This is a genomic window from Pradoshia sp. TA40_28 (genome assembly GCF_059694525.1).
Window position 1 is genome coordinate 1 of sequence record NZ_JCATZO010000015.1, and the last position, 56158, is coordinate 56158.

General features: G+C 40.3%; 70 protein-coding genes, 6 tRNA genes, 1 rRNA gene and 2 other annotated features (1 of these 79 cut by a window edge). All 77 genes read left to right on the top strand.

Annotation, left to right across the window (positions count from 1 at the left end; translation table 11 throughout):
* Positions 1-82 precede the first annotated feature (82 nt).
* Positions 83-155, top strand: a tRNA-Lys gene (locus tag AC58NB_RS15605).
* Positions 156-233: 78 nt separating this feature from the next.
* Positions 234-308, top strand: a tRNA-Gly gene (locus AC58NB_RS15610).
* Between the two features lie 14 nt (positions 309-322).
* Positions 323-408 (top strand) — tRNA-Leu (locus AC58NB_RS15615).
* A gap of 9 nt (positions 409-417) precedes the next feature.
* Positions 418-494: transfer RNA gene (locus AC58NB_RS15620), tRNA-Arg, on the top strand.
* Positions 495-499: 5 nt separating this feature from the next.
* Positions 500-576, top strand: a tRNA-Pro gene (locus AC58NB_RS15625).
* 12 nt (positions 577-588) lie between these two features.
* Positions 589-664 (top strand) — tRNA-Ala (locus tag AC58NB_RS15630).
* A gap of 3 nt (positions 665-667) precedes the next feature.
* Positions 668-784: ribosomal RNA gene (gene rrf / locus AC58NB_RS15635) — 5S ribosomal RNA — on the top strand.
* 250 nt (positions 785-1034) lie between these two features.
* Positions 1035-1496 carry a CtsR family transcriptional regulator gene (locus tag AC58NB_RS15640; RefSeq protein ID WP_497427739.1) on the top strand — a complete coding sequence of 154 codons (462 nt, stop codon included), beginning with the start codon at positions 1035-1037 and terminating at the stop codon, positions 1494-1496.
* 24 nt (positions 1497-1520) lie between these two features.
* Positions 1521-2078 carry a protein-arginine kinase activator protein McsA gene (gene mcsA, locus AC58NB_RS15645; RefSeq protein ID WP_497427740.1) on the top strand — a complete coding sequence of 186 codons (558 nt, stop codon included), beginning with the start codon at positions 1521-1523 and terminating at the stop codon, positions 2076-2078.
* Positions 2075-3154 (top strand): protein-arginine kinase McsB, encoded by a 1080-nt coding sequence (gene mcsB / locus AC58NB_RS15650; RefSeq protein WP_497427741.1) that lies wholly within the window; start codon positions 2075-2077, stop codon positions 3152-3154. The genes mcsA and mcsB overlap by 4 nt, the downstream gene beginning before the upstream one ends.
* 12 nt (positions 3155-3166) lie before the next feature.
* The gene (clpC, locus tag AC58NB_RS15655; RefSeq protein WP_497427742.1) at positions 3167-5584 is read left to right on the top strand and encodes an ATP-dependent protease ATP-binding subunit ClpC; all 2418 of its coding nucleotides are present in this window, start codon (positions 3167-3169) and stop codon (positions 5582-5584) included.
* 170 nt (positions 5585-5754) lie between these two features.
* Positions 5755-7134: a DNA repair protein RadA gene (gene radA / locus AC58NB_RS15660; protein WP_497427743.1), complete on the top strand. Its 1380-nt coding sequence runs from the start codon at positions 5755-5757 to the stop codon at positions 7132-7134.
* A gap of 5 nt (positions 7135-7139) precedes the next feature.
* A complete protein-coding gene (gene disA / locus AC58NB_RS15665) occupies positions 7140-8210 on the top strand; it encodes a DNA integrity scanning diadenylate cyclase DisA (RefSeq protein WP_497427744.1) in 1071 nt (356 codons plus the stop codon).
* Positions 8211-8387: 177 nt separating this feature from the next.
* Positions 8388-9482 carry a PIN/TRAM domain-containing protein gene (locus tag AC58NB_RS15670; protein WP_497427745.1) on the top strand — a complete coding sequence of 365 codons (1095 nt, stop codon included), beginning with the start codon at positions 8388-8390 and terminating at the stop codon, positions 9480-9482.
* A 154-nt stretch (positions 9483-9636) separates the two neighbouring features.
* Positions 9637-10335 (top strand): 2-C-methyl-D-erythritol 4-phosphate cytidylyltransferase, encoded by a 699-nt coding sequence (gene ispD / locus AC58NB_RS15675; RefSeq protein WP_497427746.1) that lies wholly within the window; start codon positions 9637-9639, stop codon positions 10333-10335.
* Positions 10332-10808 (top strand): 2-C-methyl-D-erythritol 2,4-cyclodiphosphate synthase, encoded by a 477-nt coding sequence (ispF, locus tag AC58NB_RS15680; RefSeq protein ID WP_497427747.1) that lies wholly within the window; start codon positions 10332-10334, stop codon positions 10806-10808. Before ispD ends, ispF begins: the two co-directional genes overlap by 4 nt.
* Positions 10809-10888: 80 nt before the next feature.
* The gene (gltX, locus tag AC58NB_RS15685; RefSeq protein ID WP_497427748.1) at positions 10889-12346 is read left to right on the top strand and encodes a glutamate--tRNA ligase; all 1458 of its coding nucleotides are present in this window, start codon (positions 10889-10891) and stop codon (positions 12344-12346) included.
* Positions 12347-12389: 43 nt separating this feature from the next.
* Positions 12390-12626 (top strand) — a binding site (T-box leader).
* Positions 12627-12807: 181 nt separating this feature from the next.
* Complete coding sequence (gene cysE / locus AC58NB_RS15690; RefSeq protein ID WP_497427749.1) at positions 12808-13473, top strand: serine O-acetyltransferase; 666 nt, start codon at positions 12808-12810, stop codon at positions 13471-13473.
* Positions 13454-14851, top strand: a complete 1398-nt coding sequence (gene cysS, locus AC58NB_RS15695; protein WP_497427750.1) for a cysteine--tRNA ligase — start codon at positions 13454-13456, stop codon at positions 14849-14851. Before cysE ends, cysS begins: the two co-directional genes overlap by 20 nt.
* Before the next feature lie 4 nt (positions 14852-14855).
* On the top strand, positions 14856-15269 hold the full coding sequence (locus AC58NB_RS15700) for a Mini-ribonuclease 3 (protein WP_497427751.1): 414 nt from the start codon (positions 14856-14858) through the stop codon (positions 15267-15269).
* A 2-nt stretch (positions 15270-15271) separates the two neighbouring features.
* Positions 15272-16015, top strand: a complete 744-nt coding sequence (gene rlmB, locus AC58NB_RS15705) for a 23S rRNA (guanosine(2251)-2'-O)-methyltransferase RlmB (RefSeq protein ID WP_497427752.1) — start codon at positions 15272-15274, stop codon at positions 16013-16015.
* Between the two features lie 3 nt (positions 16016-16018).
* A complete protein-coding gene (locus AC58NB_RS15710) occupies positions 16019-16531 on the top strand; it encodes an NYN domain-containing protein (RefSeq protein WP_497427753.1) in 513 nt (170 codons plus the stop codon).
* A gap of 90 nt (positions 16532-16621) precedes the next feature.
* Entirely contained in the window at positions 16622-17239 is a 618-nt protein-coding gene (sigH, locus tag AC58NB_RS15715) for an RNA polymerase sporulation sigma factor SigH (protein WP_497427801.1), read from the top strand.
* Between the two features lie 102 nt (positions 17240-17341).
* The gene (gene rpmG / locus AC58NB_RS15720) at positions 17342-17494 is read left to right on the top strand and encodes a 50S ribosomal protein L33 (protein WP_497427754.1); all 153 of its coding nucleotides are present in this window, start codon (positions 17342-17344) and stop codon (positions 17492-17494) included.
* 45 nt (positions 17495-17539) lie between these two features.
* On the top strand, positions 17540-17722 hold the full coding sequence (gene secE, locus AC58NB_RS15725; RefSeq protein WP_497427755.1) for a preprotein translocase subunit SecE: 183 nt from the start codon (positions 17540-17542) through the stop codon (positions 17720-17722).
* A 223-nt stretch (positions 17723-17945) separates the two neighbouring features.
* Positions 17946-18479, top strand: a complete 534-nt coding sequence (gene nusG / locus AC58NB_RS15730) for a transcription termination/antitermination protein NusG (RefSeq protein WP_497427756.1) — start codon at positions 17946-17948, stop codon at positions 18477-18479.
* Positions 18480-18657: 178 nt separating this feature from the next.
* A complete protein-coding gene (rplK, locus tag AC58NB_RS15735) occupies positions 18658-19083 on the top strand; it encodes a 50S ribosomal protein L11 (RefSeq protein ID WP_497427757.1) in 426 nt (141 codons plus the stop codon).
* A 94-nt stretch (positions 19084-19177) separates the two neighbouring features.
* A complete protein-coding gene (gene rplA, locus AC58NB_RS15740; protein WP_497427758.1) occupies positions 19178-19867 on the top strand; it encodes a 50S ribosomal protein L1 in 690 nt (229 codons plus the stop codon).
* A gap of 66 nt (positions 19868-19933) precedes the next feature.
* Positions 19934-20078: a sequence feature (ribosomal protein L10 leader region), on the top strand.
* Positions 20079-20108: 30 nt separating this feature from the next.
* Positions 20109-20615: a 50S ribosomal protein L10 gene (rplJ, locus tag AC58NB_RS15745; protein WP_497427759.1), complete on the top strand. Its 507-nt coding sequence runs from the start codon at positions 20109-20111 to the stop codon at positions 20613-20615.
* A 59-nt stretch (positions 20616-20674) separates the two neighbouring features.
* A complete protein-coding gene (gene rplL, locus AC58NB_RS15750) occupies positions 20675-21037 on the top strand; it encodes a 50S ribosomal protein L7/L12 (protein WP_066103019.1) in 363 nt (120 codons plus the stop codon).
* A gap of 130 nt (positions 21038-21167) precedes the next feature.
* Complete coding sequence (locus AC58NB_RS15755; protein WP_497427760.1) at positions 21168-21776, top strand: class I SAM-dependent methyltransferase; 609 nt, start codon at positions 21168-21170, stop codon at positions 21774-21776.
* Positions 21777-22026: 250 nt separating this feature from the next.
* Positions 22027-25590: a DNA-directed RNA polymerase subunit beta gene (gene rpoB, locus AC58NB_RS15760; protein ID WP_497427761.1), complete on the top strand. Its 3564-nt coding sequence runs from the start codon at positions 22027-22029 to the stop codon at positions 25588-25590.
* A 39-nt stretch (positions 25591-25629) separates the two neighbouring features.
* Positions 25630-29226 (top strand): DNA-directed RNA polymerase subunit beta', encoded by a 3597-nt coding sequence (gene rpoC, locus AC58NB_RS15765; protein ID WP_497427762.1) that lies wholly within the window; start codon positions 25630-25632, stop codon positions 29224-29226.
* A gap of 186 nt (positions 29227-29412) precedes the next feature.
* Positions 29413-29661: a 50S ribosomal protein L7ae-like protein gene (locus AC58NB_RS15770; protein ID WP_497427802.1), complete on the top strand. Its 249-nt coding sequence runs from the start codon at positions 29413-29415 to the stop codon at positions 29659-29661.
* 103 nt (positions 29662-29764) lie between these two features.
* Positions 29765-30187 (top strand): 30S ribosomal protein S12, encoded by a 423-nt coding sequence (rpsL, locus tag AC58NB_RS15775; RefSeq protein ID WP_049672552.1) that lies wholly within the window; start codon positions 29765-29767, stop codon positions 30185-30187.
* A gap of 41 nt (positions 30188-30228) precedes the next feature.
* Positions 30229-30699, top strand: coding sequence for a 30S ribosomal protein S7 (rpsG, locus tag AC58NB_RS15780; RefSeq protein WP_066103004.1), 471 nt, complete (start codon positions 30229-30231; stop codon positions 30697-30699).
* 48 nt (positions 30700-30747) lie between these two features.
* Positions 30748-32826, top strand: coding sequence for an elongation factor G (gene fusA / locus AC58NB_RS15785; RefSeq protein WP_497427763.1), 2079 nt, complete (start codon positions 30748-30750; stop codon positions 32824-32826).
* Between the two features lie 122 nt (positions 32827-32948).
* Positions 32949-34136: an elongation factor Tu gene (gene tuf, locus AC58NB_RS15790; protein WP_497427764.1), complete on the top strand. Its 1188-nt coding sequence runs from the start codon at positions 32949-32951 to the stop codon at positions 34134-34136.
* A 331-nt stretch (positions 34137-34467) separates the two neighbouring features.
* A complete protein-coding gene (locus tag AC58NB_RS15795; RefSeq protein ID WP_497427765.1) occupies positions 34468-35130 on the top strand; it encodes a hypothetical protein in 663 nt (220 codons plus the stop codon).
* Between the two features lie 11 nt (positions 35131-35141).
* Positions 35142-36374, top strand: a complete 1233-nt coding sequence (locus tag AC58NB_RS15800) for an efflux RND transporter periplasmic adaptor subunit (RefSeq protein ID WP_497427766.1) — start codon at positions 35142-35144, stop codon at positions 36372-36374.
* Positions 36375-36711: 337 nt separating this feature from the next.
* Positions 36712-37020, top strand: coding sequence for a 30S ribosomal protein S10 (gene rpsJ / locus AC58NB_RS15805; protein WP_066102989.1), 309 nt, complete (start codon positions 36712-36714; stop codon positions 37018-37020).
* Positions 37021-37063: 43 nt separating this feature from the next.
* Positions 37064-37693 carry a 50S ribosomal protein L3 gene (gene rplC / locus AC58NB_RS15810; RefSeq protein WP_497427767.1) on the top strand — a complete coding sequence of 210 codons (630 nt, stop codon included), beginning with the start codon at positions 37064-37066 and terminating at the stop codon, positions 37691-37693.
* A 26-nt stretch (positions 37694-37719) separates the two neighbouring features.
* Positions 37720-38346, top strand: a complete 627-nt coding sequence (gene rplD / locus AC58NB_RS15815; RefSeq protein WP_497427768.1) for a 50S ribosomal protein L4 — start codon at positions 37720-37722, stop codon at positions 38344-38346.
* Positions 38346-38630: a 50S ribosomal protein L23 gene (gene rplW, locus AC58NB_RS15820; RefSeq protein ID WP_066102977.1), complete on the top strand. Its 285-nt coding sequence runs from the start codon at positions 38346-38348 to the stop codon at positions 38628-38630. The genes rplD and rplW overlap by 1 nt, the downstream gene beginning before the upstream one ends.
* Before the next feature lie 26 nt (positions 38631-38656).
* A complete protein-coding gene (gene rplB, locus AC58NB_RS15825) occupies positions 38657-39487 on the top strand; it encodes a 50S ribosomal protein L2 (protein WP_497427769.1) in 831 nt (276 codons plus the stop codon).
* Positions 39488-39547: 60 nt separating this feature from the next.
* On the top strand, positions 39548-39826 hold the full coding sequence (gene rpsS / locus AC58NB_RS15830) for a 30S ribosomal protein S19 (RefSeq protein ID WP_497427770.1): 279 nt from the start codon (positions 39548-39550) through the stop codon (positions 39824-39826).
* A 21-nt stretch (positions 39827-39847) separates the two neighbouring features.
* Positions 39848-40189 carry a 50S ribosomal protein L22 gene (rplV, locus tag AC58NB_RS15835; RefSeq protein ID WP_497427771.1) on the top strand — a complete coding sequence of 114 codons (342 nt, stop codon included), beginning with the start codon at positions 39848-39850 and terminating at the stop codon, positions 40187-40189.
* A 3-nt stretch (positions 40190-40192) separates the two neighbouring features.
* Positions 40193-40849, top strand: a complete 657-nt coding sequence (rpsC, locus tag AC58NB_RS15840) for a 30S ribosomal protein S3 (RefSeq protein WP_497427772.1) — start codon at positions 40193-40195, stop codon at positions 40847-40849.
* Between the two features lies 1 nt (position 40850).
* Positions 40851-41285 (top strand): 50S ribosomal protein L16, encoded by a 435-nt coding sequence (gene rplP / locus AC58NB_RS15845; protein WP_497427773.1) that lies wholly within the window; start codon positions 40851-40853, stop codon positions 41283-41285.
* Positions 41275-41475 carry a 50S ribosomal protein L29 gene (rpmC, locus tag AC58NB_RS15850; protein WP_066102959.1) on the top strand — a complete coding sequence of 67 codons (201 nt, stop codon included), beginning with the start codon at positions 41275-41277 and terminating at the stop codon, positions 41473-41475. The genes rplP and rpmC overlap by 11 nt, the downstream gene beginning before the upstream one ends.
* A 21-nt stretch (positions 41476-41496) precedes the next feature.
* The gene (gene rpsQ, locus AC58NB_RS15855; protein WP_497427774.1) at positions 41497-41760 is read left to right on the top strand and encodes a 30S ribosomal protein S17; all 264 of its coding nucleotides are present in this window, start codon (positions 41497-41499) and stop codon (positions 41758-41760) included.
* Between the two features lie 46 nt (positions 41761-41806).
* Positions 41807-42175: a 50S ribosomal protein L14 gene (rplN, locus tag AC58NB_RS15860; protein WP_066102954.1), complete on the top strand. Its 369-nt coding sequence runs from the start codon at positions 41807-41809 to the stop codon at positions 42173-42175.
* A 39-nt stretch (positions 42176-42214) separates the two neighbouring features.
* Positions 42215-42526, top strand: a complete 312-nt coding sequence (gene rplX / locus AC58NB_RS15865; RefSeq protein WP_497427775.1) for a 50S ribosomal protein L24 — start codon at positions 42215-42217, stop codon at positions 42524-42526.
* Between the two features lie 26 nt (positions 42527-42552).
* Entirely contained in the window at positions 42553-43092 is a 540-nt protein-coding gene (gene rplE, locus AC58NB_RS15870; protein ID WP_497427776.1) for a 50S ribosomal protein L5, read from the top strand.
* Between the two features lie 24 nt (positions 43093-43116).
* Positions 43117-43302 (top strand): 30S ribosomal protein S14, encoded by a 186-nt coding sequence (gene rpsN / locus AC58NB_RS15875; RefSeq protein ID WP_053591330.1) that lies wholly within the window; start codon positions 43117-43119, stop codon positions 43300-43302.
* Positions 43303-43331: 29 nt separating this feature from the next.
* The gene (gene rpsH / locus AC58NB_RS15880) at positions 43332-43730 is read left to right on the top strand and encodes a 30S ribosomal protein S8 (RefSeq protein WP_497427777.1); all 399 of its coding nucleotides are present in this window, start codon (positions 43332-43334) and stop codon (positions 43728-43730) included.
* Between the two features lie 33 nt (positions 43731-43763).
* Entirely contained in the window at positions 43764-44300 is a 537-nt protein-coding gene (gene rplF, locus AC58NB_RS15885) for a 50S ribosomal protein L6 (RefSeq protein WP_497427778.1), read from the top strand.
* A gap of 32 nt (positions 44301-44332) precedes the next feature.
* Positions 44333-44695 (top strand): 50S ribosomal protein L18, encoded by a 363-nt coding sequence (rplR, locus tag AC58NB_RS15890; protein ID WP_497427779.1) that lies wholly within the window; start codon positions 44333-44335, stop codon positions 44693-44695.
* Positions 44696-44718: 23 nt separating this feature from the next.
* On the top strand, positions 44719-45219 hold the full coding sequence (gene rpsE, locus AC58NB_RS15895; RefSeq protein ID WP_497427780.1) for a 30S ribosomal protein S5: 501 nt from the start codon (positions 44719-44721) through the stop codon (positions 45217-45219).
* A 13-nt stretch (positions 45220-45232) separates the two neighbouring features.
* On the top strand, positions 45233-45415 hold the full coding sequence (gene rpmD, locus AC58NB_RS15900; RefSeq protein WP_497427781.1) for a 50S ribosomal protein L30: 183 nt from the start codon (positions 45233-45235) through the stop codon (positions 45413-45415).
* A 32-nt stretch (positions 45416-45447) separates the two neighbouring features.
* Positions 45448-45888, top strand: a complete 441-nt coding sequence (gene rplO / locus AC58NB_RS15905) for a 50S ribosomal protein L15 (protein ID WP_497427782.1) — start codon at positions 45448-45450, stop codon at positions 45886-45888.
* On the top strand, positions 45888-47180 hold the full coding sequence (secY, locus tag AC58NB_RS15910; protein ID WP_497427783.1) for a preprotein translocase subunit SecY: 1293 nt from the start codon (positions 45888-45890) through the stop codon (positions 47178-47180). The genes rplO and secY overlap by 1 nt, the downstream gene beginning before the upstream one ends.
* 56 nt (positions 47181-47236) lie before the next feature.
* Positions 47237-47890 carry an adenylate kinase gene (locus AC58NB_RS15915; RefSeq protein ID WP_497427784.1) on the top strand — a complete coding sequence of 218 codons (654 nt, stop codon included), beginning with the start codon at positions 47237-47239 and terminating at the stop codon, positions 47888-47890.
* Positions 47887-48633, top strand: coding sequence for a type I methionyl aminopeptidase (map, locus tag AC58NB_RS15920; RefSeq protein ID WP_497427785.1), 747 nt, complete (start codon positions 47887-47889; stop codon positions 48631-48633). Before AC58NB_RS15915 ends, map begins: the two co-directional genes overlap by 4 nt.
* A gap of 16 nt (positions 48634-48649) precedes the next feature.
* Positions 48650-48955, top strand: coding sequence for a KOW motif-containing protein (locus AC58NB_RS15925; RefSeq protein WP_497427786.1), 306 nt, complete (start codon positions 48650-48652; stop codon positions 48953-48955).
* Positions 48955-49173 (top strand): translation initiation factor IF-1, encoded by a 219-nt coding sequence (infA, locus tag AC58NB_RS15930; protein WP_224847423.1) that lies wholly within the window; start codon positions 48955-48957, stop codon positions 49171-49173. The genes AC58NB_RS15925 and infA overlap by 1 nt, the downstream gene beginning before the upstream one ends.
* Positions 49174-49211: 38 nt before the next feature.
* Positions 49212-49325: a 50S ribosomal protein L36 gene (rpmJ, locus tag AC58NB_RS15935; RefSeq protein ID WP_017473641.1), complete on the top strand. Its 114-nt coding sequence runs from the start codon at positions 49212-49214 to the stop codon at positions 49323-49325.
* 22 nt (positions 49326-49347) lie between these two features.
* Positions 49348-49713 carry a 30S ribosomal protein S13 gene (gene rpsM, locus AC58NB_RS15940; RefSeq protein ID WP_497427787.1) on the top strand — a complete coding sequence of 122 codons (366 nt, stop codon included), beginning with the start codon at positions 49348-49350 and terminating at the stop codon, positions 49711-49713.
* A 22-nt stretch (positions 49714-49735) separates the two neighbouring features.
* Positions 49736-50125, top strand: a complete 390-nt coding sequence (rpsK, locus tag AC58NB_RS15945) for a 30S ribosomal protein S11 (RefSeq protein WP_049672521.1) — start codon at positions 49736-49738, stop codon at positions 50123-50125.
* 182 nt (positions 50126-50307) lie between these two features.
* On the top strand, positions 50308-51252 hold the full coding sequence (locus AC58NB_RS15950) for a DNA-directed RNA polymerase subunit alpha (RefSeq protein WP_497427788.1): 945 nt from the start codon (positions 50308-50310) through the stop codon (positions 51250-51252).
* A 48-nt stretch (positions 51253-51300) separates the two neighbouring features.
* Positions 51301-51663, top strand: a complete 363-nt coding sequence (gene rplQ / locus AC58NB_RS15955; protein WP_497427789.1) for a 50S ribosomal protein L17 — start codon at positions 51301-51303, stop codon at positions 51661-51663.
* Positions 51664-52039: 376 nt separating this feature from the next.
* A complete protein-coding gene (locus AC58NB_RS15960) occupies positions 52040-52876 on the top strand; it encodes an energy-coupling factor ABC transporter ATP-binding protein (RefSeq protein ID WP_497427790.1) in 837 nt (278 codons plus the stop codon).
* A complete protein-coding gene (locus AC58NB_RS15965) occupies positions 52852-53718 on the top strand; it encodes an energy-coupling factor ABC transporter ATP-binding protein (protein ID WP_497427791.1) in 867 nt (288 codons plus the stop codon). Before AC58NB_RS15960 ends, AC58NB_RS15965 begins: the two co-directional genes overlap by 25 nt.
* Entirely contained in the window at positions 53715-54512 is a 798-nt protein-coding gene (locus AC58NB_RS15970; RefSeq protein WP_497427792.1) for an energy-coupling factor transporter transmembrane component T family protein, read from the top strand. The genes AC58NB_RS15965 and AC58NB_RS15970 overlap by 4 nt, the downstream gene beginning before the upstream one ends.
* 17 nt (positions 54513-54529) lie before the next feature.
* Positions 54530-55270, top strand: coding sequence for a tRNA pseudouridine(38-40) synthase TruA (gene truA / locus AC58NB_RS15975; protein WP_497427793.1), 741 nt, complete (start codon positions 54530-54532; stop codon positions 55268-55270).
* A 187-nt stretch (positions 55271-55457) separates the two neighbouring features.
* A complete protein-coding gene (gene rplM / locus AC58NB_RS15980) occupies positions 55458-55895 on the top strand; it encodes a 50S ribosomal protein L13 (RefSeq protein ID WP_066102895.1) in 438 nt (145 codons plus the stop codon).
* 20 nt (positions 55896-55915) lie between these two features.
* Positions 55916-56158: the 5' portion of a 30S ribosomal protein S9 gene (gene rpsI / locus AC58NB_RS15985; RefSeq protein ID WP_066102893.1), read on the top strand. 150 nt of this gene lie beyond the right edge of the window; only the first 243 of its 393 coding nucleotides appear in the window; it begins with the start codon at positions 55916-55918; the stop codon falls past the right edge of the window.

Consider the following 56158-nt stretch of genomic DNA (forward strand, 5'->3'; position numbering starts at 1 on the left):
GAGGATTAGCTCAGCTGGGAGAGCATCTGCCTTACAAGCAGAGGGTCGGCGGTTCGATCCCGTCATCCTCCACCATTATTGTGAGCCATTAGCTCAGTCGGTAGAGCATCTGACTTTTAATCAGAGGGTCGAAGGTTCGAGTCCTTCATGGCTCATTTTTTTTATATAGAAGCGAGTGAGCAGGAACATAACCTCGTTGGCATAAGTTCCATTCACTGGTTTGCTTATATTTTGCGGAAGTAGTTCAGTGGTAGAACATCACCTTGCCAAGGTGGGGGTCGCGGGTTCGAATCCCGTCTTCCGCTCCAATGCCAAGTTATATGCCGGGGTGGCGGAATTGGCAGACGCACAGGACTTAAAATCCTGCGGTAGGTGACTACCGTGCCGGTTCGAGACCGGCCCTCGGCACTCTTATATGCGCCCGTAGCTCAATTGGATAGAGCGTTTGACTACGGATCAAAAGGTTAGGGGTTCGACTCCTCTCGGGCGCGCCATTTATCGGGAAGTAGCTCAGCTTGGTAGAGCACTTGGTTTGGGACCAAGGGGTCGCAGGTTCGAATCCTGTCTTCCCGACCATTTGAAAAATATGGGGCCTTAGCTCAGCTGGGAGAGCGCCTGCTTTGCACGCAGGAGGTCAGCGGTTCGATCCCGCTAGGCTCCACCATAGTCCGGTAATGATGGCGAAGAGGCCACACCCGTTCCCATTCCGAACACGGAAGTTAAGCTCTTCAGCGCCGATGGTAGTTGGGACGCGAGTCCCTGTGAGAGTAGGACGTTGCCGGGCAGCCAAAACCAGTTCAAATTGAACTGGTTTTTTTGTTTTTTCAGGGAATATCCCCCAATTATCAGGGATTTTAAGGGTTTTAAAAAAGGAAATTTGGGTAGAATTGAAGTATTGGTTATTTGATAAAAGAGGACATACCCTATACATATAATAAGTTAGGTTAAAGTATAAAGATTGCCAAATTGAGGATGCTTTTGTATAATTATAGTCAAATATAGTCAAAGTCAAAGCGCTGAGAGGGGGAGCCTTTATGAAAAACATTTCCGATATTATTGAAAATTATTTAAAGAGCGTTCTAGATTTAAGCGAGAAAGAATTAGTTGAGATAAAAAGAAGTGAAATTGCTGATAAATTTCAATGCGTCCCCTCTCAAATTAATTATGTCATCAATACACGTTTTACAATTGAAAGAGGTTATCTCGTAGAAAGTAAACGGGGTGGCGGAGGTTACATTCGTATAATGCGGGTACAATCTCATGATAGAGCACATTTAATAGAACAAATCAGTAATTTGGTTGGGCAGCGTATTTCTCAAAGTAATTCAGAAGATTTAATTGCACGATTAGTTGAGGAAGAAATTATCTCTGTACGAGAAGCAAAAATAATGATGAGTGTAATGGACCGCTCTGTCCTTCATTATGATTTGCCTGAAAGAGATGAACTGCGCGCAAGGATATTAAAAGCCATGTTTATGACATTAAGATATAAGTGATTTGTTATGGAGAGGGTGAGAATCATGCTTTGTCAGGAATGTAATGAAAGACCAGCTACGATGAAGGTAAGCAAAATCATCAACGGCAAACAAACAGAAGTAAACCTTTGTGAATATTGCGCTGAAGAAAAAGGTGATTTCTTTATGCTTCATGATAGTGGCAATATATCATTCAATAATCTATTAGCTGGATTATTAAATATGGGATTAAGTATGAAATCGGCTAATTCAAAATCATCTTTTAGTAATGAAGATCAATTGACATGTCCCAATTGTGGATTAACCTATCGTGAATTTGTTAACATCGGAAGGTTTGGATGTTCGGAATGTTATAAGACATTTACTCCATATTTAGAATCAGTCTTAAAAAAACTTCATGGTGGTAATGTTCATCATAATGGAAAAATCCCTAAAAGAGCTGGCGGAACTTTACATATAAGAAAACGAATTAATGAGCTGAAGGCTAAAATTAATGGCCATGTAGAGGCAGAGGAATTTGAAAAGGCAGCGGAAATCCGTGATCAGATTAGGTTACTGGAGAAAGAAATAGAAGCCTCTCAAGAAGGGGGCGAGCATAGATGACCATTGAACACTTTATGGAACATGCAATCAGCTCATGGATGAACCAGGAAGGACCAGAAAGTGATATAGTTTTAAGCTCTAGGGTCCGATTAGCCAGAAATGTGAAAGACATTGCATTTCCAACCGTTTTTTCACAGGAAGATGCTAAAAGATTGCTAAAAAAAGTAGAAGATCGTATTAGTGGTCAGTATCTTTCAGGTTTAGGACATCTTGAAATGGTAAAAATGGAAAATCTACAGCCATTAGATAAACAAGTGCTGGTAGAGAAGCACTTAATAAGCCCTCTGTTGGCAAAACATAAAGATGTTGGAGCCTGCCTTATATCAGAAAATGAGGAAGTAAGCATAATGATCAATGAAGAAGATCATATACGGATTCAATGCTTATTCCCCGGTTTGCAAATTGCCGAAGCTCTCGAAGTAGCAAGCCGCATTGATGATTGGGTGGAAAGTGAATTGGATTATGCATTCGATGAGAAAGTTGGATACTTAACAAGCTGTCCGACGAATGTCGGGACAGGATTAAGAGCTTCGGTTATGGTGCATTTACCGGGAATTGTTTTAACAAGACAGATAGATAGGGTTGTATCAGCTATTAATCAATTGGGGTTGGTTGTCCGCGGTATTTATGGTGAGGGCAGTGAGGCACTGGGAAATATATTTCAAATTTCTAATCAAATGACGCTCGGAAAGACCGAGGAAGACATCGTTGATGATTTGACCAGTGTAGTTGGTCAGATTATTATGCAGGAAAAAGCGGCAAGGGACACATTAGTACAATCATCAAACATACAATTGGAAGATAGGGTTTTCCGTTCACTTGGTATACTCTCTCATGCAAGAATTATTGAGTCCAAAGAGGCGGCAAAATGTTTATCTGATGTCAGATTAGGCATTGATTTAGGGTACATCCCGAACATAACAAAACATATATTAAATGAATTAATGATTGTTACACAGCCTGGATTCCTTCAGCGTTATGCAGGAGGAGAGTTGAATCCAAAAAATAGAGATATTCGAAGGGCTACTTTAATCAGAGAAAGACTGAGGATGGAAGATAAAGCACAAGAAGAATAGGAGGAACATATAATGATGTTTGGTCGATTTACGGAAAGAGCTCAAAAAGTATTGGCACTTGCCCAGGAAGAGGCAATTAGACTTGGACATAATAATATTGGCACTGAACATATCCTGCTTGGTTTAGTAAGAGAAGGTGACGGGATTGCTGCTAAAGCTCTCTATGCTCTTGGGTTAAGTCCTGAAAAAATTCAGGAAGAGGTTGAAAACCTGATAGGTAAAGGGTCTGAGACTGTACAAACAATTCATTATACTCCTCGTGCAAAAAAAGTAATTGAATTGTCTATGGATGAAGCAAGAAAGCTGGGACATTCCTATGTGGGTACTGAGCATGTTTTATTAGGATTAATCCGTGAAGGTGAAGGTGTAGCAGCCCGTGTTCTGAATAACCTGGGTGTAAGCCTTAATAAAGCAAGGCAACAGGTATTGCAACTGTTGGGAAGTAATGAAGCAGGTATTCATCAGGGGGGCTCATCTTCTGCAGCAAGTACCCCTACTTTAGATAGCCTTGCTCGTGATCTGACTGCGATTGCCAGAGAAGGAAGTCTGGATCCCGTCATAGGGCGTGGCAAAGAAATACAACGGGTCATTGAGGTTTTAAGCCGCCGTACTAAAAACAACCCTGTGCTTATCGGTGAACCGGGAGTAGGTAAAACAGCGATTGCTGAAGGGCTTGCTCAACAGATTGTAAATAATGAGGTTCCTGAAATCCTTCGTGATAAAAGAGTTATGACGCTCGATATGGGTACCGTGGTTGCTGGAACAAAGTATCGAGGCGAATTTGAAGATCGTCTTAAAAAAGTAATGGATGAAATTCGTGCTGCCGGCAATGTAATCCTGTTTATTGATGAGCTTCATACATTAATTGGTGCAGGGGGAGCAGAAGGGGCAATTGATGCTTCAAATATTCTGAAACCATCCTTGGCAAGAGGGGAATTACAATGTATAGGTGCTACTACACTTGATGAGTATCGAAAATATATTGAAAAAGATGCCGCTCTTGAAAGACGCTTCCAACCAATTCAGGTGGATGAGCCAACGATTGAGGAATCCATTCAAATACTTAAAGGTTTACGCGATCGCTATGAAGCCCATCACAGAGTTTCCATTACAGACGAAGCAATTGATGCGGCAGTTAAGCTTTCCGACAGGTATATTGCTGATCGATTCTTGCCGGATAAGGCGATTGATTTAATTGATGAATCTGGTTCTAAGGTAAGACTTCGTTCCTATACAACTCCGCCAAATTTAAAAGAGCTTGAAGTTCGTTTGGAAGAGGCGCGCAAAGAGAAAGATGCGGCTGTTCAAAGCCAGGAATTTGAAAAAGCTGCATCATTACGAGATATCGAACAAAAATTGCGCGAAGAACTTGAGAATACAAAACGAGATTGGAAAGAAAAGCAAGGAAAAGAAAACAGCGAAGTGACAGTAGAGGATATAGCGCATGTTGTATCCAGCTGGACTGGTATTCCGGTTACGAAACTTGCACAAACTGAGTCTGATAAACTTTTGAACATGGAGGAAATTCTCCATAACCGTGTAATTGGCCAAGAAGAGGCAGTTAAAGCCATTTCTAAGGCTGTGCGTAGAGCAAGAGCAGGTCTGAAAGATCCTAAACGTCCAATCGGGTCCTTTATCTTCCTTGGGCCTACTGGGGTTGGTAAAACAGAGTTAGCAAGAGCGCTGGCCGAATCTATGTTTGGCGATGAGGATGCCATGATCAGGATTGATATGTCTGAATATATGGAGAAACATTCAACTTCACGCCTTGTTGGATCCCCTCCAGGATATGTCGGTTATGAAGAAGGCGGGCAATTGACAGAAAAAGTTCGTCGTAAGCCATATTCCGTTGTGCTTCTTGACGAAATTGAAAAGGCACATCCAGATGTCTTTAATATCTTGCTACAAGTGTTGGAAGATGGCCGTTTGACAGACTCAAAAGGAAGGACAGTTGACTTCCGAAACACTATTCTGATTTTGACTTCCAATGTTGGAGCACATAGTTTGAAGAAGAACAGATATGTTGGATTCAATATGCAGGACCAAGGCCAGGTAATGGAAGAATTGAAACGTGCCTTCCGTCCTGAATTCCTTAATAGAATTGATGAAATCATTGTATTCCATTCCTTGGAAAAAGAACATTTGAAATCAATTGTAACATTGCTGGGTGACCAATTGATTAAACGCTTGGCTGAGCAGGATATTATTCTTGAACTGACTGAAGCGGCGAAAGGAAAAATTGTAGAGGAAGGCTATGATCCCGATTATGGAGCACGTCCTTTGAGAAGATCTATCCAAAAACATGTTGAAGATTTCTTATCAGAAGAGCTGTTGAGAGGAAAGATTGAAAAAGGTAAGAAAATAGTAATCGATGTGGTTGATGGAGAGTTTAAAGCCATTACAGAGGATCAAGTAATAGCTGGTAAGTAACAATATCGGAAGAGGGCACTGCCATAGGGTTGTGCCCTTTCCTTGCAGGTAGCTATAAAAAACATGATAATGACAAATAATTAGAATAAGAAAGACGATATAATCCGTAAAATAAAAGAGTAAATAAAAGTAGAGTATAATTTATTCTCCAGGAGAGGATTAATAGGAATATGGCAAAGAAGAAAACAAAATTTATCTGTCAAAGTTGCGGATATGAATCTGCAAAATGGATGGGGAAATGCCCTGGTTGTAATGAGTGGAACACTATGACAGAAGAAGTTGAAATAACAGCTAATAAAAATCAAAGACGTACAGCCTTTACCCATTCAGACCAGGCGATGACAAAACCGACCTCTATTACTTCTATAGGTACGGAACAGGAACCACGCGTATTGACAGACTCGAATGAACTCAATCGAGTGCTTGGTGGGGGGATTGTCCCAGGATCCCTTTTATTGATAGGTGGAGATCCGGGTATTGGGAAATCCACTTTATTACTGCAAGTTTCATCACAATTGGCGAATAATAATCATGATGTCTTGTACATATCTGGTGAGGAATCAGTTAAGCAAACAAAATTGAGAGCTGTCAGGCTTGGAGTGTCTTCAGAACATCTCTATGTCTATTCCGAGACGGATATGGGGATGATTGAACATGCTATCAATGAATTGAATCCTAATTTTGTGATCATAGACTCTATTCAAACGGTATTTCATCCAGATGTAACTTCTGCTCCAGGTAGTGTATCACAAGTTCGGGAATGTACGGCTGAATTGATGAGATTGGCTAAGACAAAAGGAATTGCGATTTTTATTGTAGGCCATGTAACAAAAGAGGGGAATATTGCCGGTCCCAGATTGTTGGAACATATGGTGGATACGGTGCTCTACTTTGAAGGGGAACGCCATCATACATATCGAATATTAAGGGCAGTTAAAAATAGATTTGGATCTACAAATGAGATGGGCATATTTGAGATGAAGGAAGAGGGACTGGAAGAAGTATTAAACCCTTCTGAAATATTCCTTGAAGAGCGCTCCCAGGGGGCAGCGGGTTCAACTGTCGTAGCCTCTATGGAAGGAACAAGACCTATATTGGTAGAGATACAAGCCCTTATATCCCCATCTATTTTTCCAAATCCAAGAAGGATGTCAACGGGAATTGACCATAATCGAGTCTCTTTATTGATGGCTGTGTTAGAGAAAAGAGTCGGCCTCTTACTTCAAAATCAAGACGCCTACCTGAAGGTTACGGGTGGTGTAAAGCTTGGAGAGCCTGCTGTAGATCTAGCTATTATTGTTAGTATAGCTTCAGGTTTTAGAGATGTACCTACAAGGGCAACAGATTGTATTGTAGGAGAGGTTGGATTAACAGGTGAAGTAAGAAGGGTATCCCGTATTGAACAAAGAGTAAAAGAAGCAGAAAAACTTGGTTTTGAACGAATTATAGTCCCTGCTAATAATTTGGGTGGATGGACTCCACCGTCAGGAATCAAAGTAATTGGAGTAAGTTCGGTTAGTGAAGCGTTAAAATATGCACTAGGGGGTTAAGTTTAATGGACAAAAAGGCAGCGGAAAGAGCCAAGGCGCAAATTATTCAGTTGGTATCTCCGGGCACACCATTAAGGGAAGGTCTTAATAATGTTCTGCGTGCGAATACTGGCGGTTTAATAGTGGTTGGTTACAACGATAAAGTCAAAACCCTGGTAGATGGAGGCTTTAAAATCGGCTGCCCTTTTTCCCCCAGTTATTTATATGAACTAGCAAAAATGGACGGGGCCATTATTCTTAATGAGAAAGTGGATACCATCATGCTGGCCAATGCACATCTCGTCCCAGACAAAACGATACCATCAATGGAAACCGGGATGAGACACCGGACGGCTGAGAGAATAGCCAAAGAGACAAAGGCGTTAGTTATTGCCATTTCACAACGGAGAAATATTATTACACTCTACCAAGGTAATCTTCGATATGTACTGCGGGAATTATCGGTTATATTGACGAAAGCAAATCAAGCGATGCAAACGCTTGAGAGATATCGCTCTGTTTTACAGGAAAGCATCAATAATTTAAGTAAGCTGGAATTCGAAGAGATGGTAACATATGCGGATATTCTCTATGTGATGCAGAGGCTTATAATGGTGATGAGAATTAAAACCGAGCTTCTGACCTATATGAATGAATTAGGGGTGGAAGGAAGGCTGTTGCGTTTGCAATTACATGAAATGCTGCATCTGGTAGAGCAGGAAGTTATGCTTGTATTAAAGGACTATATTATCGATTCTGAAGGACTAAAACCCGAAGAGGTTTTTCAATCATTTATTGATTTATCCTATTCAGAGTCTGTAGAGGATACAGCCATTATGAAAACCCTTGGATACACAGGCTTTGTACCAATAGAACAAATTGTATCTCCCTGTGGCTATCGGGCGCTTCATAAGATCCCAAGATTGCCATTCAGCATAATTCATAATTTGGTTAAGAGGTTTGGGAAGTTATCTAACTTGTTAAATGCAAGCGTAGAGGATTTAGATGAAGTAGAGGGTATTGGAGAGGTAAGAGCGAAAAAAATCCACCAAGGGCTTAGACATATAAAAAGAGAAATTGGTCATCAAAGCTTATAAAATGAATTTCTGCCAGTTCTGACATTTATCTGACGCATAACAAGGGTATAATAGGAAATAAGATGACCAAATTTTGTTACAGGGCAATTACAACTTCTTTACAGCAAATTAATTAATCGCTAAAAACTATTAATGCTTGAAAGTCCTCGTTTATAATATTTAATGGGAGGTGAAAGAATGTTAAAAAGAATTATACAACTGTGTTTCTTAATTGTAGGAGGAGCTATAGGAATAATCGTATTACCAGATCTATTTTCATTAATAACTGATAATTCATTTATTACTAATACCATCTTTACTGGTCTCGCAGGTGCAATTATTTTTTATATCATTACTTTCTGGATGGTTGATCATGTAGTACATTTTGTTAAATGGGTGGAAGAACAGTTAATTATTGCTCCCATCACTGATATCATATTTGGAAGTATGGGGCTTTTGCTTGGACTTCTAATGGCATTCCTAATTGGTCTTCCGCTGAATTCAATTCAGGTGCCAATCATTAACACAGTGGCTCCAATTCTATTGACATTGATTTTTGGTTATTTAGGCTTTCAGGTAGGTTTTAAAAAGCGAGATGAGTTAACCAGCCTTGTGACAACTTCAGTTAAAACAAAGAAAAAAGGTGCAGGTCCAGATAGCGATACAGAGACACCTCACCCAAATATAAAAAGAAAAGTTCTCGATACAAGTGTAATTATCGATGGACGTATTGCAGATATTTGTAAAACTGGATTTTTAGAAGGACCGATTGTAATTCCGCAATTTGTTCTTGGTGAACTTCAGCATATTGCCGATTCTTCCGATGCATTGAAGAGAACAAGAGGACGAAGAGGTTTGGATATTCTTAATAGAATTCAAAAAGAGCTTCCAATTGAAGTTGAAATGTATGAAGGTGACTTCGAAGACACACCGGAAGTAGATAGTAAATTGGTTAAGTTAGCTAAATTATTAGACGGAATTGTTGTAACCAATGATTTTAATTTAAATAAAGTATGTGAATTTCAAAATGTACAGGTACTAAATATTAATGAACTAGCCAATGCAGTCAAGCCAGTTGTCATTCCAGGCGAAGAAATGCACGTACAGGTTATAAAAGATGGTAAAGAACAAAATCAGGGCGTTGCGTATCTTGATGATGGAACGATGATCGTTGTAGAGGAAGGCAGAAATTATATTGGCAAAAAGATTCAGGTAATCGTTACTTCCGTATTACAAACCTCTGCCGGACGGATGATATTTGCAAAACCCAAATTGATAGAAAAAGCGCTATAAAAAGAATTACGAGTTAAAAATGCTTTTTGACAGTAGGAATGCAACATTCTTTAATGACGCACTTACAAGTTTATAAAAGAAGCGCCAATGGCAATTTGTACAGCCAATGTGTGACGGACGAAACGAGATGTAATTGATATTATAGGAGTATACAATGGATTATGAAGTGATTATCCCTGCTGCAGGGCAAGGAAAGAGAATGCAGGCAAATAAGAATAAGCTATGGATTGAATTGAAGAACAAGCCAATCATAGCTCATACCTTGAGTGTGTTTGGTACAGATAAGCATTGTAAGCAAATTATTTTGCCAATCAATCCAGCGGAAAAAGAGGAATTCGATAAACTGATTCATACGTTATCACTTCCGATTCCTGTCATATTAACGAGTGGTGGCAGTGAGAGACAATACAGCGTCCATAACGGATTGGATCTCTTAAGCGGAAAGACAGATATTGTTCTTGTGCATGATGGAGCAAGACCGTTTATTAACCATTCTATAATAAAAAAATTAATAGCTGATGCGAAGCGATACGGAGGAAGCGTATTGGCAGTACCTGTTAAGGATACGATTAAACAGGCTAAAGACAATCTTGTTGAGAAAACAATTGATCGATCAAGCTTGTGGGCGATTCAAACCCCGCAAGCTTTTCGTGTGTCCCTTTTAAAGGAAGCGCATGAAGCGGCAGTGGCAGCGGAATATCTCGGGACAGATGACGCGAGTCTTGTTGAGCAAATCGGAAAAAGGGTAGCCATTACTGAAGGAAATTACGATAATATCAAAATCACTACACCAGAGGATTTATATTTCGCTGAAGCCATACTGGAGAAAATCAAAAAAAGGAGTTCACTATGATTAGAATAGGACAGGGATTTGATGTACATCAATTAGTAGAAGGACGCCCATTAATTATTGGGGGTATTACCATTCCCCATGAAAAGGGGTTACTTGGACATTCTGATGCAGATGTTTTGCTCCATACCGTAGCAGATGCGTGTTTAGGGGCCGTGGCAGAGGGTGACATCGGGAAGCACTTCCCAGATACAGACCCATCGTTTAAAGATGCTGATTCGAAAAAGCTTTTAGCCCACGTTTGGAAGTTAGTAAAACAAAAGGGGTATAAGCTTGGTAATATTGATTGTACAATCATTGCAGAGCGGCCAAAAATGCGCCCGTATATTGATCAAATGAGAGAAGTGATAGCTCAGTTACTTGAAGGAGAAATGGAACAGGTAAATGTAAAAGCTACTACAACTGAGAAGCTTGGATTTCCAGGCAGAGGTGAGGGTATTGCAGCTCATGTGACAGTTCTTTTATTAAAAGAATAGAACTGGTGGTTTTAAACGAGAATAAATTAATGGTAAAATGAATCCTACTTAAGTACTTTATCATTTGGGAGGAAATATTAATGACTAGCAGTATACGTGTTCGGTACGCTCCAAGCCCGACTGGACATCTACATATCGGGAATGCCAGAACAGCTTTATTTAATTATCTATTTGCACGCAGCCAGGGTGGCAGCTTTATCATACGGATTGAAGATACAGATTCAAAAAGAAATATTGCTGGTGGAGAAGAAAGCCAGTTAAAGTATTTAAAATGGCTGGGTATGGATTGGGATGAAAGCGTGGATGTACCAGGTGCATATGGACCTTATCGCCAATCAGAACGTACGCACATTTATGAGGAATATTATCGTGATCTTATGAAAAGAGATTTAGCTTATAAATGCTATTGCACAGAAGAAGAGCTTGAAAAGGAACGCGCAGAACAGATGGAGCGGAATGAAACACCGGCTTATTCCGGTAAATGCCGTCATCTGACTGAAGAAGACCGTACAAGGCTCGAAGCAGAAGGAAGAAAACCAAGTATTCGTTTTGCTGTACCAAAAGGTAAAGTATATACATTCAACGATATGGTTAAGGGTGAAGTATCGTTTGAATCTGATGGAATCGGTGACTTTGTCATCATTAAAAAAGACGGAATTCCTACTTATAACTTTGCAGTAGCTATTGATGATCATTTGATGGAAATCTCTCATGTTCTTCGTGGAGATGACCATATTACGAATACCCCTAAGCAACTTATGGTGTATGAAGCGTTTGACTGGGATGCCCCTATTTTTGGACATATGACATTGATTGTGAATGAAAGCCGTAAAAAACTGAGTAAGCGTGATGAATCCATTATTCAGTTTATTGAGCAGTATGAAGAGCTTGGCTATTTACCTGAGGCGCTGTTCAATTTTATTGCCCTGTTGGGATGGTCACCAAGCGGAGAAGAAGAAATCTTCTCGAAGGATGATTTTATCTCGATTTTTGATGCGGATCGATTGTCTAAATCGCCAGCTCTATTTGATAAACAAAAGCTAACATGGATGAATAACCAATATATGAAAACGGTCGATATCGAACGAGTACTTGAATTGGCATTGCCTCATTTACAGAAAGCCGGTCTTGTATCAACAGAGATGACTGAGGAAGAACATAAATGGGTTCAGAAGCTGGTAGCTTTATATCAAGATCAAATGAGCTATGGAGCGGAAATCGTTGATTTATCAGAGATCTTCTTTAAGAAAGAAATTGTATATAATGATGAGGCGAAGGAAATACTGGGAGAAGAACAGGTCCCTGAAGTATTGAAAGCCTTCCTTGAAGAAGTGAAAAATATGCCTGAGTTCGCCAATAGTGAGATTAAGGCTGCGATTAAACGAGTGCAAAAGGAAACAGGACATAAAGGTAAAAAATTATTTATGCCTATCCGTGTTGCTGTAACCGGACAAGCCCATGGTCCTGACCTACCGAAAGCAATTGAGCTTTTTGGACGAGATCGAGTGATCTCTCAATTAGAAGAACTTTTACGTTAACATTTTAACTGGAATGTAATATAGTATAGTTAAACATTCATACTAAAAAGTGATGAATGGGGAGAAGTAGGATTAAAGAAGATGTTTGCTAGAGAATAACCACCATTGGCTGGAAGTGGTTAAAACGCTCTTAATCTGAATGCACCCCTGAGCCCTTCTTTGAACGCTAGAAAACTAGTCAGTAGAGGGAGGCGGCATACCCATTGTCGTTAAAAAAGGGAAAGTTGGGGCAAGTATTAGCTCAAACAGAGTGGAACCGCGCCATACAAGCGTCTCTGTCTATTAAGGACAGGGCGCTTTTTTTATTGTAAAAATGGTCCGATGGTGGGGAGTAGAGGATGCTTGACATACTACTATCTCGAGTGCAGGAATAAGTAACCGTGTTCCCATCTTTTGTAACGTTCGATGTAAAGGATAGAAAGAACATGTTTTGCTTTTATGCGTTTAAGGAGGGGTAACATATGTGGAGACGGTTAAAGGAAGATATAGATGTGATATTTGAGCAGGACCCTGCAGCGAGATCTACGATTGAAATTATCCTGACTTATTCAGGTTTACATGCTATATGGAATCACCGAATTGCCCATGCATTTTATAAAAGAAACTTTAAATTTATAGCGAGGATTATATCTCAGTTTAGCCGGTTTTTAACCGGAATCGAAATACACCCGGGAGCTACCATCGGCAGACGTTTTTTTATTGACCATGGTATGGGTGTCGTTATTGGCGAGACTTGTGAAATTGGCGATAATGTGACTGTATATCAGGGGGTTACCCTTGGCGGTACTGGAAAAGAGTCTGGCAAGCGACATCCAACAATTAAAGATAATGTATTAATTGCGACGGGAGCTAAAGTGCTGGGGTCTATTGTTATAGGAGAGAATTCAAAACTTGGGGCAGGATCGGTGGTTTTAAAAGATGTCCCTGCCAACTCAACGGTTGTCGGTATTCCGGGTAAGGTGGTTATTAAAGATGGTGTGCGCTTAAAACACGATCTGAATCACCGTGATTTACCAGACCCGGTCGGAGATCGTTGCAATTGCTTGGAGCGGGAAATTGAATCTTTAAAGAATGAGTTACTGGAATTGCGAAAGGAGTTAAAAAAAGGTGAGCATACAAATTTATAATACGTTGACAAGAAAAAAAGAAACGTTTCAGCCGATAGAAGAGGGAAAGGTGAAGATGTATGTATGCGGTCCGACTGTATATAACTATATCCATATAGGGAATGCAAGACCGGCAATTGTATTTGATACAGTTCGCAATTACTTACAATATAAAGGCTATGATGTAAAATTTGTTTCTAACTTTACGGACGTCGATGACAAATTAATTAAAGCGGCGCGTGAACTGGGAGAAGATGTTCCTGCCATAGCGGACAGGTTCATTGAAGCTTATTTTGAAGATGTTGGAGCCCTTGGTTGTAAAAAAGCAGATGAGCATCCAAGAGTCATGGAAAATATGGATCTTATTATTGAATTTATCCAAGCCTTAATAGACAAAGGAATGGCTTATGAATCCGGTGGGGATGTTTACTACCGTACCAGAGAATTCAAAGGATACGGTAAGCTTTCTCACCAGTCCATCGATGAGCTCCGGGTGGGCGCAAGAATAGAAGTGGATGAAAGAAAACAGGATGCACTTGATTTTACTTTGTGGAAAGCGGCAAAAGATGGTGAGATATCTTGGGAAAGTCCATGGGGGAAAGGTAGACCAGGCTGGCATATAGAATGTTCTGCAATGGCTAAGAAATATTTAGGCGAAACCATTGATATTCATGCAGGAGGACAGGATTTAGCATTCCCTCACCATGAAAACGAAATCGCTCAGACGGAAGCTTTAACTGAAAAGCCTTTCGCAAATTACTGGATGCATAATGGCTATATTAATATTGATAATGAGAAAATGTCTAAATCGCTCGGAAACTTTGTTACTGTACATGATATTATTAAGCATCATGATCCAACAGTATTAAGATTCTTTATCCTGTCTGTCCATTACAGAAACCCGATTAATTACAGCGAAGAGTTGCTAGAAGCAACCAAGATCTCATTGGACCGCTTGCGAACTACTTACGAAAATTTAAAACACCGCCAAACGGCAAGTACAAATATTGCTCATAATGATGCGGAATGGTTTGAAAAAATCGGGGAATTGCACGCTATGTTTGAAGAGGCAATGGATGATGATTTCAATACAGCCAATGCTATTTCAGTATTGTTTGAACTATCCAGGCAAGGAAACTACTATTTATTAGAAAAAGTAACATCCGAAACAGTTATTGAAGCATTTTTGAATGAATTTCGTATTTTATTTGATGTTTTGGGTATTAAACTTGAGGTTGAACAGACACTTGATGCCGTAGTGGAAAAATTAATTGAAGAACGTAATCGGGCAAGAAAAGAGCGTAATTTTACCCGCTCTGATGAAATTAGAGATGAATTAAAAGCAATGAATATCATTTTAGAAGATACTGCCCAAGGTACACGCTGGAAACGGGGATAAATAAATGCTTGAGGATTTAAAAGAATTAGATGTAAATTCACTGGGGAGTTTAGCACTCGCCTATATTGGAGATGCGGTTTATGAAGTATATATTCGGCATCACTTACTGTCTATTGGACAAGTAAAACCGAATAAACTCCATAAAGAAGCAACGAAATACGTATCTGCTAAGTCGCAAAGTGCTGTCGTACATTATTTATTAAATGAACACTTATTGACTGAAGAGGAAGAAGCCATTATACGCAGAGGGAGGAACGCTAAGTCAGGTACCATCCCCAAAAATACGGATGTGCAAACGTATCGATATAGCACCGCTTTTGAAGCGTTAATCGGTTATCTCTATGGCAGCAAGAACCAGGGTCGTCTGGATGAAATTATAGAGTTGGCGATCCAATTTAAAGAGAGGAGTGAAGGGTGAAAATGAGTGAAGACTTAATTATGGGACGTAATACGGTCCTCGAAGCATTGCGTTCTGACCGCGATATCCATAAGATATGGATTGCAGAGGGAGCCACAAAAGGGCAAATTCAACAGGTAATCGCCGTTGCAAAAGAAAATAAGGTGATGATCCAAACAGCACCAAAGAAAAAACTGGATCAAATGGTTGAAGGAAATCACCAGGGAGTTATTGCGCAAGTAGCTGCTTATCAATATGCAGAAATTGACGATATATTTAAATTGGCAGAATCCAGGCAGGAAGATCCATTTATTTTATTGCTGGATGAGTTGGAAGATCCGCATAATTTGGGGTCCATCCTCAGAACGGCTGATGCATCCGGTGTCCATGGTATCATTATTCCAAAGCGGAGAGCGGTTGGTCTGACAGCTACTGTTGCCAAGTCATCGACAGGTGCGATTGAGCATGTTCCGGTAGCTAGAGTAACGAATTTATCACGGACGATTGAAGAGTTAAAAGAGCGAGGAGTTTGGATTGCTGGCACTGATGCGAAGGGAAGTCAGGATTACCGAAGAATGGATGGAACGATGCCTCTTGGAATTGTGATTGGCAGTGAAGGTAAAGGGATTAGCCGGGTGATTAAGGAAAAATGCGATTTCCTCTACCATTTACCAATGGTTGGACATGTTACCTCTCTCAATGCAAGTGTGGCAGCCAGCTTGCTGATGTATGAAGTATACAGGAAGCGATCTCCGCTAGAGGGATAAAGGATGAAAACCATACTGGTGGTAGATGGCTATAATATTATAGGAGCATGGCCTGATCTTCGCGTATTGCGGGATCAGGATCTTGCTGCTGCTAGAGACCGGTTAATTGAAATGATGGCTGAATTTCAAGGTTTTTCCGGACACCAGGTCATAATTGTTTTTGATGCTTACTTCGTTCAGGGGACAGAGAAAAAGTATAGAAACTCCAAAGTTGATGTCATTTTTACAAAGGAAAATGAAACAGCTGATGAATGTATAGAACGGTTAGCTTCTAAATTAATAAAAATAAATACCCGAGTGTATGTTGCGACATCAGATTACACGGAGCAACGAACAATCTTTGCACAGGGAGCATATCGGAAATCTGCTCGTGAACTGTTGCAGGAGATGGAATTTGTTGAAAAAGAGATTGAAAAAAAGGTCGTGCAAACAAAGGATGAACAACCTGTTTCCAGAATCCCGCTCACTCGAGAAGTGTCGGAAATGTTCGAAAAATGGCGAAGAGGAAATCTATGAGACCATTGACGCTATAAAAACGCTTACTGTATAATATTGCTATCTTTGGTATCCTACGGAGGGATCGATGTGGCAATTTCTATCGGGGTAATGCTGGACGGTGATTATGGTCTTATGGAAGATGAACTTTTAGTCGACCGAGTTCATCAGGGGGACAGCGGGGCCCTGGATTTTTTGATCCACAAATACAGAAACTTTGTAAGGGCTAAAGCGAGAACCTATTTTTTAATAGGTGCAGACAAAGAAGATATTGTTCAGGAAGGCATGATTGGATTATTCAAAGCCATCAGAGATTATAAGGAGGACAAGCTTACATCCTTTAAAGCGTTTGCTGAGTTATGTATTACCAGGCAAATCATTACGGCTATAAAAACGGCAACACGTCAGAAACATATACCGCTCAATTCCTATGTTTCTTTGGACAAGCCGATTTATGATGAAGAATCAGACCGTACACTGATGGATGTCATTACGGGAGTTAAAGTCATGGATCCTGAGGAATTAATTATTAATCAGGAAGAATTTGATTATATTGAGCTTAAAATGGCTGAATTATTAAGTGATCTGGAAAGAAAAGTTCTGTCTCTATACTTAGATGGGCAATCCTATCAGGAAATATCCGAAGAATTGAATAGACATGTCAAATCAATTGATAATGCATTGCAGAGAGTAAAGCGTAAATTGGAACGTTATTTAGAAGTTCGATAGTTCGCAATAGCAATAGGGTTATATCTTTACCACCCTTATTGACAGACAATTTTCTACATGATAAATTTGAGATGACTTGTTAAAAGAGATAAAGGTGCAATTATGAATAAAAAAATTATTATCGCATGCACAATATGTGGATCTAGGAATTATTCAACAAATTATAACCAGTCAAGCCAAGAAAAGGTGAGGCTGGAGCTTAATAAATTTTGCAAAACATGTAATACTCATACACCTCATAAACAAACAATCTAATTTTATTAGAATTGTAAAACTGTATTGGCTGGAGGTTTCAAATAAATGCGACGCATTCTAGAATTCTTCCGAGGCGTTTCTCGAGAAATGAAAAAAGTAAGCTGGCCTAAGAAAAAAGAGCTTACAACCTATACAATAACTGTTTTATCCACAGTGATTATTATGGCTGTATTTTTTGCGGTTGTTGATTTGGGATTATCTGAACTTATTCGTCTCATTCTTAAATAATGAATAAACAGTACGAAACATGGTATAATGAAACTAGCATAATAAAAAAGACCTCAAAAGCCCGGAAACGGGTTTTTTAATTTGTCTAAAAAAGCTAGAGTCGTTATGGATCAGGAACCTGCTGATGTGTGAGAGCAACAAAAGTAAAAATAATAGCTGACAATAGGTATATTAAAAATATCACTGTTTGCAAGGAGGGAAGGACGTTAAGTCCTAATAGAATATGGAGAAAAATTGGTATGTAGTTCATACGTATTCCGGATATGAAAATAAAGTAAAAGCAAATTTAGAAAAACGTGTGGAATCAATGGGGATGCAAGATAAAATCTTCCGCGTCATTGTTCCCGAAGAAGAAGAAACTGATTTCAAAAATGGTAAAAAGAAAGTAGTTAAGAAAAAAGTTTTCCCAGGATATGTGCTGGTGGAAATTGTTATGACAGATGATTCCTGGTATGTTGTCCGTAATACACCAGGGGTAACAGGGTTTGTAGGTTCAACAGGATCAGGTTCCAAGCCAATTCCACTATTGCCTGAAGAAGCAGCAGTGATTCTAAAAAGAATGGGTATGGATGAAAAAAGAATTGAAATTGATTTGTTTGTTGGCGACTCTGTTACAGTCAAAGAAGGTCCTTTTGCAGAATTTGCAGGTACGATAGAAGAACTGGATAAAGCTAAGGGCAAACTGAAAGTTCTTGTTAATATGTTTGGCAGAGATACCCCAGTAGAATTGGATTTTGACCAGGTGGAAAAATTATAATCCTGAATAACTTGCCTTTCATATTAAAAAGTGATAATATTTCAAGGGTCAGTATGTCTCAAAATTGAGACCTGAACTAATGGTAAATTCTTTATGAGTGAAATAAAGAATGATTGTATATTTGAGTGGGAGGGCAAAGCCCATTTACCACATCACGGACGATAAGGAGGTGTGTCTCGTGGCTAAAAAAGTAATTAAAATCGTGAAATTGCAGATCCCTGCAGCTAAAGCTAATCCAGCTCCACCGGTTGGTCCAGCATTGGGTCAAGCAGGTGTTAACATCATGGGTTTCTGTAAAGAGTTTAATGCTCGTACAGCAGAACAAGCAGGTCTTATCATCCCTGTAGAAATCACAGTATTTGAAGACCGTTCTTTCACTTTCATTACGAAAACTCCTCCAGCAGCTGTTCTTCTTAAGAAAGCAGCAGGAATCGAGTCTGGTTCTGGTGAACCAAACCGTAATAAAGTGGCAACAGTTAAGCGTGACAAAGTACGTGAAATCGCTGAATCCAAAATGCCTGACTTAAATGCAGCAAATGTTGAATCAGCTATGCGTATGGTAGAAGGTACTGCACGCAGTATGGGAATTGTCATCGAAGACTAATTGTTGTATGGAGGTTGCGAATGTACGGTACATCGCAACCTTTTTCGTGGGAGGTCAATTCCGTTAAAACCACAATATTAGGAGGATAAATATAATGGCTAAGAAAACTAAAAAATACGCTGAAGCTCTTCAGCTTATCGATCGTACAAAAGCTTATTCCGTAACAGAAGCAATTGAATTAGCGAAGAAAACAAGCTTCACTAAATTCGATGCAACTGTAGAAGTAGCATTCCGTCTTGGAGTTGATCCTAAGAAAGCTGATCAACAAATCCGTGGTGCGGTTGTTCTTCCAAACGGTACTGGTAAAACACAACGTGTATTAGTATTTGCTAAAGGTGAAAAGCTTAAAGAAGCTGAAGCTGCAGGTGCTGATTATGTTGGAGATACTGACTACATCAACAAAATCCAACAAGGTTGGTTCGACTTTGATGTAATCGTAGCAACTCCTGACATGATGGGTGAAGTTGGTAAATTAGGTCGTGTATTAGGACCTAAAGGTTTAATGCCAAACCCTAAAACTGGAACTGTTACATTTGATGTTGAAAAAGCAATCAATGAAATTAAAGCTGGTAAAGTAGAATACCGTGTTGATAAAGCAGGTAACATTCATGTACCTATCGGAAAAGTTTCCTTTGAAGATAGCAAGCTAGTTGAAAACTTCACTACAATTTTTGAAACACTTCAAAAAGCGAAGCCAGCAGCTTCTAAAGGTACTTACATGAAGAATGTAGCTGTGACTACAACTATGGGACCTGGAATCAAAGTAGACGCTTCTACTTTCTAAGCTAAAAAAATAGATTTGACAGCGTGGTAATTATCTTATATAATTGCACATGTTGTTATTAAATAAACTAACTTAACATTTATGCCATAGACAGCAGGAGCTCTTACCAGCTTAATTCCCTGCCGAGGTATTCGATCATAATAGAACTATTTTGTTCGGACTATCATCGTACCTCCATGTCTGTCAGATGTGGAGGTTTTTTTACGGGTGTGAATGGTAACATTCTACAGGAGGTGTTAATATGAGCAATGCGGTTAATATCAATGCAAAAAAACAAATTGTTGACGAAATTGCTGGCAAACTGAAAGACAGTGTATCCACAGTCGTTGTTGACTACCGTGGATTAAACGTTGCTGAAGTGACAGAACTTCGTAAACAACTACGTGATGCTGGCATCGAGTTCAAAGTTTACAAAAACTCTATGACTCGCCGTGCGGCTGACCAAGCTGAACTTTCTGACCTTAACGAAGCTCTTACTGGACCAAATGCGATTGCATTCAGTACTGAAGACGTTGTAGCTCCGGCTAAAATCTTGAACGACTTCGCTAAAAAACACGAAGCTTTAGAAATTAAAGCGGGTGTTATCGAAGGAAACGTTGCAACTGTTGAAGAAGTTAAAGCTCTTGCAGAACTTCCATCTCGCGAAGGTTTGCTTTCTATGTTGCTCAGCGTGCTTCAAGCACCTATCCGCAACTTGGCGCTTGCTACAAAAGCAGTGGCAGATCAAAAAGAAGAACAAGGAGCTTAATTGCTTCTTGATAAGAAATACGTGTATAACGATTTACTAAAACTAAGGAGGAACTTATAATGACTAAAGAACAAATCATTGAAGCAGTTAAAAATATGACTGTTTTAGAACTTAACGATCTTGTAAAAGCAATTGAAGAAGAATTTGGCGTAACTGCAGCTGCTCCTGTAGCTATGGTTGGTGCTGCTGGCGGAGAAGCTGCAGCTGAAAAAACTGAATTTGATGTTGTTCTAGCTTCTGCTGGAGATCAAAAAATCAAAGTTATCAAAGTTGTACGTGAAATCACTGGCCTTGGTCTTAAAGAAGCGAAGGAAGTTGTTGATAACACTCCTAAAGCTATCAAAGAAGGCGTTTCTAAAGATGAAGCTGAAGAAATCAAAGCTAAACTTGAAGAAGTTGGCGCTGGTGTAGAAGTTAAGTAATTTTACACTCTTTTATATGAAAAGGCTCGCTGCGAATACAGCGGGCTTTTTCTGACTTTATGAATAAAAGTCAGTTGTTCTGGTTTCTTTAAATACAATCCATAATGGAATTGGTCAGGAGGGATCTGGAGTGTCAGATCATTATTATTCCCGCAATCCTCAGGTTAATAGTAATCCTGATGAATGGAACTTTACTTTGAGAGGGAAAACATTCCGATTCAAAACAGATGCTGGTGTTTTCTCTAAACGTGAGGTTGATTATGGTTCGAGGCTATTAATAGAGGCTTTTGTTGAGCCTGAAGTTCCTGGTAATCAGCCGATGATTGATGTTGGTTGTGGATATGGTCCGATAGGTTTATCTCTGGCTGACTCATATTCACAGCGAACTATTCATATGGTTGATGTGAATGAACGGGCAATCCGTTTGTCAGGCGAAAATGCTCGAATTAATGAGATTGAAAATGTTGAAATATATGAGAGCTCAGTCTTTCAAAATGTAAAAGAAACAGGATTTGCCGCTGTTGTTTCCAATCCGCCAATAAGAGCTGGAAAAAAAGTAGTCCATGAAATACTTGAGCAGAGTAAGGGTCTATTGCAGGATGGCGGAGAGTTGTGGATTGTCATCCAAAAGAAGCAAGGAGCTCCTTCTGCTATGGATAAAATGAAAGATGTTTTTGGTAATATTGAGGTCATTTTAAAGAAAAAAGGCTACTATATTTTGAAGTCTAAAAAAGTTTGACTTGACAATATGCCTATGTTAATATTAGAAAATGCATATATATAATTTGGGACACCCTGCACATTTTGGTAAATAAATTAGGAAATGTGTATATGTTCTGGAAAATATGGAAAAAATAAACCAATACTATGCGTTTTTGAAATCGAGGTTTTCAGAATGAAACCCTTTTTCTTTTTTGTTCTATCAGCCTATAAATAGGCTGTGGAATATAAATTCTATCATAAAACGCTTTATTTGAGGGGTGAATCAGTTGACAGGTCAACTTGTTCAGTATGGACGACATCGCCAACGCCGGAGCTATGCGCGCATTAGCGAAGTGCTCGAATTACCGAATTTAATTGAAATTCAAACCTCTTCCTATCAATGGTTTCTTGATGAGGGCTTAAGAGAAATGTTCCAGGACATTTCCCCTATCGAGGATTTTACAGGAAATCTGTCTCTTGAGTTTATCGATTATAGCCTAGGAGACCCGAAATATCCTGTGGAAGAATCTAAGGAGCGGGATGTAACCTACTCCGCCCCATTACGGGTTAAAGTAAGACTTGTAAACAAAGAGACGGGTGAAGTTAAAGACCAAGATGTCTTTATGGGTGATTTCCCTCTCATGACGGAAACGGGAACGTTTGTTATAAACGGTGCCGAACGTGTTATTGTATCCCAATTAGTACGATCCCCAAGTGTGTACTACAGCGGAAAAGTTGATAAAAACGGAAAGCGTGGATTCACAGCAACCGTTATTCCAAACCGTGGAGCATGGTTGGAATATGAAACTGACGCGAAAGATGTAGTTTACGTAAGAATTGATCGTACAAGGAAGTTGCCGGTAACGGTTCTTTTGCGTGCTCTTGGATTCGGCTCTGATCAAGAAATCATCGATCTTGTCGGTGATAATGAGTATATCCGCAACACGTTGGAAAAAGACAACACTGAAAGCACAGAAAAAGCTTTGCTTGAAATCTACGAGCGTCTTCGTCCCGGCGAGCCGCCTACAGTAGAAAATGCGAAAAGTTTGCTTGTTTCACGTTTCTTCGATCCGAAGAGATATGACTTAGCAAATGTTGGACGCTATAAAATTAATAAGAAACTTCATATAAAAAATCGTCTTTTCAACCAAAAAGTAGCTGAAACTTTGGTGGATCCTGAAACAGGAGAGATCTTAGTTGAAAAAGATACTGTGTTGGATCGCCGTACTCTCGATAAAATTATCCCATACTTAGAAAATGGGATCGGCTTCAAAACGTACAACCCTGTTGGGGGAGTAGTTGAAGAAGACGTACTGGTTCAAAACGTTAAAATCTATGCTCCTAGCGATGCTGAGGGTGAAAAAGTGATTAACGTTATCGGCAATGCATATGTGGAAAAGAAAATTAAAAATATCACTCCTGCTGATATTGTAGCTACCATTAGTTACTTCTTTAACTTACTGCATGGCGTTGGTGATACGGATGACATCGATCACTTAGGTAACCGTCGTCTGCGTTCTGTTGGTGAGCTACTACAAAATCAATTCAGAATTGGATTGTCACGTATGGAGCGTGTGGTTCGTGAAAGAATGTCCATTCAGGACACAAACACGATTACGCCGCAACAGCTTATTAACATTCGTCCAGTTATTGCATCAATTAAGGAATTCTTCGGAAGCTCTCAGTTGTCACAGTTCATGGATCAAACGAATCCACTTGCTGAATTGACACACAAACGTAGATTGTCTGCATTAGGGCCTGGTGGTTTAACAAGGGAACGTGCCGGAATGGAAGTTCGTGACGTTCACTATTCCCACTATGGACGTATGTGCCCAATCGAAACGCCTGAGGGACCAAACATTGGTTTGATTAACTCCCTATCTACATTTGCAAAAGTAAATCCATACGGCTTCATTGAAACGCCGTATAGAAGAGTCGACCCTGCTACTGGCAAGGTTACGGATCGAATGGATTACTTGACTGCTGATGAAGAGGATCTATATGTAGTGGCGCAGGCAAATGCCCCATTAACAGAAGATGGCGAGTTTATGAACGAAGAAGTTGTAGCTCGTTTCCGTGGTGAAAACACAGTAGTTAAACGTGATCGCGTTGACTATATGGACGTATCGCCTAAACAGGTTGTATCAGCTGCGACAGCTTGTATCCCATTCTTAGAAAACGATGACTCCAACCGTGCCCTTATGGGAGCGAACATGCAACGTCAAGCCGTTCCGCTTATTCGCCCGCAGGCTCCAATTGTTGGTACTGGTATGGAATACGTTTCAGGGAAAGATTCCGGTGCTGCAGTTATTTGTAAGCACGATGGAATTGTTGAGCATGTGGAAGCCAGAGAAATCTGGGTAAGACGTGTTACTGTAGTAGATGGTCAAGAGGTAAAAGGTAATCTTGATAAATACCGTACCCTTAAATTCATTCGTTCCAACCAAGGAACATGTTATAACCAACGTCCGATTGTTAAATCAGGAGACCGTGTTGTTAAAGGAGAAATCCTAGCAGATGGTCCGTCCATGGAGCTTGGCGAATTGGCATTGGGTCAAAACGTCCTTGTTGCCTTCATGACATGGGATGGTTATAACTATGAGGATGCCATCATTATGAGTGAACGTCTTGTAAAAGACGATGTATATACTTCTATTCATATTGAAGAATATGAATCTGAAGCTCGTGATACAAAACTTGGACCAGAAGAAATTACACGTGATATTCCGAACGTTGGGGAAGATGCCCTTCGTAATTTGGATGACCGTGGAATTATTCGAATTGGTGCCGAAGTTAAAGACGGCGACCTTCTTGTTGGTAAAGTGACTCCTAAAGGGGTAACAGAACTGACAGCCGAAGAGAGATTATTACATGCAATCTTTGGTGAGAAGGCTCGTGAAGTTCGTGACACATCTCTCCGTGTACCACATGGCGGCGGCGGAATTGTCCACGATGTTAAAGTCTTTACACGTGAAGACGGCGATGAACTGCCACCAGGTGTAAACCAACTGGTACGTGTGTACATCGTTCAAAAACGTAAAATCCATGAAGGAGATAAAATGGCCGGTCGTCACGGTAACAAAGGGGTTATATCCCGAATTTTACCTGAAGAAGATATGCCTTTCCTTCCAGATGGAACACCTGTCGATATCATGTTGAACCCTCTAGGGGTACCATCACGTATGAATATCGGTCAGGTATTGGAATTACACTTAGGTATGGCTGCAAGACAACTTGGAATTCATGTAGCAACTCCTGTATTTGATGGTGCTCGTGAAGAAGATGTTTGGGATACAATCGAAGAAGCTGGTATGGCTCGCGATGCGAAAACAATTCTTTATGACGGAAGAACTGGAGAACCATTTGATAACCGTGTTTCCGTTGGTGTCATGTATATGATCAAACTGGCTCACATGGTTGACGATAAACTTCATGCTCGTTCAACAGGACCTTACTCACTTGTTACGCAACAGCCATTGGGCGGTAAAGCTCAGTTCGGCGGTCAGCGTTTTGGTGAGATGGAAGTTTGGGCACTTGAAGCATATGGTGCTGCATACACTCTTCAAGAAATTCTTACAGTTAAATCTGATGACGTCGTTGGTCGTGTGAAAACTTATGAAGCAATTGTAAAAGGTGACAATGTACCTGAACCGGGTGTTCCTGAATCATTCAAAGTATTAATTAAGGAACTTCAAAGTTTAGGTATGGATGTTAAGATTCTTTCTGGTGATGATAAAGAAATTGAAATGCGTGATCTGGAAGATGATGACGATATTCACCAAGCAGATACATTAACCATAGATCCTGATGTGAAAAGTCCCGAATCAGAAACAGTTGGTACAATCGAGTAACCTTAGTGATATTGGGATACGGAAAGGGAGGTAGGCCCCTTGTTGGATGTAAACAATTTTGAATATATGAAAATAGGCCTTGCTTCGCCGGATAAGATTCGCTCTTGGTCTTTCGGAGAAGTGAAAAAGCCAGAAACTATTAACTACCGTACACTTAAACCTGAGAAAGATGGTTTGTTCTGTGAGCGCATTTTCGGTCCTACAAAGGACTGGGAATGCCACTGCGGTAAATATAAAAGAGTACGCTACAAAGGTGTTGTTTGTGACCGTTGTGGTGTAGAAGTTACCAGAGCTAAAGTGAGACGTGAGCGTATGGGTCATATTGAATTGGCCGCTCCCGTTTCTCATATTTGGTACTTTAAAGGAATTCCAAGCCGTATGGGCCTTGTTCTTGACATGTCACCACGTGCTTTGGAAGAAGTAATCTATTTCGCATCTTACGTTGTTACAGAAGCTGGAGATACTGCTTTGGAAAGAAAGCAACTATTGTCCGAAAAAGAATACCGTGCTTATCGTGATAAATACGGTAATAAGTTCCAAGCTGGCATGGGTGCAGAATCCATTAAAAAGCTTCTTCAGGATGTTGACCTTGTCAAAGAGGTAGAATCCCTAAAAGAAGAGCTTAAAACAGCTCAAGGACAACGCCGTACACGTGCGATCAAACGCCTTGAAGTATTGGAAGCATTCCGTCATTCCGGAAATGAACCTTCCTGGATGATTCTGGATGTGCTTCCGGTTATCCCTCCTGAGCTTCGTCCAATGGTTCAATTGGATGGTGGCCGTTTTGCAACATCTGACTTGAATGACCTTTACCGCAGAGTAATCAACCGTAACAATCGTTTGAAACGTCTGCTTGATTTAGGCGCACCAAGTATCATTGTTCAAAACGAAAAACGTATGCTTCAGGAAGCAGTTGATGCGTTGATTGATAACGGAAGACGCGGCCGTCCTGTAACAGGACCGGGTAATCGTCCGTTGAAATCCTTGTCTCATATGCTTAAAGGGAAACAAGGTCGTTTCCGTCAAAACTTACTTGGTAAACGTGTTGACTATTCCGGTCGTTCCGTTATCGTCGTAGGACCAAACTTAAAAATGTATCAATGTGGTTTGCCAAAAGAAATGGCAATCGAACTATTCAAGCCTTTCGTTATGAAAGAACTTGTTGAAAAAGGATTAGCGCATAACATTAAATCTGCTAAGAGAAAGATCGAAAGACATTCTCCAGATATTTGGGATGTGCTGGAAGAGGTAATCAGGGAGCATCCAGTTCTATTGAACCGTGCCCCAACACTTCACCGTCTTGGAATCCAGGCGTTCGAACCGACATTAGTTGAAGGTAGAGCTATTCGACTTCATCCGTTAGTATGTACAGCTTATAACGCTGACTTTGACGGTGACCAAATGGCTGTTCACGTACCTTTATCTGCAGAAGCACAAGCAGAAGCCCGTCTATTGATGTTGGCTGCGCAAAATATCCTTAACCCTAAGGATGGAAAACCGGTTGTTACTCCATCACAGGATATGGTTCTTGGTAACTACTATCTGACTATGGAAAGACCAGGTGCAGTTGGAGAAGGTATGATCTTCAACGATACGAACGAAGCTGTACTTGCCTATCAAAATGGGTATGTACATTTACACACTCGTGTGGCTGTACATGCAAGTTCTCTAAATAACGAAACGTTTACTGAAGAACAGAACAAGCAATTGTTGCTGACTACTGTTGGTAAATTAATATTCAATGAAATTCTTCCTGAAACGTTCCCTTATATCAATGAACCTACAAGATTTAATCTGGAAGAGAAAACTCCGGAACAATACTTTGTAGAAAAGGGAGCAAACGTGAAGGAAATCTTTGCAACTCGCGAAAGAATCCAACCGTTCAAGAAGAAGATTCTTGGTAATATTATTGCCGAAGTCTTTAAACGTTTTAAAATAACAGAAACATCCAAAATGCTTGACCGCATGAAGGATCTCGGATTTAAATATTCAACTCGTGCAGGTATTACTGTAGGGGTTGCAGATATCGTCGTTTTACCAGAGAAACAAGAAATTCTTGATAAAGCACAAAGTAAAGTAGACAGTGTCATGAAACAATTCAGACGTGGTTTAATCACTGAAGAAGAACGTTATGACCGTGTTATCTCCATCTGGAGTGAAGCAAAAGATGTTATCCAAAGCAAACTGATGGCATCCCTGCATCACTTGAATCCAATCTTTATGATGAGTGATTCCGGAGCCCGTGGTAACGCATCTAACTTTACACAGCTTGCTGGTATGCGTGGTTTGATGGCCAACCCGGCTGGTCGTATCATTGAGCTCCCAATTAAATCAAGTTTCCGTGAAGGCTTAACCGTATTGGAATACTTCATCTCCACACACGGTGCGCGTAAAGGTCTTGCCGATACAGCGCTAAAAACTGCCGATTCAGGTTACTTAACAAGACGTTTGGTTGACGTTGCACAGGATGTTATCGTTAGAGAAGATGACTGTGGAACAGACCGCGGCTTGGAAGTAAGAGCGTTGAAAGATGGTACTGAAATTATTGAAAGCCTTGAAGAACGTTTAGTTGGACGTTATGCAAGGAAGAAAGTTAAACACCCTGAAACAGGTGAAGTTCTGATTAATGAGAATGAAATCTTCACAGAAGATATGGCTCAAAAAATCGAGGAACTTGGCATTGAGGAAGTAACGATTCGCTCTGCTTTCACATGTAATACTCGCCATGGTGTATGTAAAAAATGTTACGGACGTAACCTTGCAACTGGTCAAGAGGTTGAAGTGGGTGAAGCAGTTGGTATTATCGCGGCTCAATCCATCGGTGAACCTGGTACACAGTTAACAATGCGTACATTCCATACAGGTGGGGTTGCCGGAGACGATATCACACAAGGTCTTCCGCGTATTCAGGAGTTGTTTGAAGCACGTAATCCTAAAGGGCAAGCAGTTATTGCTGAAATCGAAGGTACGGTTACAGCGATTAATGAAGTCCGTGACAAACAGCAAGAGATTACTATTCAAGGTGCAGTAGAAAGCCGTTCTTACACAGCTCCATACTCTGCTCGCTTGAAGGTAAATGTTAATGATTCCGTTGTTCCAGGTCAGGAGCTAACAGAAGGTTCAATCGATCCGAAAGAACTTCTGAAAGTAACAAATGTACGTTCCGTACAGGAATACCTGTTAAAAGAAGTGCAAAAAGTATACCGTATGCAAGGGGTAGAAATTGGCGACAAACACGTAGAAGTAATGGTACGTCAAATGCTTAAGAAAATACGTGTTATCGATGCTGGTGAAACAGATGTATTACCAGGTACATTACTTGATATCCATCAATTCACTAAAGCTAACCACGAAGCTCTGCTTAAGGGTAAAAACCCGGCAACGGGACGCCCACTCTTACTTGGTATTACAAAAGCATCTCTTGAAACAGATTCATTCTTGTCCGCAGCATCCTTCCAGGAAACTACACGTGTCCTTACAGATGCAGCGATTAAAGGGAAACGTGATGAATTGCTTGGCCTTAAAGAGAACGTTATTATTGGTAAGTTGATACCTGCAGGTACAGGTATGCACCGTTACCGTAAAGCAGTACCGGTATTAGCTGATAAAACAGAAGAAACGGTACCAGCTGAATAATCGATTCTTTATTTAGAAGATCTAGTAGAAGATCTAGCCGGATTGTCCATCCGGCTAATCTTTTATATAGAATGTATAACGTAAGTAGACAAATTATTTTCAGTACGAATGTTGACATTCATGAATTAAAAGTGTTACTATAGCAAAGGTGCTCCTATTAACCTGTTACTTTGGAGGATATTAATGATGTCTTATGAAAAAGTATCTCAGGCCAGAAACCTGATAATAGGGACGAAACAAACAGTGAAAGCTCTCCGAACAGGGAATGCCGAAGCAGTTATTATTGCTCTGGATGCTGATTCAAGTGTCACATCGAAAGTAATTGACGCTGCCAATGAATTTTCGGTTCCAATCGATTATGTAGATTCTATGAGGTTGCTCGGGAAAGCATGCAAAATTGATGTTGGAGCAGCAGCTGTTGTCATTATGAAATAGAAAAACTGTTTTTGCAGTTGATGCAAAAACTTTGTTTTTACCCTTTTATGAACCACCTGGATGTGTGGGACTAGGGGAACCAATTTTGAAGGGAGGAAACATCATGCCAACTATTAACCAATTGGTACGTAAGCCACGTAAATCTAAAGAAGAAAAATCAAAGTCTCCAGCTTTGAATAAAGGTTACAATAGCTTCAAGAAATCCCAAACAAACGTATCATCTCCACAAAAACGTGGGGTATGTACTCGTGTTGGTACAATGACTCCAAAGAAACCAAACTCCGCGTTACGTAAATATGCGCGTGTACGTTTGACTAATGGAATCGAGGTTACTGCTTACATTCCTGGTATCGGCCACAACTTACAAGAACACAGTGTTGTACTAATCCGTGGAGGACGTGTAAAAGACCTTCCAGGGGTACGTTACCACATCGTGCGTGGCGCTCTTGATACTGCAGGTGTTAACAACCGTATGCAAGGTCGTTCTAAATACGGTACGAAAAAACCTAAAGCAGCTAAAAAATAATTCTTATCAAAATAATTACTTCTTGAAAGGAGGAACAAAATATGCCTCGTAAAGGACCTGTTTCAAAAAGAGATGTATTACCTGATCCGATATATAATTCCAAGCTTGTAACAAAATTGATCAACAAAATGATGATTGATGGAAAAAGAGGGACTTCCCAAAAAATCCTTTATGCTTCTTTCGATATCGTAAGAGAGCGTACTGGTAACGATCCAATGGAAGTTTTCGACCAAGCTCTAAAAAATATCATGCCAGTTCTAGAAGTTAGAGCACGCCGTGTAGGTGGAGCTAACTACCAAGTACCAGTTGAGGTTCGCCCTGACAGACGTACTACTCTAGGACTTCGTTGGTTAGTAAACTATGCTCGTCTTCGTGGTGAAAAAACTATGGAAGAGCGTTTAGCTAACGAAATCATGGATGCAGCTAATAACACAGGCGCTTCTGTTAAGAAACGTGAAGATACACATAAAATGGCTGAAGCTAACAAAGCTTTCGCTCACTATCGTTGGTAAAATCAAAACTATTAAAAATCTATATTCACAAGGAAGGAGAAAGACCCAATGGCTAGAGAGTTCTCCTTAGAAAAAACTCGTAATATTGGTATCATGGCTCACATCGATGCTGGTAAAACGACTACTACTGAGCGCGTTCTTTACTACACAGGTCGTATCCACAAAATTGGAGAAACTCATGAAGGTGCATCACAAATGGACTGGATGGAGCAAGAACAAGAACGTGGAATCACGATTACATCTGCTGCAACAACAGCATCTTGGAAAGAACACCGCGTAAATATCATCGACACACCAGGACACGTAGACTTCACAGTAGAAGTTGAACGTTCCCTACGTGTACTAGATGGTGCTGTAGCAGTACTAGATGCACAATCCGGTGTTGAACCACAAACTGAAACAGTTTGGCGTCAAGCTACAACTTACGGAGTACCACGTGTTGTTTTTGTTAACAAAATGGACAAAATCGGTGCGGACTTCTTATACTCCGTAAAAACTATTCATGATCGTCTACAAGCGAATGCACATCCAATTCAGTTACCAATCGGTGCTGAGGATGATTTCGAAGCGATCATCGACTTAGTAGAAATGAACGCAGTATTCTATGGTAACGACCTTGGTACTGATATCCAAGTTCGTGAAATTCCTGAAGAGCATATGCCTTTAGCAGAAGAATACCGCGAAAAATTAATTGAAGCAGTAGCAGAACTTGATGAAGAATTAATGGAAAAATACCTTGGTGGTGAAGAAATCACTAAAGAGGAATTAAAAGCAGCTATCCGTAAAGGTACTGTAAACGTTGAATTCTACCCAGTTATCTGTGGTTCTGCATTCAAAAACAAAGGTGTTCAGTTAATGCTAGACGCTGTTATCGACTACCTTCCATCTCCATTAGACGTACCTGCAATCAAAGGTATTCTACCGGATACAGATGAAGAAGTTGAACGTCATGCTGACGACAGCGAGCCATTCTCTGCGCTTGCTTTCAAAGTTATGACTGACCCTTATGTTGGTAAATTAACATTCTTCCGTGTATACTCTGGTACTTTGAGCTCCGGTTCTTATGTACAAAACTCTACTAAAGGAAAACGTGAGCGTGTAGGACGTATCCTGCAAATGCATGCGAACTCCCGTCAAGAGATCTCAGAAGTATACGCTGGAGATATCGCCGCTGCTGTAGGTCTAAAAGACACTACAACTGGAGATACTCTATGTGAAGAAAAGAACCTGGTTATCTTGGAATCAATGGAATTCCCTGAGCCAGTTATCTCTCTTTCAATCGAACCTAAATCTAAAGCAGACCAAGACAAAATGTCTACTGCTCTTCAAAAGCTTCAAGAGGAAGATCCAACTTTCCGTGCTCATACTGACCAAGAAACTGGTCAAACGATCATCGAAGGTATGGGTGAGCTTCACTTAGATATTCTTGTAGACCGTATGCGTCGTGAATTTAAAGTAGAAGCTAATGTTGGTGCACCTCAGGTTGCTTACCGTGAAACTTTCCGTACATCTGCACAGGTTGAGGGTAAATTTGCTCGTCAATCCGGTGGACGTGGACAATACGGTCACGTTTGGATCGAGTTCTCACCTAACGAAGAAGGTAAAGGATTCGAGTTTGAAAATGCTATCGTTGGTGGTGTAGTACCACGTGAATACGTGCCTGCTGTACAATCTGGTCTAGAAGACGCTCTTGACCGCGGTGTACTTGCTGGTTACCCATTAATCGATATCAAAGCAAAACTGTTTGATGGATCTTACCATGACGTTGACTCCTCTGAGATGGCGTTTAAAGTAGCTGCATCCTTAGCTCTTAAAAATGCAGCGAAAAAATGTGATCCAGTTATCCTTGAGCCAATGATGAGTGTTGAAGTTGTTATCCCTGAAGAGTACATGGGTGACATCATGGGTAACATCACTGCTCGTCGTGGACGTGTAGAAGGTATGGAAGCTCGTGGTAACGCACAAGTTGTACGTGCTATGGTACCTCTATCTGAAATGTTCGGTTACGCAACAACATTGCGTTCCAACACTCAAGGACGCGGCGTATTCTCTATGACTTTCGATCATTATGAAGAAGTTCCTAAGAGCATCGCTGAAGAGATTATCAAAAAAAATAAAGGTGAATAATTGATTTTCATTCTTTATTAAAGTATAACTACTTATGTAAGCCAAGATAGAAGACATTGTCAGCTGTCTTGGCACATAGTATAAAAAAACAATTTTCTTATATTAAAGGAGGAAATCCTAAAATGGCAAAAGCTAAATTTGATCGTTCTAAACCACACGTTAATATCGGAACAATCGGTCACGTTGACCATGGTAAAACAACTTTAACAGCTGCAATCACTTCTGTACTTGCAAAAGTAGGTGGAGCTGAAGCTCGCGCTTACGACCAAATCGATGGTGCTCCAGAAGAAAGAGAACGTGGAATCACAATCTCTACTGCACACGTTGAATATGAAACAGAAAGCCGTCACTATGCACACGTTGACTGCCCAGGACATGCTGACTATGTTAAAAACATGATCACTGGTGCAGCACAAATGGACGGCGGTATCTTAGTAGTATCCGCTGCTGACGGCCCAATGCCACAAACTCGTGAGCACATCCTTCTTTCTCGTCAAGTAGGTGTTCCTTACCTTGTTGTATTCATGAACAAATGTGACATGGTTGATGACGAAGAACTTCTTGAACTAGTTGAAATGGAAATTCGTGACCTTCTTTCTGAATACGAATTCCCTGGCGATGATATCCCAGTAATCAAAGGTTCTGCTCTTAAAGCTCTTGAAGGAGAAGCTGAGTGGGAAGAAAAAATCAACGAGCTTATGGCTGCTGTTGACGAATACATCCCAACTCCAACTCGTGACACTGACAAACCATTCATGATGCCAGTAGAGGATGTATTCTCTATCACTGGTCGTGGTACAGTTGCAACTGGCCGTGTTGAACGTGGTCAAGTTAAAGTTGGTGACGTTATCGAAATCATCGGTCTTGCTGAAGAACCAAAATCTACAACTGTTACAGGTGTAGAAATGTTCCGTAAGCTTCTTGATTACGCTGAAGCTGGTGACAACATTGGTGCCCTTCTTCGTGGTGTAGCACGTGAAGAAATCCAACGTGGACAAGTACTTGCTAAACCAGGTACTATCAACCCACACACTAAATTCAAAGCTGAAGTTTACGTTTTATCTAAAGAAGAAGGTGGACGTCACACTCCATTCTTCTCTAACTACCGTCCACAATTCTACTTCCGTACAACTGACGTAACTGGTGTTGTAAACCTTCCAGAAGGAACTGAAATGGTTATGCCTGGAGACAACATCGAAATGTCTGTTGAACTAATCGCTCCAGTTGCGATCGAAGAAGGAACTAAGTTCTCTATTCGTGAAGGCGGACGTACAGTAGGCGCTGGCGTAGTTTCTACTATTACTGAATAATTATTTTTACTAAAAACAGGCGGGTGTACAACCGCCTGTTTTTTTTTGCTTTTTATTTTTCTAATACCTTGCTTTGGATAGAGATTATTTAAAGATTTGCTGGTAGGTATATGACATGACATACTATTTGCTAGCAATTTCATTTAAAAATAGACATATCATCCCCATTAACTATTACCACATCTAATACGTAATTTCCTCAAACGAGTTAAAAATCAAATGCTGAAAGACGGAGATTAAAAATTACAACTATTTCCGATTAAGTAACTTCCTACCTGGTAGTAAATCAGATACAATAAAGATATGCTAATTTTTTACTGGGGGACAAAGAATGTTAGGAACTTTAAAGTCAATACTTCATCCGCAGGATACGGTAACCGAGAAGAAAAGTATGATGACTAAGACTAATTATATATTGTGGTTTAGTGGATTACTTCTATATAGTACGGTTCTTTTTGGCCTATATGGTTATCTTGGAGTGGGTAGTGAAAATCTTTCTGTATATATGGAGACACTTAAAGAAACCAGATGGGAAATGGCCAAATTTATATTCTTTATAGGGAAAATAGTAGTCGGGATACTATATCCTTTTTTATTTACAATTTTTTTCACGGTCATATTTTGGATTGCTTTTGAAGAAATGTCATTCAGGCGTGTATGGAAGCTTCAACTTATTCCGCTGATTGTCATGCTCTTGGCAAAAACGCTCGAACTTCTATTCATGCTTATTCTTAGAGTGCCTGAGCATTCATCGCCTTTTAGTCTTGGAATCGTCGCACAATTACTCACACACCAAATTTTTTGGATAGAGTTAGCAGCAAATCTAACCATTTTTGTCCTGGTTGCCGGATATTTTCATTATTGGATTTTCCATAAATCTCATCAATATAGTAAAAAGAGAGTAATCATAACCATAACGATATCTTGGTTTATATATATGCTATTAGATGGAACAACCGATACATTAGTAAGAATCATGAAGGTGACTATATGAAATTCATCCTGATGAAGAAAAAAATGTCTCTATTAATATTAATTGCACTGCTGTTCATTCTCGCAAATACAATTATAATCTTTCAAGTAGATAAGGTAGACCGAACCATCCTTATTTCCGATCCGCATATTACCAAAAAGGGAACATTGAAGGAAACGTTAAATGCTGAAGGAAAAACGGAACCATCCGATATATATAAGGTTTTTTATGAAGAGCAAAAGGGTGCGCTTGCTGAGATTATGGTAGAAGAGGGAGATGACGTCTCAGTAGGAATGCCGCTTCTTAACTATAGTAATGGCAATGATAACAGCGCGTTAACCGCTGAATTGGAAGAAGCTAATGTACGTCTCTCAGCACAGAAAGATAAATTAAATGAAGATGTATCCACGCTGCAGGTAGAGATAGAGGAGTATAAGAACTTAAAAACAGATGAGCTAGAGGAAAAACAACCAGGTCTGGATAACACGCGAATAATAGGGTATGAGATAAAAAACATCGAATACGAGATTAAAATGATTGACCTTCAGATAGAGGAAAATAAAACACAGATTGCTATGTTCAATATGGAGAATGAACCCATTATAATAGAAAGTCAAATTGATGGGGTTGTCGTTCAGAAGGATGAATTCAGCAGAACTTCAGACAAGCCTGTATTAACAATCATGAACAAGAGCCCTCTATTCATTAATGCTTTAGTGGGTGAAGATAAGATACAACGAATTAAAGTGGACCAGGAAGTTTTAATCAAACCAAAGCATTTAGATTCTAAAATGATTAAAGGTAAAGTAATAAAGATTAGTGAAATACCGTCTAAACAAGATGATAAGGAAGATAAAAGCTTCTATAAGATATCCATAGAGGCAAATACGAGTGATTCATCGAATGAAGATACAGACAGTACCTTGCTAATTGGTTCGCATGTATCGGCCAAAATCACTTTAAAGGAACTTAATGATGTGTTGGTTCTTCCTAAGAGGACTCTGGCTGGCAATCATGTCATACTCCTTGATAAAGGGAAGCTGATCAAGAAAAAAGTCAAAACTGGTATGATGGTTAATAAGAAAGTAGTTGTAACAAAAGGCCTGAATGAAAAACAAAGAATACTTTCAAAAGGAGATTCAAGTATAAAAGGGGACACCAGATACATAAAGTATGTTAACTTCAATTATATAAATAAGGATGCTTATAAAAAGTTCAGCAAGGATGAGAGTGTTTGGTTATTGGTCCGCGGAATGATTCAGTAGAGCTGTAATAGTAGATCAAATCCGGAAAGAGGATACGTAAGAGTATTCCTCTTTTTTTTTGATTTCTATAGTGAAATTGTTAGTAGAATATTGGAAAGGGGAATGAAAACTTGAAAAAATTATAGGGAGATTGTATACTATAATTCGTGTGATAGAAGAAATTATATTTTACTGTTGCATATCTAAGAAGTATTATGTATAATAGACAATGTTGGTCTTTTCATTGCGATGATGTGGAAGGTTGCTGACACACCCGGCCGCTTTGCCATGGCGCGTGTGTAAGGAGATTTCCACGGAGAATGTCTATTACAAAATAGGCGATAAAGGAGGGAAAATAATGGCAAAACAAAAGATTCGCATTCGTTTAAAAGCATATGATCACAGAATTCTTGATCAATCTGCTGAGAAAATTGTAGAAACTGCAAAACGTTCTGGTGCAGCTGTTTCCGGTCCGATTCCACTTCCGACTGAGAAAAACGTGTACACGATCCTACGTGCGGTTCATAAATACAAAGATTCTCGTGAGCAATTCGAAATGCGCACTCACAAACGTCTAATCGACATTGTAAATCCTACACCACAAACTGTAGATTCACTAATGCGTTTAGATTTGCCATCCGGCGTTGATATTGAAATCAAATTATAATCAGTTTATAAAAATAAAAAGAAAACTCTAGGAGGTGTGACTAATGACCAAAGGAATCTTAGGTAGAAAAATCGGTATGACTCAAGTATTCGCTGAAAACGGTGAACTTATCCCGGTAACAGTTGTTGAAGCAGTACCAAACGTGGTTCTTCAAAAGAAAACAGTTGAGAACGATGGCTACGAAGCTGTCCAACTAGGTTATGAAGATCTTCGCGAAATGCTTTACAACAAACCACAACAAGGGCACGCTGCTAAAGCGAACACTGCTCCTAAGCGCTTCGCTCGCGAAATTCGCGATGCAGACCTCAATAACTATGAGGTAGGTCAGGAAGTCAAGGTAGATCTTTTCGCTGCAGGCGAAATCGTTGATGTAACAGGAATCTCAAAAGGTAAAGGTTTCCAAGGACCGATCAAGCGTCACGGACAATCTCGCGGACCTATGGCCCACGGATCTCGTTACCATCGTCGTCCTGGTTCAATGGGACCAGTTGCTCCAAACCGCGTATTCAAAGGCAAAAAACTTGCTGGACGTATGGGTGGAACTCAAATCACTGTACAAAACCTTGAAATCGTTAAGGTTGATGCAGAACGTAACGTAATCCTTATCAAAGGTAACGTTCCTGGACCTAAAAAAGCTTTACTAAAAATCAAAAGTGCGGTTAAAGCGAACTAATCTATCGAGAAAGGAGGAAAATCGCAATGCCGAAAATTGCTCTTTTAAACCAAGCTGGTTCTCAAGTAGGCGATATCGAGCTTAACGAATCAGTATTTGGTATTGAACCAAATGAGAGTGTTGTAACTGAAGCAATCCTAATGCAAAGAGCGTCTTTGCGCCAAGGAACTCATAAAGTTAAAAATCGTTCTGAAGTACGTGGCGGTGGTCGTAAACCATGGCGTCAAAAAGGAACTGGACGTGCTCGTCAAGGTTCTATCCGTTCCCCACAATGGCGTGGTGGTGGTGTGGTATTCGGACCAACACCAAGAGGCTATGCTTACAAACTTCCTAAGAAAGTACGTCGTTTAGCTATTAAATCTGTACTTTCTGCAAAAGTGAACGAAGAAAACGTAATTGTTCTTGATGCTTTGACTTTCGAAGCACCAAAAACTAAAGAATTCACAGCTGTATTAAAAGGCTTGAATACTGAAAACAAAAAAGCGTTGATCGTAACTGCTGATGTAGACGAAAACGTTGCACTTTCCGGCCGTAATATTCCGGGAGTAACAATCGTTGAAGCTAACGCTATTAACGTATTGGAAGTCGTAGGACATGAGAAATTGATCATGACTAAAGCAGCTGTTGAAAAAATAGAGGAGGTGCTTGGATAATGGAAGCACGTGATATTATTAAGCGCCCCGTCATTACTGAAAGCTCAGCTGACATCATGGCCGACAAAAAATACACTTTTGAAGTTGACGTAAGAGCTAATAAAACTCAAATCAAAGATGCTGTAGAAGAAATCTTTGAAGTAAAAGTTGAAAAAGTTAACGTTATGAACTACAAAGGTAAATTCAAACGCATGGGCAAACATGCTGGATATACAAACAAACGCCGTAAAGCGATTGTTAAGCTAACTGCTGATAGCAAAGAAATCGAATTCTTCGAAGCTTAATTTCTAAAGAAAAGGAGGGACACAACATGGCGATTAAAAAGTATAAACCTACCAGTAATGGTCGTCGCGGAATGACTGTTTCCGATTTCGCTGAAATCACAACGGATCAACCGGAAAAATCATTATTAGCACCTTTACACAGAAAAGGTGGCCGTAACAACCAAGGTAAGTTAACTGTTCGTCATCAAGGTGGCGGCCACAAACGCCAATACCGTATCATTGATTTCAAACGTGATAAAGATGGCATTCCAGGACGCGTTGCTACTATCGAGTACGATCCAAACCGTTCTGCGAACATTGCATTAATCAATTATGTTGATGGGGAAAAACGTTATATTATTGCTCCGAAAAACTTGGTGGTAGGCATGGAAATCATGTCTGGACCAGAAGCGGATATTAAAGTAGGTAACGCTCTTCCATTAATAAACATTCCTGTGGGTACTGTTATCCACAATATCGAGTTGAAACCTGGCAAAGGAGGACAATTAGTCCGCTCTGCAGGAACATCTGCTCAAGTATTAGGTAAAGAAGGACGCTACGTTTTAGTACGTCTTAATTCCGGAGAGGTTCGCATGATCCTTGCTACTTGCCGCGCTACAATCGGTCAAGTTGGTAACGAGCAACACGAACTTATCAACATCGGTAAAGCGGGACGTTCTCGTTGGTTAGGTAAACGCCCTACTGTACGTGGTTCTGTAATGAACCCAGTAGATCACCCACACGGTGGTGGTGAAGGTAGAGCACCTATCGGACGTAAGTCTCCAATGACTCCATGGGGCAAACCAGCTCTTGGATATAAAACTCGTAAAAAGAAAAACAAAACAGACAAATTTATCGTTCGTCGTCGTAAAAAATAACGCGGTTGTACTACGGTTCGCGACTAGAACCGTAGAGCAATCACGAAGGGAGGCACAAACATGGGTCGCAGCCTAAAAAAAGGACCATTTGTTGACGATCATCTCATCAAGAAAGTTGAAGCATTGAATGAATCTGACAAGAAACAAGTTATCAAAACTTGGTCAAGACGTTCTACAATCTTCCCACAATTCATCGGACACACAGTTGCTGTATACGATGGACGCAAACACGTACCAGTCTATGTAACGGAAGACATGGTAGGCCACAAGTTCGGTGAATTCGCACCAACTCGCGCTTACAAAGGTCATGCCGGAGACGATAAGAAAACAAGACGTTAATTAGAGAGGAGGGCATAAAATATGCAAGCAAAAGCTGTTGCTAGAACAGTTCGTATTGCTCCTCGTAAAGCTCGTTTAGTATTAGATCTAATCCGAGGTAAGCAAGTAGGCGAAGCAGTTGCTATTCTTAACTTAACTCCAAAAGCAGCTTCCCCTGTTATCGAAAAAGTATTAAAATCTGCTGTTGCAAACGCAGAGCACAACTACGATATGGATGTTAACTCGCTTGTTGTATCTGAAGCCTATGCTAACGAAGGACCAACACTTAAACGTTTCCGTCCACGCGCAATGGGTCGTGCAAGCGCGATTAACAAACGCACAAGCCACATCACAATCGTTGTATCAGAAAAGAAGGAGGGATAATCCGTGGGTCAAAAGGTAAATCCGGTCGGTATGCGTATCGGGATCATCCGTGATTGGGAATCCAAATGGTTCGCAGAAAAAGACTTCGCTAAACTTTTGCATGAAGACCTTAAAGTACGTGAGTACATTATGAAACGTCTTCACGATGCATCTGTTTCTAAAATTGAAATCGAACGTGCTGCAAACCGCGTGAACATTTCTATCCACACTGCAAAACCTGGTATGGTTATCGGTAAAGGTGGTACAGAAGTAGAAGCGCTTCGTAAAGCACTTAACGAATTAACTGAAAAACGTGTTCATATCAATATCATTGAAATCAAGAGAGCTGATTTGGACGCTAAATTAGTAGCGGAAAATATCGCGCGTCAATTAGAAAACCGTGTATCTTTCCGTCGTGCACAAAAACAAACTATCCAACGTGCAATGCGCGCTGGTGCTAAAGGTATCAAAACACAAGTATCTGGACGTTTAGGTGGAGCTGATATTGCTCGTGCTGAACATTACAGTGAAGGAACTGTTCCACTTCATACTCTTCGTGCTGACATCGACTATGCTACAGCAGAAGCGGACACTACTTACGGAAAGCTTGGAGTAAAAGTATGGATCTATCGTGGAGAAGTCCTTCCTACCAAGAAGAAGTCTGTGGAAGGAGGAAAATAATATGTTATTGCCTAAACGCGTAAAACATCGCCGTGAACACCGCGGAAAGATGAGAGGCCGTGCTAAAGGCGGTACAGAGGTAGCATTCGGTGAATACGGTCTTCAAGCTCTTGAAGCTTCTTGGATCACTAACCGTCAAATCGAAGCAGCTCGTATCGCAATGACTCGTTATATGAAACGTGGCGGTAAAGTTTGGATTAAAATTTTCCCTCACAAACCTTACACTGCGAAACCTTTAGAAGTACGTATGGGTTCCGGTAAAGGGGCACCTGAAGGTTGGGTAGCAGTTGTAAAACCTGGTAAAATTATGTTTGAAATCGCTGGAGTATCTGAAGAGGTAGCTCGTGAAGCCCTTCGTCTTGCAGCTCACAAACTTCCAATCAAATGTAAGTTTGTAAAACGTGAAGAAATTGGTGGTGAAGCAAATGAAATCTAATGAGATCCGTGATTTAACCACTGCCGAAATAGAACAAAAACTTAAAGCACTTAAAGAAGAGCTTTTTAACCTTCGCTTCCAGCTTGCTACAGGACAATTGGAAAACCCTGCGCGTATTCGCGAAGTTCGCAAAGCGATTGCACGTATGAAAACAGTTGTACGTGAAAGAGAGCTCAACGTAAACAATTGATAATGAGAGGAGGTTCACACAATGAGTGAACGCAACCAGCGCAAAGTATACACTGGCCGTGTTGTTTCTGACAAAATGGATAAAACTATCACTGTTGTTGTTGAAACAAAGAAAACACATCCTTTGTATGGCAAACGCGTGAAATACTCCAAAAAATATAAAGCTCATGATGAAAAGAATGAAGCAAAAGTTGGCGATATCGTTAAGATTATGGAAACTCGCCCATTATCCGCAACAAAACGCTTCCGTTTGGTAGAAGTTGTAGAAAAAGCGGTTATCATTTAATATATAAATGTTTCGGATTTAGTAATTCCGAAGGGAGGTTACGCAGATGATTCAACAGGAATCTCGTTTGAAAGTAGCTGACAACTCTGGAGCACGTGAAGTACTTACAATTAAAGTTCTTGGTGGTTCCGGTAGAAAAACAGCTAATATTGGTGATGTAATCGTATGTACGGTCAAACAAGCAACACCAGGTGGCGTTGTTAAAAAAGGTGACGTTGTGAAGGCAGTTGTTGTTCGTACTAAGCGCGGCGTTCGTCGTACAGATGGTTCATACATTCGATTCGACGAAAATGCATGCGTGATTATTCGTGATGACAAGAGCCCTCGTGGAACACGTATTTTTGGACCTGTTGCTCGTGAACTTCGCGACAGCAACTTCATGAAAATCGTTTCACTAGCTCCTGAAGTTCTTTAATAAACGGTGGTATAGACTGTTCAAGGAGGTGCGAATCTCGTGCATGTTAAAAAAGGTGATAAAGTAGTTGTCATCTCCGGCAAGGATAAAGGGAAACAAGGTGTAGTACTTGAAGCATTCCCTAAGAAAGATCGTGTTCTTGTTGAAGGTGTAAATATTGTAAAGAAACACGCTAAACCTTCCCAAACGAATCCACAAGGTGGAATTTTCGAACAGGAAGCAGCAATTCATGTTTCTAACGTTATGATTATTGACCCTAAGACTGGTAACCCTACTCGTGTAGGCTATCAAACAGTCGACGGCAAAAAAGTACGTGTAGCAAAAAAATCAGGTGAATCTTTAGATAAATAAGTCAGAAACGAAGGGAGGTACAACAAGTGAGCCGCCTTAAGGAAAAATATCAAAAAGAAATTACTCCTGCTCTAATGAGCAAGTTTGAATATAGTTCAGTAATGCAAGTTCCTAAACTTGAAAAAATCGTTGTAAATATGGGTGTCGGCGATGCCGTACAAAACGCGAAAGCATTGGACACAGCAGTAGAAGAATTAGCAATGATCACTGGTCAAAAACCAGTTGTAACAAAAGCTAAAAAATCTATCGCTGGTTTCCGTCTTCGTGAAGGCATGGCAATTGGTTGTAAGGTTACTTTACGCGGAGAGCGTATGTATGAATTCCTTGATAAACTAATTGCGGTTTCCTTACCACGTGTACGTGACTTCCGTGGAATCTCCAAAAAAGCATTCGACGGTCGCGGTAACTACACATTAGGTGTTAAGGAACAGTTGATTTTCCCTGAAATCGACTACGATAAAGTAAACAAAGTCCGCGGCATGGACATTGTTATCGTAACTACTGCTAATACAGACGAAGAAGCTCGTGAGCTTCTAGGTCAATTCGGAATGCCATTCCAAAAGTAATCGCTAAATAAGGGAGGCGAAAAAGTGGCTAAGAAATCAATGATCGTGAAACAACAACGTACACCAAAGTTTAAAGTACAAGAGTACACACGTTGCGAGCGCTGTGGCCGTCCGCATTCTGTATACCGCAAATTTAAACTTTGCCGTATTTGTTTCCGTGAACTAGCATATAAAGGACAAATTCCAGGCGTTAAAAAAGCTAGCTGGTAAAACCCGAAAACGGGAAGGAGGTTATCATTGTGGTAATGACAGATCCAATTGCAGATTTGCTAACTCGCATTCGTAATGCGAACATGGTTCGTCACGATAAATTGGAAGTTCCGGCTTCTAAAATGAAAAAGGATGTAGCTGATATCTTGAAACGTGAAGGTTTCATCCGTGACGTAGAATTTATTGAAGATAACAAACAAGGTATCTTGCGTATCTTCTTGAAATATGGTGCTAACAACGAGCGTGTAATCACTGGTATCAAACGTATCAGTAAACCAGGTCTTCGTGTATACGCAAAAGCAGGAGATGTTCCTCGCGTATTAAACGGACTTGGAATCGCAATCGTATCTACTTCTCAAGGTGTTGTTTCTGACAAAGAAGCACGTGCTAAGAAAATTGGCGGAGAAGTAATCGCATACGTATGGTAATAAACATTTCATTGATGAATGGAGGTGCACGAAATGTCCCGCGTAGGTAAAAAACCTGTAGAAATTCCAGCTGGAGTTACAGTTACTTTGAACGGAAATACAGTAACTGTTAAAGGACCAAAAGGTGAATTGACTCGTACTTTTCACGCTGACATCGAAATCAAAGTTGAAGATAATATCGTAACTGTATCCCGTCCAACTGAAGGTAAACTTCATCGTTCATTGCACGGTACTACACGCGCTATCATCGCTAACATGATTGAAGGTGTATCCAAAGGTTTCGAAAGAAATCTTGAGTTGATCGGGGTTGGGTATCGTGCTCAAAAACAAGGTAACAAACTTGTATTGAATGTAGGATACTCTCACCCAGTTGAGATCGAACCAGAACAAGGACTAGAAATCGAAGTCCCTGCTAACACAAAAATCACTATTAAGGGTACTGACAAGGAGCGCGTTGGAGCTTTAGCTGCTAACATCCGTGATGTACGTCCTCCTGAACCTTACAAAGGTAAAGGTATCCGTTATGCTGGCGAACAAGTTCGTCGTAAAGAAGGTAAAACTGGTAAGTAAAGGCCCTAAAGCTTAGGAAAGGAGTGTCGTAAATGATCACGAAGGCTAACAAAAACGCTACTCGTAAGAAAAGACATGCACGTGTCCGCGCTAAATTAGCAGGTACACCGTCTCGTCCGCGTTTAAATGTTTTCCGATCCAATAAGCACATTTATGCACAGCTTATTGATGATGCTAATGGTGTTACTTTAGCTAGTGCATCAACACTTGATAAAGAAATTAGCCTTGAATCCACTAGCAATGTGGATGCAGCTAAAAAAGTTGGCGAAATCATCGCTAAACGTGCTGTAGAAAAAGGTGTTTCCGAAGTTGTTTTTGACCGTGGAGGATACTTATACCACGGACGTATACAAGCACTTGCAGATGCTGCACGTGAAAACGGATTACAATTCTAATAGACAAAGGAGGGACATATTAGATGCGTCGCATTGATCCAAATAAATTAGAACTTGAAGAACGCGTAGTTACAGTCAACCGTGTAGCGAAAGTTGTTAAAGGCGGACGTCGTTTCCGTTTCACAGCGCTAGTGGTTGTCGGAGATAAAAATGGACATGTAGGATTCGGTACTGGTAAAGCACAAGAGGTACCAGATGCTATCCGTAAAGCTATTGAGGATGCTAAGAAAAACCTTGTAACTGTACCAATGGTTGGAGCTACAATTCCTCACGAAGTAATCGGACGTTTCGGATCTGGTGAAATCTTAATGAAACCAGCTTCTGAAGGTACTGGAGTTATCGCTGGTGGACCAGTTCGTGCCGTGCTTGAATTAGCAGGTATCGCTGATATCCTTTCCAAATCACTAGGCTCTAACACACCTATCAACATGGTTCGTGCTACAATTGATGGCATTAAACAAATGAAAAGTGCGGAAGAAGTTGCAAAATTGCGCGGTAAATCTGTAGAGGAACTGTTAGGATAAGGAGGGAAATCAAATGGCTAACAAATTGGAAATTACCCTCACGCGTAGCTTAATCGGTCGTCCTGAAGATCAACGCGTAACAGTAAATACTCTTGGTCTTAAGAAAATGCACCAAACGGTTGTGCATAACGATAACGATGCTATTCGCGGTATGATTAACAAGGTTTCACACCTTGTTTCTGTTAAAGAAATCTAATCTTACTAACGTTTATATAAGGAGGTGCCAGCATGAAACTTCATGAATTAAAACCTGCAGAAGGTTCTCGTAAAGGACGCAAACGCGTAGGCCGCGGTATTGGTTCAGGTCATGGTAAAACTGCCACTAAAGGACACAAAGGTCAAAACGCCCGTTCCGGCGGTGGAGTAAGACCAGGATTTGAAGGGGGTCAAACTCCTTTATTCAGACGTTTACCTAAACGTGGATTCACAAACATTCATCGTAAAGAATACGCAGCAGTTAACCTTGAAAAATTAAATCGCTTTGAAGAAGGTACAGAAGTAACACCTGAATTGTTAATCGAGACAGGCGTTGTGAAAAGCGAAAAAGCAGGAATCAAAATTCTTGCTAAAGGTAATGTAGAGAAAAAATTAACGGTTAAAGCTCATAAATTCTCTGCTGCTGCAAAAGAAGCGATTGAAGCCGCAGGCGGTAAAACTGAGGTGATTTAATGTTCCGTACATTGCGTAATTTCATGCGAGTGAAAGATATCAGGAATAAAATTCTCTTTACTCTTGCGATGCTGATCATCTATCGAATCGGAACTCATATACCGGTTCCTGGTGTGAATGCAGACATTCTTGCAATGAACGATCAAATGAGTGTGTTTGGTGTTCTGAACTTCTTCGGAGGCGGAGCATTAGCTAACTTTTCTATCCTAGCAATGGGGATCATGCCGTATATTACGGCGTCGATCATCATCCAACTATTGCAAATGGATGTTGTTCCTAAATTTTCAGAATGGGCAAAGCAAGGTGAAGTTGGAAGGCGTAAATTAGCTCAGTTTACCCGCTATGGAACCATAGTTCTTGGATTTATTCAAGCACTTGGAATGTCATATGGTTTTAACAACATGGCTAATGGAGCTCTAATTGATAATCCAGGAATTACGACATATCTGTTAATAGCAACCGTATTAACAGCCGGTACCGCATTTCTCTTGTGGCTCGGTGAACAAATCACATCTAAGGGAGTAGGAAACGGAATTTCGATCATTATCTTCGCAGGTATTGTATCGGCAATTCCTTCCACACTCAACCAGGTTTATGCATCCATGTTCGAAGATGCTGGAGATGCATTATTCCTTAATATTGCTATTGCTGCATTGATTGTTCTAGCAATCATCGCAGTAGTTGTTGGAGTAATCTTTATTCAACAGGCAAACAGAAAAGTTCCTATCCAATACGCAAAGCAAGTTTCAGGTAAAGGTCCAGTCGGTGGACATAACACACATTTACCTTTAAAAGTAAACTCTGCTGGTGTTATTCCGGTAATCTTTGCTGTTTCGTTCATTATTACTCCACCAACTATTGCATCATTTTTTGGTGAGAATAGTGTAACAACATGGATTTCGAACACATTTGATTACACACGCCCTGTTGGAATGATCCTTTACGTTGCACTCATTATTGCATTCTCCTATTTCTATGCTTTCATTCAAGTGAATCCGGAACAACTTTCGGAGAATTTGAAAAAGCAAGGAGGATATGTACCGGGAATAAGACCTGGTAAAGCCACTCAGGAGTACTTCACGAGAGTATTATACCGATTGACTTTTGTAGGGGCACTATTCCTTTCATTCATTGCTGTGCTTCCTGTACTATTTATTAAGTTAGGCAATCTTCCATCATCTGCCCAAATAGGTGGAACAAGTCTCTTGATCGTAGTAGGGGTTGCCTTAGATACAATGAAGCAATTAGAATCGCAACTTGTAAAAAGACATTACAAAGGTTTTATTAAATAAAAGGTTTCGGGGACTACTATGCTCCCCAAGCCTATTATTGTTTAGGGGGAAAAAGTGTGAATCTTGTATTAATGGGACTGCCAGGAGCAGGTAAAGGGACTCAGGCAGAAAGAATAGTAGAAGAGTACAACATCCCTCATATCTCTACTGGAGATATGTTTCGGGCAGCTATGAAAGAGGAAACTCCGCTTGGCTTAGAAGCTAAATCATACATGGATAAAGGTGAACTGGTACCGGATGAAGTTACAATCGGTATCGTACGTGAACGTTTAGCTAAGGATGATTGCCAAAAAGGCTTCTTGCTTGATGGATTCCCACGCACAGTTGCACAGGCTGAAGCACTCGAACAGCTTTTAGCTGATATGGATCGTCACCTAGACTATGTCATTAATATAGAAGTCAATAAAGATAGCTTGTTAGAACGTTTAACAGGCCGCCGTATCTGTAAAGATTGCGGAGCTACGTATCACCTAGTATTTAATCCTCCTGCCAAAGAAGGCGTGTGCGACCGCTGTGGCGGAGAGTTATACCAAAGAGCTGACGATAATGTAGAAACTGTACAGACTCGCCTCGAGGTAAACATCCAACAGTCGCAGCCACTAATTACCTTCTATGAAGGAAAAGGTTATTTACGAAATCTTGACGGACAACAACCGATTGATAAAGTCTTCGCGGATATAGAAGCGCTTCTCGGGAGCTTGTCTCGATGATCATTTGTAAAACCCAACGCGAGATTAAAATCATGCGTGAAGCTGGGCGTATTGTTGCACTGACACATCAGGAACTGCAAAAATACATTAAACCCGGTATTTCTACAAAGGAATTGGATGCTATTGCGGAAGAGTTTATACGCAAACATAATGCAATTCCATCCTTTAAAGGGTATAATGGTTTTCGTGGCAGTGTTTGTACATCCGTTAATAACGAACTTGTACATGGCATTCCTGGAGATAAGACATTAAAAAATGGCGACATTATCAGCATTGATATTGGTGCACAACTTAATGGCTATCACGGCGATTCAGCTTGGACCTATCCAGTTGGAGAGATTGATGATGAAACCAGGAGACTGCTTCAAGTAACAGAAACGTCCCTTTATAAGGGGATTTCGGAAATAAAGCCAGGCCAACGTCTCTCTAATATCTCACATGCGATTCAAACATATGTCGAGGAAAACGGTTTTTCTGTAGTAAGAGAGTATGTCGGACACGGAATCGGTCAAGACTTGCATGAAGCACCGCAACTGCCTCACTTTGGTCCGCCAAATAAAGGCCCAAGATTGAAGCCGGGAATGGTGCTGTGTGTTGAGCCAATGGTAAATGCGGGAAGTCGTTATGTTCAAACGTTAACTGACAACTGGACTGTTGTGACAGTTGATGGGAAGAATTGTGCTCATTTTGAGCATACCATTGCGATTACCGAAGAAGGCTATGAAATCTTAACGTTAGTTTAAATGTAGGTGATCTTGATTGGTCCAAAAGGATAGATCTCCCCGGTTGGGACAATATGTTCGGGTCACTCAAGGTAGGGACACCGATCAATATGCCATAATTGTAAAAATTGTAGATGAAAAATTTGTTTGTATTGCTGACGGAGATAAACGTAAGTTTGATCGAGCCAAGCGTAAAAACATCATGCATCTTCAATTATATGATGACTGGTCTCAAGAAGTGGAGAACAGTTTAGGGGAAACAGGTCGCGTGACGAACGGAAAGCTCCGTTTCGCTTTGACGTATTTTTTGAAAAGCCAAGAGAAGAAGGGAGAAGAACTGTAATGGCAAAAGATGATGTTATTGAAGTAGAGGGTACAATTACTGAGACTTTACCAAACGCTATGTTTAAAGTTGAATTAGAGAATGGCCATACTGTCCTTGCCCATGTATCAGGCAAGATTAGAATGCATTTTATTCGTATTCTGCCAGGTGACAAAGTGACGGTTGAGCTATCTCCTTATGACTTAACCCGCGGAAGAATTACGTATCGTTTTAAATAATCTCGGTTGCACTCCGCATTTTATAAGGAGGGAAAACAATGAAAGTCAGACCATCAGTAAAACCAATCTGCGAAAAATGTAAAGTTATCCGTAGAAACGGTAAAGTAATGGTTATTTGTGAAAACCCAAAACACAAGCAAAAACAAGGGTAATATTTGAAGGAGGTGCACATAAATGGCACGTATTGCAGGTGTAGATATTCCTCGTGACAAACGAGTTGTTATTTCTTTAACTTATATTTTCGGTATTGGCAGACCAACAGCTGAAAAAGTTCTTGCTGCAGCTGGTGTTTCTGAAGATACTCGCGTACGCGATCTTACTGAAGATGAATTGAACAAAATCCGTGATATTCTTGATGGATATAAAGTAGAAGGTGACCTACGTCGTGAAGTTTCCTTAAACATCAAACGTTTAATGGAAATCGGTTGCTACCGTGGATTACGCCACAGAAGAGGACTTCCTGTTCGTGGACAAAACACGAAAAACAACGCTCGTACTCGTAAAGGCCCACGTAAAACTGTAGCTAACAAGAAAAAATAATAAGTAAGGAGGTTTTGTCGATATGGCACGCAAAACGAACACACGCAAACGCCGCGTGAAAAAGAATGTAGAGTCAGGTATTGCTCACATTCGTTCAACTTTCAACAACACAATTGTTACAATTACTGATGCACACGGAAATGCTATTTCTTGGTCAAGTGCTGGTGCGCTTGGTTTCAGAGGTTCCCGTAAATCTACTCCTTTTGCAGCGCAAATGGCAGCAGAAACTGCAGCTAAAACTTCTATGGAACATGGTATGAAAACTTTAGAAGTAACTGTTAAAGGTCCTGGATCTGGTCGTGAAGCAGCTATCCGTGCTTTACAAGCAGCTGGTCTTGAAGTTACTGCGATTAAAGATGTTACTCCAGTACCTCATAACGGATGCCGCCCGCCTAAACGCCGTCGTGTGTAATTTGTTTGAATAGAATTTATTTCCCTGTCTATAATGGGGTAATATAGGGATTTTTCTTTATAAAGGAAGAATCACAATTATGTTGCGCACATTGGGATTTTATATTGGGGAATTTCGGTTAGATGCAAACCACTACCTTCTTCTAGCCGGGGTTTCGACGTTACGAAGGAGGGTATTGTTGAATGATCGAGATAGAAAAACCAAAAATTGAAACGGTTCAAATCAGCGAAGACGGAAAATATGGTAAGTTCATCGTTGAACCACTTGAGCGTGGATATGGAACAACTTTGGGTAACTCCTTACGTCGTATCCTACTATCCTCATTGCCTGGTGCTGCCGTTACATCTATTCAAATAGATGGTGTGCTCCATGAGTTCTCTACTATTGAGGGTGTAGAAGAAGATGTAACTGCTATTATCCTAAATATTAAGAAACTCGCATTAAAGATTTATTCTGATGAAGAAAAGACTCTTGAAATTGATGTTCAAGGGGAAGGGGCAGTAACGGCTGCAGATATTACACATGATAGCGATGTGGAAATCCTAAACCCGGATTTACTAATAGCTCACCTTTCTAAAAAAGCTCACTTGCGTATGCGCTTGGTAGCTAGAAGAGGAAGAGGCTACACGCCAGCTGATCAGAACAAACGTGAAGATCAACCAATCGGTGTAATCCCTATTGATTCCATTTACACACCAGTATCTCGGATGACATATCAAGTTGAAAACACTCGTGTAGGTCAACTAACAAACTTTGATAAACTTACTATTGATGTCTGGACTGATGGAAGCACTGGTCCAAAAGAAGCTATAGCTTTAGGTGCGAAGATTGTTACAGAACATCTGAACATCTTTGTTGGTTTAACAGATGAAGCTCAAAATGCTGAAATCATGGTTGAAAAAGAAGAAGATCAAAAAGAAAAAGTATTGGAAATGACAATTGAAGAGCTTGATCTTTCTGTTCGTTCTTACAACTGCTTGAAGCGTGCTGGTATAAATACAGTGCAAGAGCTTGCTAATAAAACTGAAGAAGATATGATGAAGGTTCGTAATCTTGGCCGTAAATCACTTGAAGAAGTGAAAGCTAAGCTTGAAGAACTAGGTCTTTCCCTACGTAAAGACGATTAATGAATGAATAGATAGAATCAGTTATTTCAACAAAGGAGGGAAACTTTCATGGCATACAGAAAGTTAGGACGTACAAGCGCACAGCGTAAAGCAATGCTTCGCGATTTGGCTACTGATTTAATTATCAACGAGCGTATCGAAACTACTGAAACTCGTGCAAAAGAATTACGTTCCGTAGTCGAAAAAATGATTACTTTAGGTAAACGTGGAGATTTGCATGCACGCCGTCAAGCTGCAGCATACATCCGTCACGAAGTAGCTAACGCTGAAACTGGGCAAGATGCACTTCAAAAATTATTCGCTGATATCGCACCTCGTTACGAAGAGCGCCAAGGCGGATACACAAGAATCATGAAAATTGGTCCACGTCGTGGAGACGCTGCACCAATGGTTGTTATTGAGTTAGTTTAATATGTATGGGTAGGGGTGGACAGAGTTTCTGACACCCATATCCTATATTTTATACACCTAATTCATTAGGGTATAAACTAACTGAAGCATATTGCGTTTATTACGCATGTGCTTTAATCTTATTTTACTGAATACTCCAAAAAACGATGGAGCGTTACGATAAGCATGAATTGGGTGACGATCCAATTGGTGTTTGTCTAGCTCTCGCACCCCTAGTACAGACAAAACGTATGTTGTCTGACATTAAGATAAGTCAATGCTGCTCTTAATTCAGGAAATCCATTAGGATAATCCGGAAGGGGTGCAGCGTTTTTTTTATATACAAAAATAGTTGAGCTTAGGGTAGCAGAGAATAGAGCAGCGCAGGGAGGAAGTTATGGGTAAACTGTTGGCTGAAGTTAGTAACATATCCTTTCAATATGAAGAAAAAACAAATAAAGCTCTGGACAATGTATCATTTCAAGTCCAGGAAGGTGAATGGCTCGCTATTGTGGGACATAATGGTTCAGGCAAATCTACACTGGCCAAATTATTAATAGGTCTTTATTTTGCTAATGAAGGAACGATTATGATCAATGATTTGGTCATGAATGAAGACACATTATGGGATATTAGACGACAGATCGGAATGGTCTTTCAGAATCCGGATAACCAGTTTGTTGGGACTACGGTACAAGATGATGTGGCTTTTGGTTTAGAAAACGCCGGTATTGAGAGGGAGGATATGATTCATCGTGTCCATGATGCATTAAAGAAAGTCCGGATGGATGAGTTTCTCGATCAAGAGCCGCACCATTTATCGGGTGGACAAAAGCAACGTGTCGCCATAGCTGGTGTACTGGCATTAAGTCCATCTATTATCATTTTGGATGAAGCGACATCCATGCTTGATCCTCTTGGAAGAGCAGAGGTACTTGGCATTATTCGAGAGCTAAAGGAAGATAAACAATTGACAGTTATATCAATTACTCATGACTTAGAAGAGGCTGCCAGAGCAGATCGGATGATTGTGTTAAATCAGGGGAAAATATTTGCAGAAGGCAGCCCAGCTGAAATTTTTAAATTAGAGGAAGATCTAGTGAAGCTGGGACTAGATATTCCATTTTCCATTAAGCTATCTAAGGCATTAAGAGAGAATGGTATACCGGTATCTGACCAAATCACCGAGGAAGGGCTGGTGAATGAACTATGCAAATATCACTTGAAGAAGTAGAGCATATTTATCAATTGGGCACTCCATTTGAACATCGTGCTCTATATGATATCAATGTTCGTTTTCCAACTAGTTCTTTTATTGGGGTAATCGGCCATACGGGTTCCGGAAAATCTACTTTACTCCAGCATCTAAATGCTTTGTTAAAGCCGACCAAGGGAAAAGTTACGATTGGGGAGAGAGTAATCTCTCCAGAAAAGAAACAAAAAAATCTTAAAGATATCCGTCAAAAAGTGGGGATTGTTTTTCAGTTTCCTGAACATCAGCTTTTCGAAGAAACGGTCTTGAAGGATATTTGTTTTGGACCTATGAATTTCGGCTTAAGCGAGGAAGAAGCCAAAGAGCGTGCCTATGCTGCTATCAAAATGGTTGGTTTGGACGATACCGTTATGGAGTCCTCGCCATTCGACTTATCTGGGGGACAAATGCGAAGGGTAGCCATCGCCGGCGTATTGGCAATGGAACCGGAAGTTATCGTATTAGATGAGCCAACAGCAGGGTTGGATCCAAGAGGGCGCAAAGAAATCATGGATATGTTTTACACGCTCCACAAGGAGAAATCTCTTACAACTATTCTAGTTACACATAGTATGGAAGATGCGGCAAGATATGCGGATGAGTTGATTATTATGCATAAGGGAACAATTGTGAAAAAAGCATCCCCAACCGAAGTGTTTTCCAATCCTGAAGAGTTAATGGAATTAGGATTAGCCGTTCCTGATACTATTCGCTTTCAGACAGAATTCGAGCAAAAAAGTGGTCTGGTACTCTCCAGAAAGCATCTGTCGTTGGATGATTTAATCAGCGAGATTTCGGTTCTGCTTGGAGGTCAACAACGATGATGGATAAATTTATTATGGGCCGTTATATTCCAATAGATTCTGTTGTTCACAGAATGGATTCCAGGGCAAAATTATTATTAGTCTTTTTCTACGTATGTATTGTATTTCTTGCTAATAACTGGTTAACGTATGCGATTCTGATCGCATTTACCTTAGTGTTGTTAGCATTGACGAAAATTAAACCTTTATTCCTGTTACAGGGGTTAAAGCCGGTTATTTTTTTAATCATTCTAACGTTGATTATTCAGCTGTTCTTTACAAAAAGGGGAGAGGTTGTCTTTTCGTTCGTTGGTATTGACATATACGATGAGGGAATTAAAATGGGAATTTTTATATCCTTACGTTTTACCCTGTTAATATTAGTCACTTCCATTATGACGCTTACGACAACACCTATTGAAATAACAGATGGAATGGAGCATTTATTGAATCCATTAAAGAAAATCAAATTCCCTGTCCATGAGCTCGCTTTAATGATCTCTATATCACTACGGTTTATTCCAACCTTAATGGAAGAGACAGATAAGATTATGAAAGCACAAACTTCAAGAGGTGTCGATTTTTCATCAGGCCCATTGAAGGAGAGACTGAGTGCAGTAGTTCCGCTGCTTGTTCCGCTCTTTGTCGGTTCCTTTAAAAGGGCAGAGGAGCTGGCTACGGCTATGGAAGCAAGGGGATACAGGGGTGGAGAAGGCAGGACGAAATATCGTGCCCTTAAGTGGGAATCTCGTGACACTCTTTTGATCCTTTCTCTCATTGTGTTAACAATCGCTCTGGTCCTGACTAGAAACTAAATTGGAGAGTAAATGGAATGATACGTTATAAATGTACAATTGCATATGATGGGACAAACTTTGCCGGTTACCAAATCCAGCCTGACAAGCGTACAGTTCAATTGGAACTGGAAAAGGTGCTACGTACTATGCATAAGGGAGAAGAGGTTAAGGTGACCGCTTCAGGGCGTACAGATGCCGGTGTTCATGCTAAAGGACAAGTAATCCACTTTGACTCCCCTCTGGATCTGCCGGCGGAAAGATGGAAAAAGGCACTTGGGACCATGCTGCCAGCCGATATTGCGATAGTGGATATCGAGAAGGTAAATCCTGATTTTCATGCCAGATTCCGTACGATTCGAAAGGAATACAGGTATATCCTTTCATTGGCAGAGACAAGAGATCCATTTATACGGGATTATGCCTATCACTATCCCTATAAACTCGACTTGGCTTTAATGGAGAAGGCAGCAGCGTACTTAAAGGGCACTCATGATTTTACCAGTTTTTGCTCAGCTAAAACGGAAGTGGAAGATAAAGTAAGGACAGTAGAATCAATTGATTTCCTTATAGAGGAGCAGCAAATGGTCATTCGATTTGTTGGTGAAGGCTTTTTGTATAATATGGTCCGAATTATGGTAGGTACTTTATTGGACGTTGGAATTGGTAAACGAAAACCTGAAGACATGAAGGAAATTCTTGCTGCCTGTGATCGCACGAAAGCGGGAAGGACTGCACCTGGACATGGGCTGTATTTGTGGAAAGTTGATTATAAATAAAATCAATTTTGTTATGACAACTAATCCAGGTGTAACATTCTCTTGACATTAGAATTAAAACGGTATATCATATGCTTTGGTATGTTAAAACCACGAGAATAGCCCCGGAAACTATTTCGTGTTTAGATAGAGCCACATTATATTTCAAAAAAATGAAACAATGAACTATTTTTAGGAGGGTAAATCAATGCGTACGACGTATATGGCGAAAGCTAGTGATGTAGAACGTAAATGGTACGTTGTAGATGCCGAAGGTCAAACTTTAGGTCGTCTAGCATCACAAGTAGCCTCAATTCTTAGAGGTAAACACAAACCAACTTATACTCCACATGTTGACACTGGTGACCATGTGATTATTATCAATGCATCTAAAATCGAACTGACAGGTAAGAAATTAACTGATAAAATTTACTACCGTCACAGCATGCACCCAGGTGGTTTGAAAACAAGAACTGCTCTTGAAATGAGAACTAACTACCCAGAGAAAATGTTGGAGCAAGCTATCAAAGGTATGCTTCCAAAAGGATCTCTTGGTCGTCAAATGGGTAAAAAATTAAACGTATATGCTGGAGCTGAGCATCCACATCAAGCACAAAAACCTGAAGTTCTTGAACTTCGCGGTTAATATTAAAGGAGGATATAACATTGGCACAAGTACAATATTACGGTACTGGTCGACGTAAGAGCTCCGTTGCTCGTGTGCGTTTGATTCCAGGTGAAGGCCGCATCATTATCAATGATCGTCAAATCGATGACTACATTCCATTCGCAGCACTTCGTGAAGTAGTAAGACAACCTCTAGTTGTTACTGAAACAACAAACAGCTATGACATTTTAGTAAACGTTAAAGGTGGAGGCTACACAGGTCAAGCAGGCGCTATCCGTCAT

Excerpts from the sequence above, each read along its gene's own strand:
- AC58NB_RS15640 (WP_497427739.1), top strand. The coding sequence starts at position 1,035 with ATGAAAAACATTTCCGATATTATTGAAAATTATTTAAAGAGCGTTCTA.
- mcsA (WP_497427740.1), top strand. The coding sequence starts at position 1,521 with ATGCTTTGTCAGGAATGTAATGAAAGACCAGCTACGATGAAGGTAAGC.
- mcsB (WP_497427741.1), top strand. The coding sequence starts at position 2,075 with ATGACCATTGAACACTTTATGGAACATGCAATCAGCTCATGGATGAAC.
- clpC (WP_497427742.1), top strand. The coding sequence starts at position 3,167 with ATGATGTTTGGTCGATTTACGGAAAGAGCTCAAAAAGTATTGGCACTT.
- radA (WP_497427743.1), top strand. The coding sequence starts at position 5,755 with ATGGCAAAGAAGAAAACAAAATTTATCTGTCAAAGTTGCGGATATGAA.
- disA (WP_497427744.1), top strand. The coding sequence starts at position 7,140 with ATGGACAAAAAGGCAGCGGAAAGAGCCAAGGCGCAAATTATTCAGTTG.
- AC58NB_RS15670 (WP_497427745.1), top strand. The coding sequence starts at position 8,388 with ATGTTAAAAAGAATTATACAACTGTGTTTCTTAATTGTAGGAGGAGCT.
- ispD (WP_497427746.1), top strand. The coding sequence starts at position 9,637 with ATGGATTATGAAGTGATTATCCCTGCTGCAGGGCAAGGAAAGAGAATG.
- ispF (WP_497427747.1), top strand. The coding sequence starts at position 10,332 with ATGATTAGAATAGGACAGGGATTTGATGTACATCAATTAGTAGAAGGA.
- gltX (WP_497427748.1), top strand. The coding sequence starts at position 10,889 with ATGACTAGCAGTATACGTGTTCGGTACGCTCCAAGCCCGACTGGACAT.
- cysE (WP_497427749.1), top strand. The coding sequence starts at position 12,808 with ATGTGGAGACGGTTAAAGGAAGATATAGATGTGATATTTGAGCAGGAC.
- AC58NB_RS15700 (WP_497427751.1), top strand. The coding sequence starts at position 14,856 with ATGCTTGAGGATTTAAAAGAATTAGATGTAAATTCACTGGGGAGTTTA.
- rlmB (WP_497427752.1), top strand. The coding sequence starts at position 15,272 with ATGAGTGAAGACTTAATTATGGGACGTAATACGGTCCTCGAAGCATTG.
- AC58NB_RS15710 (WP_497427753.1), top strand. The coding sequence starts at position 16,019 with ATGAAAACCATACTGGTGGTAGATGGCTATAATATTATAGGAGCATGG.
- sigH (WP_497427801.1), top strand. The coding sequence starts at position 16,622 with ATGCTGGACGGTGATTATGGTCTTATGGAAGATGAACTTTTAGTCGAC.
- rpmG (WP_497427754.1), top strand. The coding sequence starts at position 17,342 with ATGAATAAAAAAATTATTATCGCATGCACAATATGTGGATCTAGGAAT.
- secE (WP_497427755.1), top strand. The coding sequence starts at position 17,540 with ATGCGACGCATTCTAGAATTCTTCCGAGGCGTTTCTCGAGAAATGAAA.
- nusG (WP_497427756.1), top strand. The coding sequence starts at position 17,946 with ATGGAGAAAAATTGGTATGTAGTTCATACGTATTCCGGATATGAAAAT.
- rplA (WP_497427758.1), top strand. The coding sequence starts at position 19,178 with ATGGCTAAGAAAACTAAAAAATACGCTGAAGCTCTTCAGCTTATCGAT.
- rplJ (WP_497427759.1), top strand. The coding sequence starts at position 20,109 with ATGAGCAATGCGGTTAATATCAATGCAAAAAAACAAATTGTTGACGAA.
- rplL (WP_066103019.1), top strand. The coding sequence starts at position 20,675 with ATGACTAAAGAACAAATCATTGAAGCAGTTAAAAATATGACTGTTTTA.
- AC58NB_RS15770 (WP_497427802.1), top strand. The coding sequence starts at position 29,413 with ATGTCTTATGAAAAAGTATCTCAGGCCAGAAACCTGATAATAGGGACG.
- rpsL (WP_049672552.1), top strand. The coding sequence starts at position 29,765 with ATGCCAACTATTAACCAATTGGTACGTAAGCCACGTAAATCTAAAGAA.
- rpsG (WP_066103004.1), top strand. The coding sequence starts at position 30,229 with ATGCCTCGTAAAGGACCTGTTTCAAAAAGAGATGTATTACCTGATCCG.
- fusA (WP_497427763.1), top strand. The coding sequence starts at position 30,748 with ATGGCTAGAGAGTTCTCCTTAGAAAAAACTCGTAATATTGGTATCATG.
- tuf (WP_497427764.1), top strand. The coding sequence starts at position 32,949 with ATGGCAAAAGCTAAATTTGATCGTTCTAAACCACACGTTAATATCGGA.
- AC58NB_RS15795 (WP_497427765.1), top strand. The coding sequence starts at position 34,468 with ATGTTAGGAACTTTAAAGTCAATACTTCATCCGCAGGATACGGTAACC.
- AC58NB_RS15800 (WP_497427766.1), top strand. The coding sequence starts at position 35,142 with ATGAAGAAAAAAATGTCTCTATTAATATTAATTGCACTGCTGTTCATT.
- rpsJ (WP_066102989.1), top strand. The coding sequence starts at position 36,712 with ATGGCAAAACAAAAGATTCGCATTCGTTTAAAAGCATATGATCACAGA.
- rplC (WP_497427767.1), top strand. The coding sequence starts at position 37,064 with ATGACCAAAGGAATCTTAGGTAGAAAAATCGGTATGACTCAAGTATTC.
- rplD (WP_497427768.1), top strand. The coding sequence starts at position 37,720 with ATGCCGAAAATTGCTCTTTTAAACCAAGCTGGTTCTCAAGTAGGCGAT.
- rplW (WP_066102977.1), top strand. The coding sequence starts at position 38,346 with ATGGAAGCACGTGATATTATTAAGCGCCCCGTCATTACTGAAAGCTCA.
- rplB (WP_497427769.1), top strand. The coding sequence starts at position 38,657 with ATGGCGATTAAAAAGTATAAACCTACCAGTAATGGTCGTCGCGGAATG.
- rpsS (WP_497427770.1), top strand. The coding sequence starts at position 39,548 with ATGGGTCGCAGCCTAAAAAAAGGACCATTTGTTGACGATCATCTCATC.
- rplV (WP_497427771.1), top strand. The coding sequence starts at position 39,848 with ATGCAAGCAAAAGCTGTTGCTAGAACAGTTCGTATTGCTCCTCGTAAA.
- rplP (WP_497427773.1), top strand. The coding sequence starts at position 40,851 with ATGTTATTGCCTAAACGCGTAAAACATCGCCGTGAACACCGCGGAAAG.
- rpmC (WP_066102959.1), top strand. The coding sequence starts at position 41,275 with ATGAAATCTAATGAGATCCGTGATTTAACCACTGCCGAAATAGAACAA.
- rpsQ (WP_497427774.1), top strand. The coding sequence starts at position 41,497 with ATGAGTGAACGCAACCAGCGCAAAGTATACACTGGCCGTGTTGTTTCT.
- rplN (WP_066102954.1), top strand. The coding sequence starts at position 41,807 with ATGATTCAACAGGAATCTCGTTTGAAAGTAGCTGACAACTCTGGAGCA.
- rplF (WP_497427778.1), top strand. The coding sequence starts at position 43,764 with ATGTCCCGCGTAGGTAAAAAACCTGTAGAAATTCCAGCTGGAGTTACA.
- rplR (WP_497427779.1), top strand. The coding sequence starts at position 44,333 with ATGATCACGAAGGCTAACAAAAACGCTACTCGTAAGAAAAGACATGCA.
- rpsE (WP_497427780.1), top strand. The coding sequence starts at position 44,719 with ATGCGTCGCATTGATCCAAATAAATTAGAACTTGAAGAACGCGTAGTT.
- rpmD (WP_497427781.1), top strand. The coding sequence starts at position 45,233 with ATGGCTAACAAATTGGAAATTACCCTCACGCGTAGCTTAATCGGTCGT.
- rplO (WP_497427782.1), top strand. The coding sequence starts at position 45,448 with ATGAAACTTCATGAATTAAAACCTGCAGAAGGTTCTCGTAAAGGACGC.
- secY (WP_497427783.1), top strand. The coding sequence starts at position 45,888 with ATGTTCCGTACATTGCGTAATTTCATGCGAGTGAAAGATATCAGGAAT.
- map (WP_497427785.1), top strand. The coding sequence starts at position 47,887 with ATGATCATTTGTAAAACCCAACGCGAGATTAAAATCATGCGTGAAGCT.
- infA (WP_224847423.1), top strand. The coding sequence starts at position 48,955 with ATGGCAAAAGATGATGTTATTGAAGTAGAGGGTACAATTACTGAGACT.
- rpmJ (WP_017473641.1), top strand. The coding sequence starts at position 49,212 with ATGAAAGTCAGACCATCAGTAAAACCAATCTGCGAAAAATGTAAAGTT.
- rpsM (WP_497427787.1), top strand. The coding sequence starts at position 49,348 with ATGGCACGTATTGCAGGTGTAGATATTCCTCGTGACAAACGAGTTGTT.
- rpsK (WP_049672521.1), top strand. The coding sequence starts at position 49,736 with ATGGCACGCAAAACGAACACACGCAAACGCCGCGTGAAAAAGAATGTA.
- AC58NB_RS15950 (WP_497427788.1), top strand. The coding sequence starts at position 50,308 with ATGATCGAGATAGAAAAACCAAAAATTGAAACGGTTCAAATCAGCGAA.
- rplQ (WP_497427789.1), top strand. The coding sequence starts at position 51,301 with ATGGCATACAGAAAGTTAGGACGTACAAGCGCACAGCGTAAAGCAATG.
- AC58NB_RS15960 (WP_497427790.1), top strand. The coding sequence starts at position 52,040 with ATGGGTAAACTGTTGGCTGAAGTTAGTAACATATCCTTTCAATATGAA.
- AC58NB_RS15965 (WP_497427791.1), top strand. The coding sequence starts at position 52,852 with ATGCAAATATCACTTGAAGAAGTAGAGCATATTTATCAATTGGGCACT.
- AC58NB_RS15970 (WP_497427792.1), top strand. The coding sequence starts at position 53,715 with ATGATGGATAAATTTATTATGGGCCGTTATATTCCAATAGATTCTGTT.
- truA (WP_497427793.1), top strand. The coding sequence starts at position 54,530 with ATGATACGTTATAAATGTACAATTGCATATGATGGGACAAACTTTGCC.
- rplM (WP_066102895.1), top strand. The coding sequence starts at position 55,458 with ATGCGTACGACGTATATGGCGAAAGCTAGTGATGTAGAACGTAAATGG.